This is a genomic window from Azohydromonas sediminis (genome assembly GCF_003574675.1).
GTDB classification, from domain to species: domain Bacteria; phylum Pseudomonadota; class Gammaproteobacteria; order Burkholderiales; family Burkholderiaceae_C; genus Calidifontimicrobium; species Calidifontimicrobium sediminis.
Genome location: NZ_QOAZ01000015.1, coordinates 1 through 56801, shown reverse-complemented (window position 1 = coordinate 56801; position 56801 = coordinate 1). Strand labels below are relative to the sequence as shown.

Genomic DNA, 56801 nt, shown 5'->3' with positions numbered 1-56801 from the left:
GGCGCTTTGCAGCTTGCCGCCGATCACGAACGTCGGGTCGACGCCGGCGGCGGCGAGCACGCTGGTCACCAGTGACGTCGTCGTCGTCTTGCCGTGCGTGCCGGCGATCGCGATGCCCTTGCGCAGCCGCATCAGCTCGGCGAGCATCACGGCGCGCGGCACGACGGGGATGCGCTTCGCGCGCGCGGCGATCACTTCGGGGTTGTCGCCGCGCACGGCGGTGGAGACGACGACGGCGTCGGCGCCGGCGATGTGCGCGGCGTCGTGGCCGATCGCCACGCGCATGCCCAACTGCGCGAGGCGCCGCGTCGTCGCGGTGTCGCTCTGGTCAGAGCCCGACACGGTGTAGCCGAGGTTGTGCAGGATCTCGGCGATCCCGCTCATGCCGGCGCCACCGACGCCGACGAAGTGGATGTGCTTGACGGCGTGCTTCATGCACCGGCCTTTCTCACCAGCCGTTCGATCTCGTCGGCCACGCGCGCCGCCGCACGCGGGCGCGCGAGCGCGTGCGCCTTGTGCGCCATCGCCAGCAGCGCGCTGCGGTCGAGGCCGCGCAGCACCTCGGCCAGCCGCTCGGGCGTCAGCTCGTCCTGCGGCAGGTGGATCGCCGCACCGTGCTGCGCCATGAACTGCGCGTTGTCGCGCTGGTGCGCCGTCGTGCGCACGACGAACGGCACCAGCACCGACGGCACGCCGGCGGCGCACAGCTCGCTGACGGTGATCGCACCGGCACGGCAGACGACGAGGTCGGCCTCGGCAAGGCGCCGGTGCATGTCGTCGATGAACGGCAGCACCTCGGCCTCGACGCCGGCGGCGGCGTAGGCCGCGACGACCTCCGCGTGCTGTGCCGCGCCGGTCTGGTGCGTCACGCACGGGCGCTCGTGCGGCGCGAGGCGCGCGAGCGCCGCCGGCAGCGTGCGGTTGAGCACCTGCGCGCCGAGGCTGCCGCCGACCACGAGCAGCTTGAGCGGTCCCTCGCGCCCGGCGAAGCGCTGCGCCGGCGGCGGCAGCCCCTCGATCTCGGCGCGCACCGGGTTGCCGGTGACGACGCCGCGCTTCGTCGTCGCCGCTGCGGCGCCGTCGAAGCCGAACGCGACGCGGTCGGCCACCGGCAGCAGCGCCTTCGTGCTCAGCAGCAGCGCGGCGTCGGCGTTGACGAGCACGAGGGGCTTGTTCAGCAGCGACGCCATCAGCCCGCCCGGGAAGCACACGTAGCCGCCCATGCCGAGCACGGCGTCGGCGCCGCGCCGGCGCAGGATCGCGAGGCATTCGGCGAACGCCTTGAGCAGGCGCAGGCCGCCGGTCAGCGTGTGCAGCCAGCCCTTGCCGCGCAGGCCGCTGAAGCCGATCGTGTCGAGCGCGATGCCGGCCGGCGGCACGAGGCGGTTCTCCATGCCCTCCTTCGTGCCGAGCCAGCTCACGCTCCAGCCGCGGCGCTGCATCTCGCGCGCCACGGCCAGACCGGGAATCACGTGCCCCCCGGTGCCGGCGGCCATGATCACGAGGTGGCTCATGCGAACCCCCTGGGCGCTGCGCGCCCGCCCCCCAAGGGGGCGAGCTGGCTTGGGACGGCCCGGCGCCAGCTCATGCGCGGCCTCCGCGCATGAGCTGCCGATTCTGGCTGCGGCACGCGCGCTGCGCGCGCTTCACGTCGCTTCGCGACATGAGCCTTCGCCGGAACAGAACCCTTCATGCGCGGCCTCCGCGCATGAGGGTTCTGTTCTCGATGTCCACGCGCAGCACGATCGCCAGGGCGGCCAGGTTCATCAAGATCGCCGAGCCGCCGTAGCTCATCAGCGGCAGCGTCAGCCCCTTGGTCGGCAGCACGCCGAGGTTGACGCCGATGTTGATGAAGGCCTGCGCGCCGATCCACAGGCCGATGCCCTGCGTCATCAGCCCGGCGAACAGGCGGTCGAGCGCGATCGCCTGCCGGCCGATCATGAAGATGCGCCGCGTCAGCCAGAAGAACGCCGCGATGACGGCGAACACGCCGACGAAGCCGAGTTCCTCGCCGACGACGGCCATCAGGAAGTCGGTGTGTGCCTCGGGCAGGTAGTGCAGCTTCTCGACGCTGGCCCCGAGCCCCTGCCCGAAGACCTCGCCGCGTCCGAATGCGATCAGCGAGTGCGTCAGCTGGTACGCCTTGCTCTGCGCATACGCCGGGTTCCACGGGTCGAGGTACGCGAAGATGCGCTCGGCCCGCCAGGGGCTGACGACGATCATCAGCACGAACGAGCCGAGCAGCACCGCGACGCTGAGCGCGAACATGCGCCCGTTGACGCCGCCGAGGAACAGGATGCCCATCGCGATCGTCGCGATGACGAGGAACGCGCCCATGTCGGGCTCGGCCAGCAGCAGCAGGCCGACGACGGCCAGCGCCACCGCCATCGGCGCGACGGCGCGCATGAAGTGCTCGCGCGCGTCCATCTTGCGCACCATGTAGCCGGCGGCGTACATCGCGATCGCGAGCTTGGCCAGCTCGCTGGGCTGGAAGTTCATCAGCCCGAGCGGGATCCAGCGCCGCGCGCCGTTGACCTCGACGCCCACGTGCGGCACCAGCACGACGACCAGCAGTAAGAGCGCGGCGCCGAACAGCGCGTTGGCCCACTTCTCCCACACCGCGATCGGCACCTGCACGACGGCCAGCGCGACGACCAGCCCGATGGCCATCGACAGCGCGTGGCGCGACAGGAAGTGCGTCGACGTGTAGCGCGCGAAGCGCGGGTTGTCGGGCAGCGCGACCGACGCCGAATAGACCATCACGAGGCCGAGCAGCAGCAGCCCCGCGGTGACCCACACCAGCGTGCGGTCGAAGCCGGCCACGCGCACCGGCTCGGCGCTGCGGCGGCGCAGCCCGTCGCGCACCGGCAGCGCGGTGGGCGCGTCGCGGCGCGCCGGCCGCAGGCGCTGCCACCACGACGCGAGCCGCGAGCCGAGCGCAAGCGCGGCGCGGCTCATGCCAGCACCTCACCGCGCCGTTCGGCGCATGCGCGCACCGCAGCGACGAAGACGTCGGCACGGTGTGCATAGTTGCGGAACATGTCCAGGCTCGCGCACGCGGGGCTCAGCAGCACCGCGTCGCCCGGCTGCGCGACCTCGAAGCCCCACGCGGTGGCGGCCTCGAGCGTGTCGTGGCGCTGCACCGCGATGCCGGCGTCGCGCAGCGCGGCGCCGACCTGCGCATCGATCGCCGGCGCGTCGCGGCCGATCAGTGCGACCGCGCGCGCGTGGCGCACCAGCGGCTCGGCCAGCGGCGCGAAGTCCTGCCCCTTGCCGTCGCCGCCGAGGATCAAGACGAGCCGCCCGGGCGCCTGGTCGGTGCCGAGCCCGCGCAGCGCCGCGACCGTCGCGCCGACGTTGGTGCCCTTGCTGTCGTCGACGGCGTCGACCTCGCCGACGCGGCCGACGTGCTGCACGCGGTGCGGCTCGCCGCGGTACTCGCGCAGGCCGTGCAGCATCGGCGCGAGCGGGCAGCCGATCGCGGTGGCCAGCGCGAGCGCCGCGAGCGCGTTGGCCGCGTTGTGGCGGCCGCGGATGCGCAGCGCGTCGGCCGGCATCAGGCGCTGCAGGTGCAGCTCGTCGTCGCCGGCCGCGCCGGCGCGGCGGCGGCGCGCGCCGTCGTCGCTGCCGAGCGCGCGCACGAGCCACGCCATGCCGTGCTCGACGACGAGGCCGTAGTCGCCGGCGTGGGCCGGCGCGTCGAGGCCGAAGCGCACGACCGGCGGCGGCTCGGGCGGCTTGCCCTTGCCCGGCTTGGCCGGCGGCGACGCGACCATCGCCTCGACGAGCGGGTCGTCGCGGTTGACGACGCGCACCGTGTGCTGGCCGTAGACGCGCGCCTTCGCCGCCGCGTAGGCCTCGAAGCTGCCGTGCCAGTCGAGGTGGTCCTGCGTGACGTTGAGCACGACGGCGGCACTCGGCTCGAAACCGAGCGCGGCGTCCTCGAGCTGGAAGCTCGACAGCTCGAGCACCCAGACCTCGGGCAGCGCCTCGCCGCCGGCGTCGGCGTCGAGCGCGGCGGCCAGCGTGTCGAGCATCGTCGGGCCGATGTTGCCGGCGGCGACGACGCGCCGGCCGGCGCGCTCGACGAGCAGCGCCGCGAGCGACGTCACCGTCGTCTTGCCGTTGGTGCCGGTCACGCCGAGCAGCTGCGGCACGTAGCCGCGCGACTCGCGCAGGTCGGCGAGCGCGCGGGTGAAGAGGTCGAGCTCGCCCCACACCGGCACGCCGCGCGCGCGCGCGGCCGCCAGCAGCGGCGCGATGCGCGCGTCGGTGGGCGCGAGCCCCGGGCTCTTGAGCACGAGCTGCACGCCGTCGAGCGCCGCGTCGTCGAGCGCGCCGGTGGCGAACGCGGCGCCGGGCACCGCGGCACGCAGCGCGTCGAGCTGCGGCGGCGCCTCGCGCGAGTCCCACACGCGCACCGCGGCGCCGTGGCGCGCGCACCAGCGCGCCATCGCGAGCCCCGACTGGCCGAGGCCGAGCACGAGCACAAGGGTTGCGCCGAGGACGTTCATCGCAGTTTCAGGCTCGCCAGGCCGATCAGGCACAGCAGCATCGTGATGATCCAGAAGCGGATCACGACCTGCGTCTCCTTCCAGCCGCTCTTCTCGAAGTGGTGGTGCAGCGGCGCCATCTTCAGGATGCGCCGGCCCTCGCCGTAGCGCCGCTTCGTGTACTTGAAGTAGGTGACCTGCGCCATCACCGACAGCGCCTCGACGACGAAGATGCCGCCCATGATCGCGAGCACGATCTCCTGCCGCGTGATGACGGCGATCGTGCCGAGCGCGCCGCCGAGCGCGAGCGCGCCGACGTCGCCCATGAAGACCTGCGCCGGGTGCGCGTTGAACCACAGGAACGCCAGCCCCGCGCCGGCCATCGCGGCGCAGAAGATCAGCAGCTCGCCGGCGCCGGGGATGAACGGCAGCAGCAGGTAACGCGAGAACACGGCGTTGCCCTGCACGTAGGCGAAGATGCCCAGCGCCGAGCCGACCATCACGACCGGCATGATCGCCAGGCCGTCGAGGCCGTCGGTCAGGTTGACAGCGTTGCTGCTGCCGACGATCACGAGGTAGGTCAGGATGATGAAGCCCCACACCCCGAGCGGGTAGCTCACCGTCTTGAAGAACGGCACCAGCAGGTCGGCGTTGGGCGGCAGCGGCTCGGTGAAGCCGCTCTGGATCCAGCGCACGAACAGGTCGAGCACGCGCTGGTTCGAGCTCTCCGACACCGCGAACGCGAGGAAGAACGCCGCCAGCAGACCGATCAGCGACTGCCAGAAGTACTTCTCGCGCGAGCGCATGCCTTCGGGGTTCTTGTCGACGACCTTGCGCCAGTCGTCGACCCAGCCGATCGCGCCGAAGCCGAACGTCACCAGCATCACGACCCACACGAAGCGGTTGCTCCAGTCGAACCACAGCAGCGTCGCGACGCCGATGCCGATCAGGATCAGCACGCCGCCCATCGTCGGCGTGCCGCTCTTGGCCAGGTGCTCGGCGACGCCGTACTCGCGGATCGGCTGGCCGATCTTCAGCTCGGCGAGCTTGCGGATGACCCACGGCCCGAGCGCGATGCCGATCACCAGCGCCGTCATCGCCGCCATCACGGCGCGGAACGTCAGGTACTGGAACACGCGCAGGAAGCTCAGCGCGTCGGGCTCGAGGGCGAGCAGCCATTGGCTCAGCGCGAGCAGCATCAGGCACCTCCCCCGCCGGCGTGCAGCAGCGCCTGCACGACGCGCTCCATGCGCATGAAGCGCGAGCCCTTGACGAGCAGCGACGCGCTCGGCGGCAGCTCGCCGAGCGCGGCCAGCAGCGCCGGCACGTCGTCGAAGTGGCGCGCCGCGCCGCCGTACGCGCGCGCCGCGTGCACGGCCAGCGTGCCCGCGGTCCACAGCGTCTCGATACCGCGCTGGCGCGCGTAGGCGCCGACTTCGGCGTGAAACTGCGGCCCCTGCGCGCCGACCTCGCCCATGTCGCCGAGCACCAGCGCGCGCGGCGCGGCCAGGCCGGCGAGCACGTCGATGGCCGCGCGTACCGAGTCCGGGTTCGCGTTGTAGGTGTCGTCGACCAGCGTCACGCGCTGCCCGCCGCGCTGCAGCACGTGCAGCTGCGAGCGCCCGGCCACCGGTGCGAACGACGCCAGCCCGCGCGCGACGGCCTGCAGCGGCGCGCCGACGGCCAGCGCGCACGCGGTGGCGGCCAGCGCGTTCTTCGCGTGGTGGCGGCCGGCCAGGCGCAGCGTCGTCGCCGCGCTGCCGGCCGGCGTGTGCAGCGTCATCGCCCAGTGCGGCTCGTCGCCGTCGGCGACCCAGCGCACGTCGGCCGTCACGTCGGCCGCGCCGTCGAGCGAGAACGTGAGCTGCGGCCGGCCGCCGGCCATCGCGTGCCACAGCGGCGCGAAGGCGTCGTCGCCGGGGTAGACGGCCACGCCGTCGGGCGCGAGCGCATCGATCGCGCTGCCGTTCTCGCGCGCGACGGCCTCGACGCTGGCCATGAACTCCTGGTGCTCGCGCTGCGCGTTGTTGACGAGCACGACCTGCGGCTGCACCAGCCGGGCCAGCAGCGCGATCTCGCCGGGGTGGTTCATCCCGAGCTCGACGACGCCGGCGCGGTGCCACACACGGTCGTCCTGGCGCAGGCGCAGCAGCGTCAGCGGCACGCCGATGTGGTTGTTCAGGTTGCCCTCGGTCGCGAAGCCGCCGTCGCCGTGCCACGCGCGCAGGATCGCGCCGATCATCTGCGTGACCGTCGTCTTGCCGTTGCTGCCGGTCACCGCGATCAGCGGCAGGTGCAGCTGGCGCCGCCACGCGGCGGCGAGCTGCTGCAGCGCCGCGAGCGAGTCGGCCACGCGCAGGCCGGGCATCGCCTGCGCGTCGAGGCCGCGCTCGGCGATCGCCGCGACCGCGCCGGCCGCGCGCGCGCTGGCGAGGAAGTCGTGCCCGTCGAAGCGCTCGCCCTTGAGCGCGACGAACAGGTCGCCCGCGCGCAGCGTGCGGCTGTCGCTCGCGACGCGGTCGAACGCGATCGCGCCGTCGCCGACCAGCGTCGAGCCCGGCAGCAGCGCGTGCGCCTGCGCGAGCGTCATCATCGGCGTCGCGCTCATCGCGTGGCTCCTGCAGCGCGTGCACGCAGCGCACGCTCGGCCTCGGCGAGGTCGCTGAACGGGCGCCGCGTGCCGTCGACCTCCTGGTAGTCCTCGTGGCCCTTGCCGGCCAGCAGCACGACATCGCACGCGCGCGCCTCGCCGACGGCGGCGGCGATCGCGGCGGCACGGTCCTCGATCACACGCGCGCGCTGCGGCTCGCGCAGCCCGGCGGCGATCTGCTCGAGGATCGCGCCAGGGCGCTCGTCGCGCGGGTTGTCGCTGGTCAGCACGACGACGTCGGCCAGCCGCTCGGCCACCGCGCCCATCGGTGCGCGCTTGGTCGCGTCGCGGTTGCCGCCGCAGCCGAACACGCACCACAGCCGCCCGCCGCGCGCCGCAGCGAGCGGGCGCAGCGCGACGAGCACCTTCTCGAGCGCGTCGGGCGTGTGCGCGTAGTCGACGACGACCTCGGGCGCGGCCGCGGCGTCGACATCGGGCGGCAGCACACGCTCCATGCGCCCCGGCACCGGCGTCAGCCGCGGCACGACGGCCGCGGCATCGGCCAGCGGCACGCCCAGCGCGCGCAGCGCGCCGACCACGAGCAGCACGTTGGCGACATTGAAGCTGCCGATCAGCGTGCTGGCCACCGGGTGTGCGACGCCGTCTTCGACGACGTCGAACGCGAGGCCGTCGCCGGCATAGCGCAGGTCGCGCGCGGCCAGCCGCGCCGGGCCCTGCGTCGAGCAGGTCCACAGGTCGAGCCGGCCCTCGCGCCGCAGTTCGTCGGCCAGGCGCGCGCCGAACGCGTCGTCGACGTTGACCACCGCCGCGCGCAGCCCCGGCCACGCGAACAGGCGGCGCTTGGCCTCGCCGTAGGCCTCCATGGTGCCGTGGTGGTCGAGGTGGTCGCGCGTCAGGTTCGAGAACAGCGCCACCGCGATGCGCACGCCGGCCAGCCGGTGCTCGTCGAGGCCGATCGACGAGGCCTCCATCGCGCACGCCGCGAAGCCGGCGTCGACGAAGCGGCGCAGCGCGGCGTGCAGCTGCACCGCGTCGGGTGTCGTCAAGCCCGTGGTCTCGAGCGCCGCCGGTGCGCCGGTGTCCGGGTGCGGCGGCTCGCCACCCGCCGCGCCGATGCGCGGTGGTTCTCCATCCGCCGCGCCGATGCGCGGCGGCTCGCCGATCCCGAGCGTGCCCACCAGCGCGCAGCGCCGCCCGAGCGCGGTCAGCGCCTGCGCGGTCCACCACGCGGTCGACGTCTTGCCGTTGGTGCCCGTCGCCGCGACGACGTCGAGCGCGGCGCTCGGGTGCCCGAGGAACGCGTCGGCGACGACGCCGGCCGCGGCCTTCAGGCCGGGCAGCGTCGCGATGCGCTCGTCGTCGAACGCGAACGCGTCGGCGCCGTCGTGCTCGACGAGGCAGGCCGTGGCGCCGGCGGCCAGCGCGCTGCGCGCGAACTGGCGCGCGTCGACGCGCCGCCCCGGCCACGCGACGAAGCCGTCGCCCGGGCGCACGCGGCGGTGGTCGGTGACGAGCGCGCCGCGCACGCGCGCGCGCAGCCACTGCGCGGCGGCGTCGGGGCTGGACAGGCGCAGCGTCGTCATCAGAAGCTCTCGCGCACCGCGGGCAGGTCGCGCGCCAGGATCTGCGGCACGACGTCGCGGTCGGGCGGCACGCCCAGCGTGCGCAGCGTCTGCTGCACGATCTGGCTGAACACCGGCGCGGCGACCTGGCCGCCGTAGAACTTGCCGTTGCTCGGCTCGTCGACCATCACGGCGACGACGATGCGCGGGTCGCCGATCGGCGCCAGCCCGACGAACCACGCGCGGTACTTGTTGGTCGCGTACGACTGGCCTTCCTGCTTGCGCGCGGTGCCGGTCTTGCCGCCGACGGACCAGCCCACCGTCTGCGCCAGCGGCGCGGTGCCGCCCGGGCCGGCGGCGAGCTCGAGCATCTGGCGCACTTGGCGCGCCGTCTCGGGCGAGATCACGCGCGTGCCCTGCACCGGCGCGTCGCGCTTGAGGATCGTCACCGGCAGCAGCTCGCCGTCGTGCGCGAACACGGTGTAGGCGCGCGCGAGCTGCAGCAGGCTGGCCGACAGGCCGTAGCCGTAGCTCATCGTCGCCTGTTCGATCGGCCGCCACGTCTTGTACGGGCGCAGCCGCCCGGTGACGGCGCCGGGGAAGTCGATCTGTGGCTTCTGCCCGAGGCCAATGTCGGCGTACAGCTGCCACATCTCGCGCGCGGGCATCTGCATCGCGAGCTTGACGGTGCCGACGTTGCTCGACTTCTGCACGACGCCGGCCAGCGTCAGCGTGCCCAGCGGGTCGTGGTCGCGGATCGTGCTGCCGGTGATCGTCATCCAGCCGGGGGCGGTGTCGATCAGCGTCGTCGGCTTCGCGCGGCCCGTCTCGATCGCCCACGCGGCGATGAACGGCTTCATCGTCGAGCCGGGCTCGAAGGTGTCGGTCAGCGCGCGGTTGCGCAGCTGCTCGCCCGACAGGCGACGCCGGTCGGCCGGGTTGTAGCTCGGGTAGTTGGCCAGCGCGAGCACCTCGCCGGTCTTCGCGTCGAGCACGACGGCGCTGGCCGCACGCGCCTTGTGCTCGGCCACCGCGTCGCGCAGCCTCTGGTACGCGAAGGCCTGCACCTTGGCGTCGATCGCGAGCGTGACGTCCTCGCCGTGCACGGGGTCGATCTGGTCGCGCACGTCCTCGACGACGCGACCGAGCCGGTCCTTGACGACGTCGCGCGAGCCGTTGCGCCCGCGCAGGCGCGACTCGAGCGCGAGCTCGATGCCCTCCTGCCCGCGGTGCTCGACGTCGGTGAAGCCGACGACGTGCGCGGCGGCCTCGCCCTCGGGGTAGCGACGCTTGTACTCGCGGGTCTGGTGCACGCCCTTGAGCCCGAGCGCCTTGACCTGCGCGGCCAGCGCGTCGTCGACCTGGCGGCGCAGCCAGACGAACTTCGGGTTTTCGGCCAGGCGCCGGTCGAGGTCGGCCACCGTCATGCCCAGCGCGCGCGCGAGGTCGCGGCGCTGCGCCGGCGACGCATCGACGTCGCGCGGGATGGCCCAGATCGACGGCGCCTCGACGCTGGTGGCCAGCAGCTGGCCGTTGCGGTCGAGCACCTTGCCGCGGCTGCCGTGCAGCGTCAGCGTGTGCGCGTAGCGCTTCTCGCCTTCCTGCTGGTAGAAGTCGGTGCCGATGATCTGGATGTAGACGGCACGCCCGACGAGCAGGCACGAGCCCAAGCCGATCAGCGCGACGACGAATTTCGAGCGCCACGGCGGCGTCTTCGACGCCAGCAGCGGGCTGCTGCCGTAGTTGACGCTGCGCACCGCGGCGGCGACGCCGCGGCGGTCGGCGCTGCGACCCGCGGGGCGGCTCATCGCGCACCTCCGGTCGCAGACGCGGCCGCGGCGATCGGGTCGGCCACGTAGTGCGTCACCGCCGGCGTCGCGGTGCGCATCGCCAGGCGCTCGCGCGCCATGCGCTCGACGCGCAGGTTCGTCGCCTGCGCCTGGCGTTCGGCCTCGAGGCGCTTGTGTTCGAGCTCGAGCTGGCGCTGCTGGTTGCGCGCGCGGTCGAGCTCGGCGAACAGCCGCCGCGACTCGTACGCCGTGCGCACCAGCACCAGGCTGCTGGCGACGATGGCCAGCACGAGCACGACGTTGAGCCGGCTCACGACGCCCTCCCCGGCGACGCATCGGCCGTGCGCTCGGCCACGCGCAGGATCGCCGAGCGCGCGCGCGGGTTGGCGGCGATCTCGTCGGCCGACGGGCGCACGCGCGCCAGCGCCCGCAGCCGCGTCGGCCGAGGCGGCGCGAACGGCGCGCGGCGGTCGACCTCGGCGCGGCTCTCGCGCGCGATGAAGGTCTTGACGATGCGGTCCTCGAGCGAGTGGAAGCTGATCACGGCCAGGCGGGCGGCGGGTGCCAGCAGGTCGAGCGCGGCGCTCAGCCCCTGCTCGAGCTCCTCGAGCTCAGCGTTGACGCGAATCCGAAGAGCCTGAAACGTGCGCGTCGCAGGGTCCTGGCCCGGCTCGCGGGTCCTGACCGCGCGAGCCACGACGTCGGCCAGCTCGCCGGTGGTGCGAACGGGGCGCCCGCCTGCGCGGCGAGCCACAAGCGCCTTTGCAATCGGAACAGCAAACCGTTCTTCCCCATAGTCGCGGATCACCCTCGCGATGTCGCGCTCATCGGCGCGGGCCAGGTAGTCCGCGGCGGTCTCGCCGCGGGTCGTGTCCATGCGCATGTCCAGCGGCGCGTCGTGCCGGAAGCTGAAGCCGCGCTGCGGGTCGTCGAGCTGCGGCGAGCTCACGCCCAAGTCGAGCAGCACGCCTTGCACCTGCGCGATGCCGCGCGCGGCCAGCGCCTCGCGCATCGTCGCGAAGCTCGCGTGCACGATCGCGAAGCGCGCATCGGCGATGGCCTGCGGCCCCTGCGTGGCGGCCGCCACCGCCTGCGGGTCCTTGTCGAACGCGATCAGCCGCCCGCGCGCGTCGAGCCGCTGCAGGATCGCGCGCGCATGGCCGCCACGGCCGAAGGTGCCATCGACGTAGGTGCCGTGCGGCTGCGTCACCAGAAGCTCGACGGCTTCGGTGAGGAGCACCGGGACGTGGGGCCATGTCGACACGGACTCAGAAGACCAGCGCGGCGATCTCGGGCGGCATGCCCTGGGCGATCGTCTGCGCCTCGTGTTCGGCGTGGCGCTGCTTGTCCCACAGCTCGAGGCGATGACCGTTGCCGATCAGCAGCACGTCCTTGCCCAGCCCCGCGGCCTCGCGCAGCGCCGGCGCGACGAGCACGCGCGACGCACTGTCCATCTCGACGTCGTCGGCACTGCCGAGGAAGACGCGGCGCCAGCGCTCGGTCGACATCGGCATCGCCAGCAGCTTCTCGCGGAACGCGTGCCACGCAGGGCGCGGAAACACGATGAGGAATCCGTCGGGGTGCTTCGTGAGCGTCAGCTGGCCGCCGGACAGCGCGAGCAGCAGCTCACGGTGCCGCACCGGCACCGTGATGCGGTGCTTGGCGTCGAGCGCCAGCACCGACGTTCCCTGAAACACAGCGTCCGCCACGAATTCCCACCAACTCCCACGTTGTGACACTGTAGCGTCGGCGGCGTGGCGGGTCAATCGCCAGAGCCGAAAAATTTAATGGAATCAAGTACTTAAGACGGATTTCGCGGCGAGACGGTGAACGGTTTCACGTTCAAAAATAAGAACTTGCACGATGCACTGAAACCGATCAGTGAGCATGACGGGCCGGCTCGCGGCCGCACGTCAACGGGCGCTTGCGGCGTCGTCGCCGTGCGCGGCGGGCACCGCCACGCGCCGGCGCACCCACGCCCAGGCGGCGATGCCGATGCCGAGAAAGGCCAGCGAGGTCAGCGCCAGCGCGAGCATCGAGTGCATCACCAGCGGCGCGATCGCGCCGGCCACCAGCGCGTTGGCCAGGCTGCCGAGGCACGCCTGCAGCGACGACGCCATGCCGCGGCGCTGCGGCGCCTGGTCGAGCACGAGCAGCGTGACCACCGGCACCATCAGCGCCCAGCCGAACGCGAAGCCGGCGATCGGCAGCAGCGCCCACGCCGCGTGCGGCTCGAGCACCGCGTTGAGCGCGACGTTGACGAGCGAGACGGCGAGCATGATCGCGAAGCCGCGCCGGATCTGCCGCGCCGGGCGGATGCGACCGGCCAGCCGCCCCGACAGCCACGCGCCGCCGACGATCCCGGCGATCGTCAGGCCGAAGAACCAAAAGAACTGCGTCGGCCCCAGCCGCAGGTGCTCGCCGAGGAACACCGGCGCCGACAGCACGTACAGGAACATGCCGTTGAACGGCACGCCGCTGGCGAAGGCCAGCGCGACGAAGCGTGCGCTGGAGGCCAGTTGCGCGTAGCCGCGCAGCAGCGTACCGACCGCGAACCGCTGGCGCTCGCGCGCGTGCAGCGTCTCGGGCAGCCAGCGCCAGTTGGCCCACCACAGCGCGGCACCGAACGCCGTCAGCAGCCAGAAAATCACGTGCCAGTCGGTGTGCACGTAGACCCAGCCGCCGATCACCGGCGCGATCGCCGGCGCGACGCCGAAGTAGATCGTCACCTGGCTCATCACCCGCTGCGCGTCGGCCGGCGGGTACATGTCGCGGATGATCGCGCGCGACACGACGATGCCGGCGCCGGCCGACATGCCCTGCAGCGCGCGGAAAAACACCAGCCAGCCGATCGACGGGCTCAGCGCGCAGCCCAGCGACGCCAGCGTGAACAGCCCGACGCCGCCGAGCACGACGGGGCGCCGCCCGAAGCTGTCGGCCAGCGCGCCGTGGAACAGGTTCATCACCGCGAAGCCGAGCAGGTACGCCGACAGCGTCTGCTGCATCTGCACCGGCGTCGCGCCGAGCGCGCGCGCGATGCCGGTGAACGCCGGCAGGTAAGTGTCGATCGCGAACGGCCCGAGCATGCCCAGGCACGCGAGCATCACCGCCAGCGCCCAGCGCGGGTGGCGCCAGAGCTGGTCGGCGTCGGGGTTCATCGGCAGCGTGTCGGCGCGCCGTGCGGCGCAGGCCGCGGCGGCGAAAAATGTGTGAAGCGAGCCGATAGGCCGGATTCTGTGCGCCGCCGCCCCGTGGCCGGGGCGCCGGCGTGACCGCCATTCGTCTGGGCCGGGGGTTGCCCACCCGGCTCGGTGCCACCCACCCGCACGCTACCCGGGCCAGGTCACGGCGTGCCTATTCGGTGTTGCTGCGCGTAGAGATTGCCGCGTTTCACCCACGGCGGGGACACGCCCCGCCGTGACTCGTCTCTGTGGCTCTGATCCGCACCTCGCGGTGGACGGGTGTTACCCGCTACGCTGCCCTGTGCAGTCCGGACCTTCCTCCAGCGCGCCCTTTCGGGCCTCGCGCCAGCGGCGGTCTGGCTCGCTTCACAATGCAAATTATCCCTTTTCAGCGTCCCATCTGCTGCAGCGCGGCGATGCGCTGCTCGATCGGCGGGTGCGTCGACAGCAGCGCCATGATGCCGCTCTTGCCGCTGATGCCCATCGCCTCGACGGCCTGCGGCAGCTCGCCCGGCTGCAGTCCGCCCAGGCGCGCGAGCGCGTTGATCATCGGCTGCGGGCGGCCCATCAGGCGCGCCGCGTCGCGGTCGGCGCGGAATTCGCGCTGGCGGCTGAACCACGCGACGATGATCGCCGCGAGCACGCCGAGCACGAGGTCGAGCACGATCGTCGACACGTAGTAGCCGATGCCCGGGCCCTCGTTCTGGTTGCGCAGCACGACGCGGTCGGCGATGTAGCCGATCACGCGCGACAGGAACACGACGAAGGTGTTCATCACGCCCTGGATCAGCGTCATCGTGACCATGTCGCCGTTGGCCACGTGCGCGACCTCGTGGCCGATCACCGCCTCGACCTCCTCGCGGTTCATGCTCTGCAGCAGCCCGGTCGAGACCGCGACCAGCGCCGAGTTCTTGAACGCGCCGGTCGCGAACGCATTGGGCGCACCCTCGTAGATCGCGACCTCGGGCATGCGGATGCCGGCCTGGTTCGCAAACTTCTGCACCGTGGCGACGATCCACTGGTGCACCGGGTCGCGCGAGTCGTTGATGACCTGCGCCCGCGTGCTGAACTTGGCCATCGGCTTGCTGATCAGCAGCGAGATGAACGCGCCGCCGAAGCCCATCACGAACGCGAACCCGAGCAGCGCGCTCAGATCGAGCCCCTGCGCCGTCAGGAATCGGTTCAGGCCGAGCACGTTGGCGACGATGCCCAGCACGACGACCACCGCGAGGTTGGTGGCCAGGAACAGAACGATGCGCTTCATGGTGTGGTCGTTGTTGAAGGTTGCGTAGGCGCCCGCGGCAGGCCGACGGGCTGACCCGACAGCGCGCTTAGTTGGGGGCGGTCGCGACGAGTTCCAGGCCCTGGCCGGAACACGGCCGCATCGGCGTAGAACGTCAAGGCGTCATTGTCGGGCCACCAGCCGGGCACGCCCAGCACCGGCAGCGGCGTCCACGACGCCGGCGTCAGGCCGCTCGGCAGGGCGGGGGCGTCGAAGTGCGCGGCGGGCACGCACCACGCGTGCGCCGTCAGCGCCTTGCGCGGCGCGCGCGCGAGTTGCTCCAGCAAGCCGTGGCCGACGACCTCGAGCCGCGCCTGCGCCCACGCCGCACGGTGCCCGACGAACAGCGCGGCCCAGTCGCGCCGGCGCAAGGCCTCGACGAGCCCGGGCGGCGCCGCGAGCAGCACGCCGTTCTCGTCGAGCAGCGTCAGCGCGTCGCGCACCGCGCCGCGCCGCCCGCCGGCGCCGTGCCGCGCGATCTGCTGCGCATGAGCGTGATTGAGTGCCCACTTCAGTGCCGGCCGATGCAGCCAGACCAGCCCGTTCAACGCGTCGTGCAGCGTGTCGCGCACCGGCACGGCGCGCGTGCGCGCGACGAGCGCCTCGTACGGCTCGGCCGCCCGGCGCCCCGCTGCCGCGACGAAGACGGGCGCCGCGCCGACGCCGTGCACCCGCGCGGTGACGTTCAGCGCGTCGGCGAGCGCTGCACTGCCGCGCCACACCGCCCACAGCGCCGGCCCGAGCCGCGCCCACGGCGCGAACCAGGGCCGCGACCAGTCCGGCTCGGCCGGCGGACGGTGCGGCGGCTCAGTCGGCGCGCGACTCGCTGCGCGTGGCACGACGGTCGCGCACGTACAGGTGCGAGCCGCGCTTCTCGACGTCGAACAGCCCGATCGCCTCGATCAGGTCGCCGAGCTTCTTGAAGCCGTGGTTGCGCGGGTCGAAGCTGGCCTGGTTGGCGATCTGCGAGCCCACCGCGCCGAGCTGCGACCAGCCGTCCTCGCCGGCGGCGTTCTCGACCGCGTTGCGCAGCAGGCTCACGAGTCGCGCATCGCGCCGCAGCTCGGCCGCCGTCGGCCTGCGCGGTGCGGCGGATTTCGCCTTGCCGGACTTCGCGACGCCGGCCTCGGCGGCGGCCTCGTCGCGACCCTCGCCCAGGCTTTCGAGGTACAGGAAGCGCGAGCACGCGGCGACGAACGGCTCGGGCGTCTTCTTCGCGCCGAAGCCGTAGACGGTCGCGCCCTTGGCGCGCAGGTGCATCACCAGCGGCGTGAAGTCGGCGTCCGACGAGACGATGCCGAACGCGTCGGGGCGGTCGGTGTACAGCAGGTCGAGCGCGTCGATCGCGATCAGCATGTCGGTCGCGTTCTTGCCCTTGCTGACGTCGAACTGCTGGATCGGCCGAATCGCAAACTCGTGCAGCACCTTCTCCCAGCCCTTGAGCTCGTTCTTCTTCCAGTTGCCGTAGGCGCGGCGGATGTTGGTGACGCCGAGCTTGGCCAGCTCGGCGAGGATGACCTCGATCTTGGCCGCCGGCGAGTTGTCGGCGTCGATCAGCAGCGCGATGTGGCGCTCGGTGCGAGCGTTACCGTTCATGCCGCGAGCCTCCAGGCCAGCGTCTCGCCGCCACGCAGCGGCTTGAGCGTCGCATCGCCGAACGGCACCGTCTCGGGCAGCGTCCACGGCTCGCGCCGCAGCGTGACGGTGCCGCGGTTGCGCGGCAGCCCGTAGAAGTCGGCACCATGGAAGCTTGCAAAGCCCTCGAGGCGGTCGAGCGCACCGGCGGCGTCGAACGCCTCGGCGTACAGCTCGAGCGCGGCGAGCGCGGTGTAGCAGCCGGCGCAGCCGCTCGCGTGCTCCTTCAGGTGCGCCGGGTGCGGTGCGCTGTCGGTGCCGAGGAAGAACTTCGGGTTGCCCGAGGTCGCCGCGGCCACCAGCGCGCGGCGGTGTTCCTCGCGCTTGAGCACCGGCAGACAGTAATAGTGCGGGCGGAGGCCGCCGGCGAAGATTGCGTTGCGGTTGTACAGCAGGTGGTGCGCGGTGATCGTCGCCGCGGTGTTCGCATCGGCGTCGCGCACGTACTGCGCCGCCTCCTTCGTCGTGATGTGCTCGAAGACGATCTTCAAGCCGGGAAAGTCGCGCCGCAGCGGCTGCAGCACGCGCTCGATGAACACCGCCTCGCGGTCGAACACGTCGATCTCGGCGTCGGTCACCTCGCCGTGCATGAGCAGCAGCAGGCCCTCGCGCTGCATCGCCTCGAGCGTCGCGTACGTGCGGCGCACGTCGGTGACGCCGGCGTCGCTGTTCGTCGTCGCACCGGCCGGATAGAGCTTGACGGCGACGACGCCCGCGGCCTTCGCACGGCGGATCTCGTCGGGCGGCAGGTTGTCGGTCAGGTACAGCGTCATCAGCGGGGTGAAGTCCAGCCCCGGCGGCACCGCCGCGACGATGCGCTCGCGGTAGGCCTGCGCGGCCGCGGCCGTCGCCACCGGCGGGCGCAGGTTGGGCATCACGATGGCGCGCGCGAACTGGCGCGCGGTGTGCGGCACGACGGCGGCCATCGCGGCGCCGTCGCGCAGATGCAGGTGCCAGTCGTCGGGGCGGGTCAGCGTCAGCGTCGCGGTCATGTGCGGGATTGTCCCACCTCGCCCGAGCGCGCCGCTGGTGCGATGGTGTAGCTCTATCCCGGCGATCGAAGATGCCTATGTCGGCCCGGCGGGTTGGCGGCAGAATCGGTCGCGAAGTTTCGTCGTGCCGGTGCCTTCGCGCCGGTGCGGTTCCCACCGCTCGCCACCCCGACGAGGACCACGATGGGCTCCAACGAAGCCACGCTGCCGTCGCGGCAGCCGTCGCCGCGCAGCGATGCGCGGCCGCCGAAGATCATCGAGGAGCTGCTGGCGCACGCCGACGTGCGCATCAACGGCAGCCGGCCCTGGGACATCCAGGTGCGCGACGCACGCCTGTACCGCCGCGTGCTGACGCAGTGGTCGCTCGGCCTCGGCGAGGCCTACATGGACGGCGACTGGGACTGCGAGCAGCTCGACGAGCTGTTCCACCGCCTGATGCGCACCGACATCGAGTCCCGCGCGGTGGGCACCGCCAAGCTGCGGCTGGCGCTCGAGACGCTGCGCCACAGTCTGCTGAACCTGCAGTCGCAGGGCCGCGCGTTCGAGGTCGGCGAGAAGCACTACGACGCCGGCAACGACGTCTTCGAGCGCATGCTCGACTCGCGCATGATCTATTCGTGCGCGTACTGGGAGCGTGCCGCCGACCTCGAGCAGGCGCAGCTCGACAAGCTAGAGATGATCTGCCGCAAGCTGCAGCTGCAGCCCGGCGAGACGCTGCTCGACATCGGCTGCGGCTGGGGGGGGCTGGCGCGCTTCGCCGCCGAGCGCTTCGGCGTGCGGGTGGTCGGCGTCACGGTGTCGAAGGAGCAGCTCGCGCTCGCGCAGCAGCGCTGCGCCGGCCTGCCGGTCGAACTGAAGCTGCTCGACTACCGTGACCTGCAGGGGCAGTTCGACAAGATCGTCTCGGTGGGCATGTTCGAGCACGTCGGGCCGAAGAACTACGAGGTGTACTTCGACACCGTGCGCCGGCTGCTCAAGCCCGGCGGTCTGTTCCTGCTGCACACGATCGGCATCGACGTCACGTCGCCGCGCACCGACCCGTGGATCGACCGCTACATCTTCCCCAACGGCAAGCTGCCGTCGGCGGTCGAGATCGCGCGCGCCGTCGAGGGCCGCTTCCTCGTCGAAGACTGGCACAACTTCGGCCCCGACTACGACCGCACGCTGATGGCGTGGCACGCCAACTTCGAGCGCGCGTGGCCGCAGCTGAAGGACCGCTATCCGCAGCGCTTCCAGCGCATGTTCCGCTACTACCTGCTGTGCTGCGCCGGCTTCTTCCGCTCGCGGCAGGGACAGCTGTGGCAGGTCGTGCTCGCCGGGCGCGAGCGGCGCGAGGCCTACCGGTCGGTGCGCTTCTCGGCGGTGTGAGGCGTGACGCGGCGTGCAGCCGGCGGCGGCTCTCTTCGCTGCACGCCGACGGCCCGTCGTGTTCCTTGAGCGTCGGGTAAGCGCGCAAAGGTCGTGGCGGCAGGGCGACGGCGGTGCCTGCGTCCCCTGCAAACCGTCGCATGCGGACGGTCGCGGACGGCCGCAACGGGCCGAGTGCCGGCCATCGCTACCCGCCCGGCACACCCGGCGTCGATGGGGATCGAACCTGCGCGTCGCCCGCCGAGCCGTCCGCGCGGTCGCCGTCACGGCCGCTTTGCTGGAGCCGCCACATGCGCGCGTACGCGCCGTCGCGCGCGAGGAGTTCGGCGTGCGTGCCCTGCTCGACGATGCGCCCGCCGTCGAGCACGACGATCGCGTGCGCGTCGACGACGGTGCTCAGCCGGTGCGCGATCACGAGTGCCGTCTTGCCCTGCGCGGCGCTCTTGAGCTCGGCCTGGATCGCGCGCTCGTTGGCCGAGTCGAGCGCCGACGTCGCCTCGTCGAAGATCAGGATCGGCGGGTTCTTCAGCAGCGTGCGCGCGATCGCGACGCGCTGCTTCTCGCCGCCCGAGAGCTTGAGCCCGCGCTCGCCGACCATCGTCTGGTAGCCCATCGGCGTGCTGGCGATGAAGTCGTGGATGTGCGCCGCCTTCGCCGCCGCGACGACCTCGTCGTGGCTCGCGCCCGGGCGGCCGTAGGCGATGTTGTATTCGATCGTGTCGTTGAACAGCACCGTGTCCTGCGGCACGATGCCGATCGCGCGGCGCAGGCTGGCCTGCGTCACGGTGCGGATGTCCTGCCCGTCGATCGTGATGCGCCCGCCGGTGACGTCGTAGAAGCGGTACAGCAGCCGCGCGAGCGTGCTCTTGCCCGCGCCCGAGGGGCCGACGACGGCGACCGTCTTGCCGGCCGGAATCTCGAAGCTCACGTGGTGCAGGATCGTGCGCGCCGGCTTCGTGCCGCCCTCGGGCCGCTCGTACGCGAACGACACGTCTTCGAAGCGCACGACGCCGCGCGTGACGACGAGATCGCGCGCCCCCGGCGCGTCGGCCACTTCGCGCTCGCGCTCGAGCAGGCCGAACATCTTGTCGAGGTCGGTCAGGCTCTGCTTGATCTCGCGGTACAGCACGCCGAGGAAGTTCAGCGGGATGTACAGCTGGATCATGAACGCGTTGATCATCACCAGGTCGCCGAGCGTCATCGTGCCCGCGACGACGCCCTGCGTCGCGCGCCACAGCATCGCGACGAGGGCGGTGGCGATGATCAGCTGCTGCCCGCTGTTGAGCAGGCTCAGCGTGCTCTGGCTCTTGAGCGCGGCGCGGCGCAGGCGCTCGAGGCTCTCGTCGTAGCGCCGGGCCTCGAAGTCCTCGTTGTTGAAGTACTTGACGGTCTCGTAGTTCAGCAGCGAGTCGATCGCGCGCGAGTGCGCGCGCGCGTCGAGCTCGTTCATCTGGCGGCGGAACTGCGTGCGCCACTCGGTGACGCTGACGGTGAACGCGACGTAGACGACGAGCGCGCCGAGCGTGATCCACGCGAATGCGGCGTCGAACTTCCACGCCAGGATCGCGAGCACGAGGCCGACCTCGATGAGGGTGGGCAGGATGCTGTAGAGCGAGTACGAGATCAGCGAGTGCACCGCGCGCGTGCCGCGCTCGATGTCGCGCGTCATGCCGCCGGTCTGGCGCTCGAGGTGGAAGCGCAGGCTCAGGTCGTGCAGGTGGCGGAACACCTTCAGGCTGACGCTGCGCGCGGCGCCCTCGGTGGCCTTCGCGAAGATCAGCTCGCGCAGCTCGGTGAACAGCGTCGTCGACAGCCGCAGCGCGCCGTAGGCGACGATCAGCCCGACCGGCACGACGAGCAGCGCGGCGGCGTCGCCGGGCTTGACCGACAGGCTGTCGACGAGGTTCTTCAGCAGCACCGGCACCCCGACGTTGGCGAGCTTGGCCGCGAGCATGAACCCCAGCGCGATCGCAACGCGCCAGCGGTAGTGCCAGAAGTACGGCAGCAGCTTGGCCAGCGTGCGCCAGTCCGAGCGCCGCTGCGCCGGGTCGGCGGTGGGCAGGGGGGCGGAGGACGAACCGTGGGCGAGCGCACGCATCGTGTGAGAATCCTTCGGCTGTCAACCTCCAATGATGCCGATGTCCACCGATTCGCGCCCGTCGACCGGCGTGCAACTGCCCACCGACAAGGAGCTCGTGCTGCGCGTGATCCCGCTGCCGGCCGACGTCAACGCCAGCGGCGACATCTTCGGCGGGTGGGTGATGGCGCAGGTCGACCTGGCCGGCGCCGTGCTGCCACTGCGCATCGCGCAGGGCCGCATCGCGACGGTGGCGGTCAACCAGTTCGTGTTCAAGCAGCCGGTGCGCGTCGGCGATCTGCTGAGCTTCTACGCCGAGGTGGTGCGCATCGGCACCACGTCGATCACCGTCAACGTCGAGGTCTACGCACAGCGCCTCGACGCGCAGCACCAGGTCGTCAAGGTCACCGAGGCGACGCTGACCTACGTTGCAACCGACGCCCAGGGGCGGCCGCGGCCCGTGCCGCGCGGCTGACCGGCAGCCGACTTCGGGCCTTCAGCGCGCGCGAGCCGTCGGCGCCAGCCGCGGCCACACGTGCGCCGCAATGTGATCGGCCAGCGCCAGCCCGCACAGCCGGTACACCGGCTCGCCGGGGTGAAAGCCGTCGCTGGCCATCACCTTCGGGGCCAGCGGCAGGTCGATCGGAATGTGGCTAACGTCGTCGCGCCGCTGCGCCCAGCGCGCCAGTGCGGCGTCGTGACGGCGCGCGTCGGCACCCATCGCCCAGCGCAGCGGCTGCGGCAGGCCAGGGAAGCGGTGCACCGGCGGCAGCGGCATGAAGACGACGTGGCGCACGCCGCAGCGCTCGCGCAGGTGCGCGACGAGCCGCTCGCGCGCCGCGAGCGCGCGCCGCGGCGGCACCTGGTCGATCACGTCGTTGACGCCGAGCGCGAACACGGCGACGTCGGCGCGCCACGGCGGCGCCGCCTCGATCAGCAGGTCCGCGCACTGCGCCGTCGTCAGCCCCGAGCGTGCGACGAGCCGCCACGCGACGGCGCCGCCCACGCGCTCGGCGAGTGCGCGCACGGTGTGACCGGCCAGCGCCTGGTCCTGCGTCGCAACGCCGACGCCGGCGGCCGACGAGTCGCCGCCGATCAGCAGCCGCAGCGCGACGGGGCCGTCGCCCGCCACGCCTTCGCGCGCGCCCTCGGCCTCGGGCAGCCGCGGCAGGCGCCGGCGCGTGGCCAGCGCCTGCGCGACGAGCAGCGGGCTGAGCACCAGCTTGGCGGCCAGGCCCATCGCACGCCGCCCGCGGGGGTCAGAACTTGCTGAAGTCCGGCGCGCGCTTCTGGAAGAAGGCCTGGAAGGCTTCCATCGCCTCCGGGCTGCGCAGCCGGCGGGTGAAGATCTCGGCCTCGGCGGCGATGACCTGCATCACCTGCTCGCGCTGCGGCGCGCGCATCAGCGCCTTCGCGTCGCGCACGGCCCCCGGCGGCAGCGCGTTGAAGCGCTCGGCCACGCGCCGCGCGTGCGGCAGCACCTCGGCCGGCGGCAGCACCGCGTTGGCGATGCCGCAGGCGACCGCCTCCTCGGCGCCGAACGGGTCGCCGAGCAGCAGCTTCTCGGCCGCGCGGCGCGGGCCCATCAGCTGCGGCACGAGCAGGCTCGACGCGTACTCGGGCACGAGCCCGAGGCCGACGAAGGGCATCGCGAGCCGCGCGTCGTCGGCGACGTAGACGAAGTCGCAGTGCAGCAGCATCGTCGTGCCGATGCCCACCGCGGCGCCGGTGACCGCGGCGACGACCGGCTTGTCACACTCGAGCAGCGCGCGCATGAAGCGCAGCACCGGGCTGTCCTCGCCCTGCGGCGGGCGCTGCACGAAGTCCTCGATGTCGTTGCCCGACGTGAAGACGCCCGGCTGGCCGGTGATCAGCAGCGCGCGCACCTCGCGCGCCGCGACCGCCGCCGCGATCGCGTCGGCCATCGCGGTGTACATCGCCTGCGTCAGAGCGTTCTTCTTCTCGGGGCGCGCGATCTCGATCGTCGCGACGCCGTTGAGCGTCGCCGTCTTGATGTGGGGCGTCACGGTCGTGCTCCTGCGACGGTCTACACGCGCTCGAAGATGCCGGCCGCACCCTGGCCGGTGCCGACGCACATCGTCACCATGCCGTACTTCAGGTTCCGGCGGCGCAGCGCGTGCACGACGGTGGCGGCGCGGATCGCACCGGTGGCACCCAGCGGGTGGCCCAGCGCGATCGCGCCGCCCATCGGGTTGACGACCGCCGGGTTCAGCCCGACGCTGTCGATCACCGCCAACGACTGCGCCGCGAACGCCTCGTTGAGCTCGATCCACCCGAGGTCGTCGAGCTTGAGCCCGGCGGCTTTCAGCGCCGCCGGGATCGCCTCGATCGGGCCGATGCCCATGATCTCGGGCGGCACCCCGCGCGCGGCGAAGCTGACGAAGCGCGCCAGCGGCTTGAGGTCGAAGCGCTTGACGGCCGCCTCGCTCGCGAGGATCAGGCAGCCGGCGCCATCGCTGGTCTGCGAGCTGTTGCCTGCCGTGACACTGCCCATGCCGGTGGCCTTGCCGGTGGGGTCCTTCGGCGACGCGAACACGGGCTTGAGCTTGGCCAGTGCCTCGAGCGTCGTGTCGGCGCGCGGGCCTTCGTCGAGCGTGACGGTACGCGTCGAGACCTCGACCTCGCCGGTGTCGAGGTTCGGACGGCGCGCGACGACGTCGACCGGCGTGATCTCGTCAGCGAACTCGCCGGCCTGCTGCGCGGCGATCGCGCGCCGGTGCGACTCGAGCGCGAACGCGTCCTGCCGCTCGCGGCTGACCTTCCACTGCAGCGCGACCTTCTCGGCGGTGAGCCCCATGCCGTAGGCGATGCCGACGTTCTCGTCCTTCGCGAACACGGCCGGGTTGAACGACGGCTTGTTGCCGCTCATCGGCACCATGCTCATGCTCTCGACGCCGCCGGCGATCATCACGTCGGCCTCGCCGACGCGGATGCGGTCGGCGGCCATCTGCACCGCGGTCAGCCCCGACGCGCAGAAGCGGTTGACGGTGACGCCGCCCACCGAGTTCGGCAGGCCGGCGAGCAGCGCCGCGACGCGCGCGACGTTGAGGCCCTGCTCGCCTTCGGGCATCGCGCAGCCGACGACGGCGTCCTCGATCGCCTTCGGGTCGAGGCCGGGCACCTGCTTCAGCGCGCCCTGGATCGCCGCGACGAGCAGGTCGTCGGGGCGCGTCGCGCGAAAGTAGCCGCGGCCCGCCTTGCCGATCGGCGTGCGCGTGGCGGCGACGATGTAGGCGTCCTGGATCTGCTTGCTCATCTTCGTCGCTCCTTCAGTTCCGAACGGGTTTGCCGGTCTGCAGCATGCCCATGATGCGTTCCTGCGTCTTCGGGTGGTCGAGCAGCGCGCAGAAGTGCTTGCGCTCGAGCGTCATCAGGTACTCCTCGCTGACCAGCGTCCCGGCGTCGACGTCGCCGCCACAGACGACGTCGGCGATCAGCGTGCCGAGGTGGTAGTCGTGCGCGCTGATCTGCCCGCCGTCGCGCATCGCGACGAGCTGCGCCTGGATCGTCGCCTTCGCCGAGCGGCCCGCGACCGGGAACAGCGTCTTCAGCGGCGGGCGCCAGCCGGCGTCGGCCATCGCCTTGACCTGCCCGATCGCGACGTGCAGTAGCTCGTCCTTGTGCGGCACGACGATGTCGCCGTCGAGCAGGTAGCCGAGCTTGCGGCTCTCGAGCGCGCTGGTGCCGACCTTGGCCATCGCCGCGGCCAGGTACCCCTCGCGCAGGAACGCGAGCAAGTCGGTGCCCGGCGCGGCGGCCGCCTGCTCGGCGGCGCGCCGCGCGATGTAGGCCAGCCCGCCGCCGCCGGGGATCAGCCCGACGCCGACCTCGACCAGCCCGACGTAGGTCTCCAGGTGCGCGACGCGCCGCGCGCAGTGCACCGCCAGCTCGCAGCCGCCACCCAGCGCCAGCCCGCGCATCGCCGCGACGACTGGCACCTGCGCGTAGCGGATGCGCAGCATCATGTCCTGCAGCTTTTTCTCCTCGGGTGCGATGCCCTTGGCGCCGAGCTTCATGAACACCGGCATCAGCGACTCGAGGTTCGCGCCGGCCGAGAACACGTCGTCGGGCGACCAGATCACGAGGCCCTGGTACTTGGCCTCGGCGATCTCGACCGCCTTGAGCAGCCCCTCGGTGACGGCCGGGCTGATCAGGTGCAGCTTGGCCGTGATCGACGCGATCAGCACCTGCCCGTCGAGCGTCCAGACGCGGATCTCGTCGTTGCGGAACTCCTCGACGCCGGCCTTCAGCGGGTCGTTCGGCGCCCAGCCGACGAGCGTCTCGGGGAACAGCTGGCGGCCGTAGACCGGCAGCGTCGCCAGCGGCACGAAGCGGCGCTCGGCGGCGCTCCACGAGCCCTCGGGCGTGTGCACGCCGCCGCGCTCGGCCACCGGGCCGTCGAACACCCAGTCGGGCAACGGCGCGTTGCTGAGTGCCTTGCCCGCGTCGATGTCCTCCTTGACCCACTGCGCGACCTGCGTCCAGCCGGCGGCCTGCCACAGCTCGAACGGCCCCTGCTGCATCCCGAAGCCGCGGCGCATCGCGAAGTCGACGTGGCGCGCGGTGTCGGCGATCTCGGCCAGGTGTACCGCGCAGTAGTGGAACGAGTCACGCAGGATCGCCCACACGAACTGCGCCTGCGGGTTGCTGCTCTCGCGCAGCAGCTTCAGCCGCTCGGGGGCGGGCTTCTTGAGCATGCGCTCGACGATCGCGTCGGCCTTCGCGCCGGCGGCCACGTACTCGCCGCCGGCCACGTCGAGGCGCAGGATGTCCTTGCCGACCTTCTTGTAGAACCCTGCGCCGCTCTTCTGCCCGAGCGCGCCCTGCTCGATCAGTCGCGCGAGCACCGGCGGCGTCGCGTAGGTGGCGTAGAACGGATCGCCCTGCAGGTTGTCCTGCATCGTCTTGATCACGTGCGCCATCGTGTCCAGACCGACGACGTCGGCGGTGCGGAACGTGCCGCTCGACGCGCGGCCGAGCTTCTTGCCGGTCAGATCGTCGACGACGTCGACCGTCAGACCGAACTTGCCGGCCTCGATCATCGTCGCGAGCATGCCGGCGATGCCGACGCGGTTGGCGATGAAGTTCGGCGTGTCCTTCGCGTGCACGACGCCCTTGCCGAGCGTCGTCGTGCAGAAGGTCTCGAGCTGCGCGAGCACGTCGGCGCGCGTGACCGGCGTCGGGATCAGCTCGACGAGCGACATGTAGCGCGGCGGGTTGAAAAAGTGCACGCCGCAAAAGCGCGGGCGGATCTCCTCGGGCAGCGCGTCGGCGAGCTTCGTGATCGACAGGCCCGAGGTGTTGCTCGCGACGATCGCGTGCGGCGCGACGAACGGTGCGACCTTGCGGTACAGGTCGAGCTTCCAGTCCATCCGTTCGGCGATCGCCTCGATCACCAGGTCGCAGCCGCGCAGCTTGTCGAGGTGCTCCTCGTAGTTCGCCGCCTCGATGTGGACGGCGTCGTCGGACACGCCCAGCGGCGCGGGCTTGAGCTTTTTCAGGCCGTCGATCGCTTTCGTGACGATGCCGTTCTTCGCGCCGTCCTTCGCGGGCAGGTCGAACAGCACGACGCTCACGCGCACGTTGACGAGGTGCGCGGCGATCTGCGCGCCCATCACGCCGGCGCCGAGCACGGCCACCTTGCGCACATTGAATCGTTCCATCGGGTGGGCTCCTTGCGGGGTCGTTGCGGGGGGGCGCTCAGAACAGTGCCTCGTCCATCGCCGCGAGCGGCTCGAGGCCGGCGCGCGCGCTGCGGATCAGCCCGGCGGTCTCGGGCAGCAGCTTGGCGAAGTAGAAGCGCGCGGTGTGCAGCTTGGCGGTGTAGAACGGGTCGCCGCTGCCCTGCTTGTCGAGCGCGATCTTGGCCATGCGCGCCCAGAAGTAGGCGAACACGAGGTGGCCGCACACGCGCAGGTAGTCGACGGCGGCGGCGCCGACCTCGTCGGGGTTCTTCATCGCCTTGAAGCCGATCTCGGTCGTCAGCTTCGTGACCTTGTCGCCGAGGTCGGCCAGCGGGTTGACGAACTCCAGCATCTTCTCGTCGACGCCGTGCTCCTCGACGAACTCGGCGATGCGACGGCCGAAGGCCTTGAGCTTCTTGCCGTTGTCGGCGAGCACCTTGCGCCCGAGCAGGTCCAGCGCCTGCACCGTGTTCGTGCCCTCGTAGATCATGTTGATGCGCGAGTCGCGCACGAACTGTTCCATGCCCCACTCGGCGATGTAGCCATGGCCGCCGAAGACCTGCAGGCAGTGCGACGTCGCGATCCAGCCGTTGTCGGTTAAGAAGGCCTTGATGATCGGCGTCAGCAGCGCGACTTCCTCGGCGCAGGCCTGGCGCACCTCGGGGTCGGGGTGGTGCAGCTCCTTGTCGATCAGCAGCGCCGTGTGCATCGCGAGCGCGCGCCCGCCCTCGGCGTAGGCGCGTGCGGTCAGCAGCATCTTGCGCACGTCGGGGTGGACGATGATGCGGTCGGCGCTCTGGTCGGGTTCCTTCGGACCCGACAGCGCGCGCATCTGGCGGCGCTCCTTCGCGTACGCCACCGCGTTCTGGTACGCGACCTCGGTCAGGCCGAGCGACTGGTTGCCCACGCCCAGGCGCGCGGCGTTCATCATCACGAACATCGCGGCCAGGCCGCGGTGCGGCTCGCCGACCAGCGTGCCGACCGCCCCGTCGAGCGTCATCTGGCACGTCGAGCTGCCGTGGATGCCCATCTTGTGCTCGAGCCCGGTGCAGTAGATCGGGTTGCGCGCGCCGAGCTGGCCGTCGGGGCCGACGAGGTACTTCGAGGCGACGAACAGGCTGATGCCCTTGCTGCCCGGCGGCGCGTCGGGCAGGCGCGCGAGCACCAGGTGCACGATGTTCTCGGCCAGGTCGTGCTCGCCGCCGCTGATGAAGATCTTCTGCCCGGTGAGCTTGTAGGTGCCGTCGGGCTGCGGCTCGGCCTTGGTGCGCAGCAGGCCGAGGTCGGTGCCGCAGTGCGGCTCGGTCAGGCACATCGTGCCGGCCCACTCGCCGCTGACGATCTTCGGCAGGTACAGCCGCTTCTGCTCGGGCGTGCCGTGCGCGAGCAGGCACTCGTAGGCGCCGTGCGCGAGGCCGGGATACATCGTCCACGCCTGGTTGGCGCTATTGAGCATCTCGTACAGGCACTGGTTGAGCAGCAGCGGCAGGCCCTGGCCGCCGTACTCGGGCTCGCACGACAGCGCGGGCCAGCCGCCGGCGACGTACTGCGCGTAGGCGTCCTTGAAGCCGGTGGGCGTGCGCACCTCGTGCGTGGCCTTGTCGAGCGTGCAGCCCTGACGGTCGCCGACCGGGTTCAGCGGCGCGAGCACCTTGGCCGCGAACTTGCCGGCCTCCTCGACGACGGCGTTGAGCGTGTCGGCGTCGACGTCGGCGTGGCGCGGGATCGACTTCAGCTCGTCGACCGCGTGCAGCAGCTCGTGCATCACGAACTGCATGTCGCGCAGCGGGGGGGTGTAAGTCGGCATGTCAGACGGCTCCTGGAAAGGTGGACACGGGACGGAAAGCGGGATGGGGGTCAGGACGGCGTGGCGAGCGTGTCGGCGCGCGCGCCCTGGACGCGGCGGCCCTTCGCGGTGGCGTGCTGCGCGACGATGCGCGCGAAGCCGGCACGCGCGCGGTCGAGCGCACCGGGCACGCGCAGGAAGCGCGCGTCGTGGTGCAGCGCGAGGATCAGGCCGTGGATCTCGAACAGCATCTGCTGCGCGTCGGTGTCGGGCTTCAGGTGACCCTCTTCGATCGCGATGCGGATCGCCCGTTCCAGCGCCGCGTGCCAGGCCTGTACCATCGCCGCGAGCGCGTCGCGCACGGGCCCCGGGCGGTCGTCGAATTCGACGGCGCCACTGATGTAGATGCAGCCCGAGTCGATCTCGCGCGACACGCGCCGCACCCACCGCTCGAACAGCGCCGCCAGCCGCGGCAGCCCGCGCGGCTCGCGGATCGCCGGGAAGAACACCTCGTCCTCGAAACGGCGGTGGTACTCGCGGATCACCGAGATCTGCAGTTCCTCGCGCGAGCCGAAGTGGGCGAACACCCCCGACTTGCTCATCTGCATGACCTCGGCCAGCGCGCCGATCGACAGCCCCTCGAGCCCCATCTGCGACGCCAGCGCGAGCGCGGCGTCGAGGATCGCCGCGCGCGTGAGCTGCCCCTTGTGCAGACCACCGCGCGCGGCGCGTGCGCCAACTCGCGCGCCGGCCGCGGCCTCGATGGCGGCGTCGGCGTCGTCGGCGGGCTTGGTGCTCACGGTGATACGCAAATCGAACGAACGATCGTTCTATTTTGAGGCAGCCCGCCGGCTGTGCGCACGACCACGGGCGGAATTTCTAGGCGCCGGTGCCTACTGCACCGTCGCGCGGCACGCGCCCGCCCGCGCGGTCTACGTGAGAACCCGAAGTGAACCCGGGCGGCGCGCAGGGTTTCTGCGCCGCCGCCCACAAAAACCCCACGCGCCGACGATATACAGACGATCCCGTACGGCCACGCGGCTGTGTACAACCGCTGGAGACCCCATGATCCGATTCACGCTCAACGGCCAGCCCGTGAGCACCGACGCCGCGGGCGACAAGCCGCTGCTGTGGGTGCTGTGCGAGGACCTGCAACTGACCGGCACGAAGTACGGCTGCGGCGTCGCGCAGTGCGGCGCGTGCACCGTGCACATCAACGGCGCACCGGCGCGCTCCTGCGTGACGCCGGTGTCGGCGGTGGCCGGTGCGCAGGTGACGACGATCGAGGGCCTGGCGCGCTCGCGCGAGGGCCAGGCGCTGGCCGCCGCGTGGATCGCCGAGCAGGCGCCGCAGTGCGGCTACTGCCAGTCGGGCCAGATGATGACCGCCGCCGCGGTGCTGAAGGACGCGCGCACGCCGCTGTCGCGCGAGCAGGTGCTCGCGCAGATGGCCGGCAACGTGTGCCGCTGCGGCACCTATAACCAGATCGCCGCCGCCGTCGTGCGCGCGCAGAAGACGCTCGCGTGAAGGAGGCGACGATGCATGCAACCGCTCAACCTGGCGCGCTGTCGCGCCGCAGCTTCCTCGTCGGCAGTGGCGCCGTCACGGTGGGCCTCGCGTTCGGCCGCCTGCCGCAGGCCCACGCGCAAGGCGCCGGCTTCTCGCCGGTCGCGTGGGTCGCGATCGCGGCCGACAACACGGCGACGATCTACTCGCCGGCCTCCGAGATGGGCCAGGGGACGATGACGGCGATCCCGATGGTGTTCGCCGAGGAGATGGAGCTCGACTGGAACAAGGTGCGCGTCGTGCAGGCGCCGCCGAACCCGCGCCTGTTCGGCAACCCGCGCTTCGGCGGCGGGCTGACCACCGGCGCGTCGCGCACCGTCCAGGGCTACTACGAGCCGCTACGCCTCGCGGGCCTGCAGGGCAGGCTCGTGATGCTCGGCGCCGCGGCCAGCGCGTGGGGCGTGCCGGTGGCCGAGCTGCGCGCCGAGAATAGCACCGTCGTCCACGTGCCCAGCGGCCGCCGCGTGAGCTACGGCGAGCTCGCGAAGACGGCCACCGCGCCGGCCGAGCTGCCGAAGGTCGACAAGACGATGCTCAAGCCGATGGCGCAGTTCAAGATCATCGGCAAGGATCTGCCGCGCGTCGACGTCGAGGCCAAGACCAACGGCACCGCCGTCTACGGCATCGACGTGCGCCTGCCGGGGATGCTGTACGCGTCGCTGCTGCCGGCGCCGGTGCAGGGCGAGCGCGCCGAGAGCGTCGACGACGCGGCGGCCAAGGCGGTGCCCGGCGTCAAGGCGGTGGTGACGCTGCCCACCGGCGTCGCGGTGGTCGCCGACTCGTTCCACACCGCGCGCAAGGCGCGCGAGCTGCTGAAGGTCACGTGGACGCGCAGCGCGAAGGCCCGTGCGTACGACTCCGACGCCGCGATGAAGGAGTTCGTCGCGCGTGCCGAGAACCTCGCCGACGCCGGCGTCACCTGGCACCAGCACGGCGACGCGCCGACCGCCATCGCCGGCGCCGCGCGCACGTTCAAGGCCACCTACACGAGCGAGCACGTCGCGCAGTTCACGATGGAGCCGATGAACTGCACGGCCAAGGTCGACGGCGAGCGCATCGAGCTGTGGGTGCCGTCGCAGACGGTGGGCTTCGTCGTCGGCGGCGTCGCCGCGGCCGGCGGCTTTAAGTCGGAAAACGTCAAGGTGAACATCACGCTGCTCGGCGGCGGCTACGGTCGCCGCGTCGAGGCCGAGTACGCCGTCGACGCGGCGCTGATCGCCAAGGCCGTGCCCGGCGTACCGGTGCAGCTGATCTGGACGCGCGAAGACGACATGCACCGCTCGAAGCCGCGGCCGATGACGGCGCAGCACCTGATCGCCGGCGTCGACGCGCAGGGCCGCATCGTCGGGCTGCAGCACCGCGTGACCGCCGAGCAGATCTACGGCCGCGTGCTGCCCGGCCCGTTCAAGGCCGGCGGCAGCAAGGACGTGCCGGTGATGGAAGGCTCCGAGGGCGTCTACGACTTCGGCAGCCATCTCGTGCAGCAGTGCCTCGAGGACCGCGGCATCGCGTGCAGCTTCTGGCGCGGCGTCGGCCCCGGCTACCTGAAATTCGCGCTCGAGACGCTGATCGACGAGATCGCCACCGCCTACCACCGCGACCCGCTGCAGGCGCGGCTGGAACTGCTGGCCAAGTCGCCGCGCGCGCAGGCGGTGCTGCGCGAAGTCGCGGCGATGTCGCAGTGGACGCGTGCACGCCCGGCCGGCCGCGCGCTCGGCATGGCGTTCTCCGACACGTGGAACAGCTTCATCGGCATGGTCGTCGATCTGTCGCTCGACCAGGGCAAGCCGGTGGTGCACAAGATCTGGGCCGCGGTCGACTGCGGGCACGCGCTGACGCCGCGCAACATCCAGACCCAGATCGAGGGCAGCGCGCTGTTCGGGATGTCGGCCGCGCTCGGCGAGAAGCTGACCTACAAGGGCGGCGAGCCGCAGCAGAAGAACCTCGACACCTACCCGCTGCTGCGCGCCAACGCCACACCCGAGGTCGAGGTCAAGGTGATGCCGACCGATCACTACCCCGGCGGCATCGGCGAGGTCGGCCTGCCGCCGGTCGCGCCGGCGATGGCCAACGCCATTGCCAGGCTGACCGGCAAGCGGCTGCGCACGCTGCCGTTCCCGGCCACGGTGGCCTGACGGCGCGTCGCCGCGGCACACGGCCCGCCCCGCCGGGGCGGGCCGTGTCGCTTCGTGGGCCTACCATCGCGCGATCGACGGGAGGGCGAGGCATGAAGGTCACGGTGGTCGGGCTCGGGGCGATCGGCGGTTTCGTCGCCGCGCGGCTGCTCGCCGCGGGGCACGACGTGCAGGCGCTCGCGCGCGGCGCGACGCTGGCCGCGGTGCGCGCGCGCGGCCTCGCGCTCGCGCACCGCGACGGCACGACGACGCATCACGCGATCACCGCGAGCGACCGCGCCGAGGCGCTGGCGCCGGCCGACCTCGTCGTCGTCGCGCTGAAGGGCCCGGCGCTGGTCGCTGGGATCGACGCGCTGGCGCCGCTGCTGGCGCACCGCCCGCTCGTGCTGCCGATGATGAACGGCGTGCCGTGGTGGTTCCTGCGCACCGCGCCGCAGCCCGACGCGCGCCCGCTGCAAAGCGTCGACCCCGGCGGGCGCATCGCCGACGCGATCACACTCGACGACGTGCTCGGCGCCGTCGTCCACGTCAGCTGCAGCTGCCCGGCGCCCGGGCACGTGAGGCACCACAACGGGCTGCGGCTGATCGTCGGCGAGCCGCGCGGCGGCGCGAGCGAACGCGTGCAGCGCGTCGCGGCGCTGCTGGCCGACGGCGGCTTCGAGGTCGAGACGAGCACCGACGTGCGCCGCGACGTCTGGTACAAGCTGTGGGGCAACATGACGATGAACCCGGTCTCGGCGCTGACCGGGGCCACCTGCGACCGCATCCTCGACGACGAGCTGGTGCGCGCCTTCATGGCGCGCGCGATGGACGAGGCGGCGGCGATCGGCGCGCGCATCGGCTGCCCGATCGCGCAGGGTGCCGACGACCGGATGGCGCTGACGCGCCAGCTCGGCGCGTTCAAGACCTCGATGCTGCAGGACGCCGAGGCCGGCCGGCCGCTCGAGCTCGACGCGCTGGTGGCCGCGGTGCGCGAGATCGGCCAGCGCGTCGGCGTGCCCACACCGCACGTCGACACGCTGCTCGGGCTGACGCGGCTGATGGCGCGCACGCGCGGCCTGCTGCCGGCATGACAGCGTGATGACGGCCGCGGTGCGCACCCGCACCGCTGTCGCTGGCCCGCCGCACCCGCGGTGCCTTCACGCACTGGCTATTGAGCAGGATGCGTGGATTGTTTAATCTCCGATTGGCCCGTGGCCGGCATGTTTCCTGCGGTTGCGGCGCTGTCGGAGGTGGTTGTCTTGGACGTGTTGCAGCTCGACGTGTCAGGCCGGCCCCAGGCCTGGATATCGGCCCGCGAGGCCGCGGTCATCTACGCCAGCGACGGCGTCGCGTGGACGCTCGGCGACGCGTGCCACGTGCTACGCGGCGGCATCCAGCGCACGACGGGGCGGCAGTCGCGCATCGAGGTGCACCCGATCGTCGCGGTGCGCGGCGCGATCCCGAGCCGCGCGTGGCGCCAGACGCCGGCGCTGTCGAACCCGAAGCTGTTCGCGCGCGACCGGCACGTGTGCGCCTACTGCGGCGGGCGCTTCGCGTTCGACGACCTGACGCGCGAGCACATCGTGCCGACCTCGCGCGGCGGCGACGACAGCTGGATGAACTGCATCACGGCGTGCAAGGCGTGCAATGGCCGCAAGGGCAACCGGCTGCCCGAGGAGGCGCGCATGAGCCTGCTGTACCTGCCGTACGTGCCCAGCCTGCACGAGGACATGATCCTGCGCGGGCGGCGCATCCTCGCCGACCAGATGGAGTTCCTGCTCGCCGGCGTGCCGCGCTCGAGCCGCCTGCACGGCTGAGCCGCGCGTCCCGAGCGGGCGCCGCGGAACCGCGACCGGCCTGCGCTGGTCAACAATCGGGCGTGCCGCCGCGTTGTGATGGCACGCCCCCGGAGACCCCGATGACCCGCACCCTGCTCGCGCTGGCCCTGGCCGGCGCCCTCGCCGCCTGTTCCACCACCAGCCCCGACGTCGTGCAGCGCGGCGACGCGCAGCGCCTGTCGACCGTGCAGGACGCGACCGTGCTGTCGGTGCGCGACGTCGTCGTCGACGGCTCGCAAAGCGGCACCGGCGCCGCCGCCGGCGGCGTCGTCGGCGGCGTGCTGGCGAGCTCGGCGAGCAGCCGCAGCGCCGAGTCGATCGCGCTGGGCGTCGTCGGCGCGGTGGCCGGCGCCGTCGTCGGCAACACGATCGAGCGCGCGTCGACGCGCGAGCAGGCCGTCGAGCTGATCGTGCAGCTGCCCGGCGGCGAGCGGCGCGCGATCGTGCAGGCCAAGGGCGACGAGGCTTTCCGCCCCGGCGACGCGGTGATCCTCGTCACCTCGGGCGGCAGGACACGCGTGACGAAGGCGCCGCCGGGCACCGTGCCGACGGCGGCCAAGCCCGAGCCGGTCTACGCGCCGGGCGCGCGGCCCTGACCACCGCCCGGTAGCCGCCGCCGGCCGGCTGGACGGGCCCGGCGGCTCGCTACAGGGCGAGCACCAGCCGCGCCGACTTCGCGCGCGAGCAGCACGGCGTGAACTGGTCGTTGGCGGCCTGCTCCTCGGGCGTGAGGTACAGGTCCCGATGGTCGGGCGTGCCTTCGAGCACGCGCGTCAGGCAGGTGCCGCACAAGCCCTGCTCGCACGAGGTCGGCACCTCGACGCCGGCGGCGGCCAGCGCCTGCACCACCGTCTGGTCCTTCGGCACGACGACGACGCGCCCCGAGCTCGCGAGCTGCACCTCGAACGCGGTGTCGCCCTCGGCGGGCGCGGCGTCGGCGGCGAAGAACTCGTAGTGCAGCTGCGCCTCGGGCCAGCCGCGCGCGCGCGCAGTGCCGAGCACGGCGTCCATGAACCCCTTGGGCCCGCAGACGTACAGGTGCGTGCCGGGCTGCGGGGCGGCCAGCAGCGCGGCGATGTCGAGCTTTTGCGCTTCGTCGCCGTCGTCGAAGTGGAACTGCACGCGCTGCGCGAAGGTGCTGCCGCGGATGCGGTCGTGGAACGCGGTGCGCGCGCGCGAGCGCGTGCAGTAGTGCATCTCGAAGTCGGCGCCAGTGGCGGCGAGCCGCTGGGCCATGCACAGGATCGGCGTGACGCCGATGCCGCCGGCCAGCAGCAGGCTGCGGCGCGCCTCGTGCGCGAGCGGGAAGTGGTTCTTCGGCGCGCTGATGGTCAGCACGTCGCCCTCGTGCACGCGCTCGTGCATCGCGACCGACCCGCCGCGCGAGGCCGGGTCCTTCAGCACGCCGATCAGGTAGCGGTGGCTCTCGCCGGGTGCGTTGCACAGCGAGTACTGGCGCGTGAACCCGCCGGGCACCTGCACGTCGATGTGCGATCCGGCCGAGAACGGCGGCAGCGCACCGCCGTCGGCGGCGACGAGCTCGAAGGTGCAGATGTCGAGCGCCTCGACGGCCTTGCGCGCGACGCGCACCTGCAGCGCGACCGACGCACTCATGCCGCCACCGGCGTTGCGGCGTCGCGCTCGGCCGCGACCAGCCGCTCGATGATGCGCCGCGCCTGCACGCCACCGAGGTCTGTGTTCAGCGACAGCAGCTTGCGTTGCGGCTGCGCCGACAGGTTGCGCTGCTGCGACTCGAGCATCTCGAGGTCCTCCTGGAACACCTTGCCCTGGGCCTCGCGGATCGATGCCGTCAGCGCCTTGTCGGCGGGGCGGAAGTTGCGCGCCAGGCCCCAGAAGTACCACATCGTGGTCTCGGTCTCGGGGGTGATGAGGTCGACGACGATGCCCGAGGTCTTGACCTCGGCCGGCGCGTCGAAGCCTCCATGGCCGGCCAGTGCGACGCCGACGTCGATGAACACGTTCGACGGCGGCACGAAGCGGCAGCGCTGCCAGCGGTCGACAGTAGCCTCGGGATCGTGCCCGTTGCCGCGCATCGCGGCCTGCCAGAACGGCGGCGCCTTGACGCCGGGCATTTCGCGCTTGGTGATGACGACGTCGCCCTCGGTCGTCGTCTGCGGCACGACCTCGTCGAGCTCCTTCTGGCCGATGCTGGTGGCGTGCACGTACTTCTCGTGCGTCAGGTCCATCAGGTTGTCGATCATCAGCCGGTAGTCGCAGCGCACGTGGTACATGCCGCCGCCATAGGTCCAGGCAGGGTCCTCGGCCCATGCCAGGTGCGGCAGCCGCGCGGGGTCGGCGCGCGCCGCGTCGCCGGGCCACACCCAGACGAACCCGTAGCGCTCGATCACCGGAAAGTGCCGGATCGGCGGGAAGCCGCGCACGCGCTGGCCGGGCATCGCGACCGTCTTGCCGTCGCAGCCCATCTCGAGGCCGTGGTAGCCGCACACGAGCTTGCCCTCGACGACGCGGCCGAGCGACAGCGGCGCGCCGCGGTGCGGGCACCAGTCCTCGAGCGCCGTGGCCTGCCCCTCGGGGCCGCGGAAGAAGACCATGCGCTCGTTGCACACGGTGCGCCCCAGCGGCTTGTCGTCGATCTCGTGGGGCATGCAGGCGACGTACCAGGCGTTCTTCGGGAACATGGCGTGGATCCTTTCGGGGGCAGGGTCGGGGGTGACGCTCAGCGCGCCGCGGCGCGGCGGCGCAGCAGGCTGGCGCCGGGGATGCGGTGCAGCGTGCGGTGGCTCTGCAGCGCATCGCGCAAGTTCTGCTGCGCGATGCGCGCGTGCTCGCGCATCAGCGCCTCGGCGCGCGCGCCCTCGCGGCGCGCGATCGCGTCGATCACGGCGCGGTGCTGCGCCTGCGCGACGAGCAGCGAGTCGCGCGAGCGCGGCTGGTCGCCGCCGACGCGCACGAAGCCGTTGGGCGACGCGAACGGCAGCGTCTTCACGCGCTCGAGCTGCCGGCGCACGAGCTCGCTGCCGGCCATCTCGGCGAGCAGGTCGTGCCAGCGCGCGTTGAGCTCGGCGTAGGCGCTGAACGCGGCCTCGTCGAGAGCGGGCGCCGCGAGCACCTCGTCGATGCCGTCGAGGCACTCGCGCGCCTCGGCCAGCAGTACCGATGCGGCGCCGCGCTCGGCGGCCAGCCGCGCCGCCAGCCCCTCGAGCGTGCCACGCAGCTCGATCGCGTCGTGGATGTCCTCTTCGCTGAAGTCCTTGACGACGTAGCCGCCGCCGGGCAGCGCGTCGAGCAGGCCTTCCTCGCTGAGCTTGGACAGCGCGGCGCGGATCGGCGTGCGCGACACGCCGAGGCGCTCGACGAGCGCCAGCTCGGCGATGCGCTGCCCCGGCGCGAGTTCGCCACCGACGATCAGCTCGCGCAGCCGCAGCTGTGCCTTGACGGTCTGCGAGACGCCCGCGGCGTCGTCGGCTTCGGGGGACGCACTCATTATTAAATACGCAATGTATACAGCCTGTATGCTAATTGCGCGACGGCCGCGACCGGGTCCGGGTTAACCCGAGACGGATCGGCGCGACAGCGGCCGGCGGTACCATCGCCGGCCGATTCACCACCCCGTGCCACCTCGCCGAGGAGAAACCGCGATGACCGCCCGCACCACGCCCCCGTTCCGCGCCGACCACGTGGGCAGCTTCCTGCGCCCGCCGTACCTGCTCGAGGCGCGCGAGAAGAAGGCTCGCGGCGAAATCACGGCCGAGCAGCTGCGCGCCGTCGAGGACAAGGCGATCACCGAGATCGTGCAGTTCCAGCGCGACGTCGGCATGCAGGCGATCACCGACGGCGAGTTCCGCCGCACTTACTTCCACATCGACTTCCTCGAGCAGCTCGGCGGCGTGGCCACCGAGATCCCGCTGTCGGTGCAGCAGGCCGACGGCTCGGTCAAGCTCGCGCCGCCGGTGATCAAGGTCACCGGCAAGGTGCGCCACGTCAAGGACATCCAGCGCGCCGACTTCGAGTACCTGAAGAGCCAGGTCGAGCAGCACGCGCCCGGCTGCACGCCGAAGGTGACGATCCCGTCACCGACGATGCTGCACTTCCGCGGCGGGCGCGCCGGCATCGACCGCGTCGCCTACCCCGAGCTCGATCCGGTGTTCTACGACGACGTCGCCAAGGCCTACGGCGAGGAGCTGCAGTCGCTGTACGACGCCGGCTGCCGCTACGTGCAGATGGACGACACCAACCTCGCCTACCTGTGCGACGAGAAGATGCGCGAGGCCGCGCGCCAGCGCGGCGACGACCCCAACGAGCTGCCGCACCGCTACGCGCAGTTCATCAACAAGGTCGTCGCGCTCAAGCCCGCGGGCATGACGCTGGCGATGCACCTGTGCCGCGGCAACTTCAAGAGCACCTACGCCGCCGAAGGCAACTACGAGCCGGTCGCCGAGGCGCTGCTGTCGGAGATGAACCTCGACGCGTACTTCATGGAGTACGACGACGAGCGCTCGGGCGACTTCCGCCCGCTGCGCTTCCTGAAGCCAGGCAAGATCGTCGTCCTCGGCCTCGTGACGACCAAGTTCGGCCAGCTCGAAAAAAAGGACGACCTCAAGCGCCGCATCGACGAGGCGGCCAAGTACGCGCCGCTCGACCAGCTGTGCCTGAGCCCGCAGTGCGGCTTCTCGAGCACGGTGCACGGCAACCTGATCGCCGTCGAGGACCAGCGCCGCAAGCTGGCCCTCGTCGTCGAGGTCGCGCGCGAGGTGTGGGGCACCTGAGCCCCGTCCGGCCCGCGCGCCGGGTCGCGCTCAGCGGCCCACGCGCAGGCTCACGATGACCGCGGCGCCGACCTCGCCGTCGCGCAGCGTCGGCATCACCGCGATGCCCACCTCCGGCGACGGGCGCAGCGACACCACCGGCACCACTGCTGCCTCATCGGGGTCGTGGCCCGTCATCTGCACGCCGGTGCGGTTCAGGCGGGCCACGCCGAGCGCATACGGCGTACCGCCGATAGACCCGCGGGTCTCCGCTGGCATCCACACGGCGCGCGCATACGGCTCGCAACCCGACATGCCGACCTCTGTGACTGCGCTGCGAGCACACGCGTGGGCATCCACCGCGGCACAGGCGGCCGACGCGACAAGCAGTCCTGCCACGAGCCGGCCCAGCCCAAGGCCCCCCCACACATACGCCGACGTCTTGCCGCTGCTGCTCAGAAGGTTTCCGACCATGCTCACCCCCACCGTCGAAGGGACCACGGCGACAACCGCGTCGCTGCACTCGTGATCACGGAACCCAGCGTAGACAGCACGGCCGTTGCCGAAGGTGTTGCGGCCGTAAAGCTCGTAACGCGGCCGCCCGCAGGCGGTTACAAGCGCGCGGCCAGACCGCCCAGGGCGGCAATAAGTCGCGGATCGCAAGCTATATTCCGGCGCCTTGCCTGCCGCATCGCACTGACCGCGCGTGAAAGACAGCTCTTCTCTGCCTGCACAGCTGTGTCGCCACCTGATCGCCCTGTGCGCGGTCACGGCGCTGGGCCATGCTGCCGCGCCGGCGCGGTCTGCAGAACCCGGGTTGTTTCCGCCCGACGTTGCACTGCGCGACCAGCTGCTGCGCGCGCGCGACGCCGGTCGGCTCGCGGCGCCGGCGATGATGTGGCCGGTGACGGCGGCAACGGCACGCGCGGCAGGCATCGCCACGTCGCCCTGCCCGTCACGCGTCTCACTCGGCATGCAGGCCCACGATGGCGAGCGTGTCGTGCTCGGCTTCGGCGACGGCACCCCGGTCGACTGGCGCGTCAGTGCAGCCGTCTGCGCCAGTGCCGGCGACAACGCTTTCGGCGTTCTGCGCATCAACACCGAGGAATTGGGCGACGAGCGACGCACGCAGCTCGATGGCAGTCATGCCGGCTTCATCTGGAACGGCGTCCTGGTCACCGCCGGCGCGGTCGAGCGCTTCTGGGGGCCAGGCTGGGCGGGCAGCCTCATCCTGGGAGACAACGCGCGCCCGGTACCGGCGTTATCGCTTCGGCGTGCCGACGCGACCCGCGCGTTCGAGACACCCTGGCTCGCCTGGCTCGGCCCGTGGGATGCCGAGATGCTCCTCGGGCAGCTGCAGGGGCACACCGAGCCGCGCGCGCCCAATCTGCTCGGCCTGCGCGTGGAAGCCGCACCGCGGCCGTGGCTGACCGTGGGCGCGTCGCGAGCGATCCAGTGGGGCGGCCGGGGCCGCGACAATTCGCTGGGCTCGCTGTGGGATGCCTTCGTCGGCCGCGACAACACCGGCACGAACAACGAGCCCGGCAACCAGCTCGGCGGATTCGACGCACGGGTGTCACTGGCCGGCTGGGGTGCTCCGATCGCTTTGTATACGCAGTGGATCGGCGAGGACGAGGCGGGCTATCTGCCCACCAAGTACCTCACGCTCTTCGGCGCCGAGACATGGTTCCAGCACGGCGGCTGGCGCTGGCGGGCCGTGCTCGAGCGCGTCGACACCGTGGCGGGGCTGAATGACGAATACCCGGGAACGGCATACCGGCACTTCATCTTCCAACAGGGCTACACCCAAGACGGCCGCGTCCTCGGCTTCAGCCTGGGCACTGACATCCGTGCCACGGTCGCCTCGCTGCACGCGTTCACCGCAGACGGCTGGTCACTGTCACTGGCCGCGCTGAACGGCCGTGCCAACCCCTACGCGGTCGCCGGCTTGCCGTATGCGGCCAAGTCACCGCTTCGCGGCCTGGAATGGCGATTGCGTGCACCGCTGGGTCGCGACACCCACATCGAAGTGCGCCTGGGCCGCAGTCAATACACATGGGCCGATTCGACCCCGGTCGACGAGACCATCACCGGCATGTCACTGGAGGTGCGGCTGCCGTGAGTCCCAGGCGTCAACGTGCCGCTGGCGCGGTGGCTGGACAGGCGACGGTCACGACCAGCCGGTGCCATCACCGCGGCCCAAGGCCCGCGCGGCACCTTCGAGACCCCAACAGCTGGAACCATGCAATGAAGCATCTGGCGCAATGCCTGGCCGCCCCCGCGCAACATCTCGCGCGGCAATCGCTGCGACTGATGGGCGCCGTTTTGGCTGCCATTGCCGCCACGGCAGCGGCGCAAGGCGTGCAGCCGACTCAATCCGCACCCACCCCCGCCCCGTCGGCGCCGAGCAATGCCTTGCCGCAACTCGGGGTCACGCCGAAAGTTCCTGATGCGGCGATGTGGCAACGCCCACCGGGCATGCCCAGCGCGATGCCGCAAGCGGCTCCTGTGGCCGACGCCGCCACGGCCATGCCGCCGATACGCAAGTTGCCTCCCTTGGAAACGACCGCGTTCCAACGCTTCGTCGCCGACACCAGCGGGGTCAAGGCACCGATCTTCGGAGCCAACCTGTTCGACGAGACATCGCCGGCGTTCACACCGATGGCTGGCGTGCCCGTTCCGGCCAACTACGTGATCGGCCCTGGCGACGAGGTGCTGGTGCGCTCCACCGGCGTGCTCGACTTCGAGCTTCGCCTCACGGTCGACCGCAACGGCCAAGTCGTGCTACCGAAGGTCGGCCCGGTGCAGCTTGCCGGCGTTCGCGTCGCGGAGCTCGAGCCGTACCTCACGCGCGAAGTCAGCCGCAGCTTCCGCAACTTCACGCTGTCGGCCACGCTCGGCCAGTTGCGTTCGATCGACATCTATGTGGTTGGCCAGGCACGGGCTCCCGGCAAGTTCACGGTCAGCAGCCTGACCAGCCTCGTCAATGCGATCTTCCTGAGCGGCGGCCCCAACGCGAACGGCAGCATGCGCCGCATCCAGCTCGTGCGCGACAGCAAAGTCGTCGCGGACTTCGATCTGTACCGCTTCATTCTCCATGGGGACCGCAGCCGCGACGAACGTCTGCTGCCTGGCGATGTGATCGTCTACTCCTCGGTCGGACCGCGTGTCGCACTGCTGGGCGCCACCAAAGTGCCAGCGATCTACGAACTGACCGATACCGATGGCACGATCGCCGATCTTCTGTCATGGTCGGGGGGGGTGCCGGTTCTCGCGGCGCCGCAGCGCGTGTTGCTCGAGCGCATCGAGCCCGCGCAGTCCGTGCCACGCCGCGTCGAAGAGTTCTCTCTCGATGCCGCCGGCCTGCAGCGGCGACTGCGCGATGGCGACGTGATCACGCTGCTGGCGATCAGCCCGGAGTTCGCCAACGCAGTGACGCTGCGCGGAAACGTCGCGCAGCCGCTGCGCTATCCGCACCGACCCGGCATGCGCATTCGCGACCTCATCCCGGAGCCGGAGGCGCTGATTACCCGCGACTACTTCCGCCGCAAAAACATCCTCGTGCAGCCGGCCGTCGTCGACGCCGAGGTCTTTGCCGAGAACATGCGCAGCAGGAATGCGCTCATGCAATCACCCGGCCGCGACACCGACGTCTCTGCCGAGAGCATGCGCAGCAGGAACGCGCTCACGCAGCCGACCGGCCGCGACACCGAGGTCTCTGCCGAGAGCCTGCGCAACGATGTGCGCAACCTGCTCGACGAAGTGAACTGGGACTACGCGGTCATCGAGCGGCTCGACCGCAGGGATCTGACCACCCGGCTGATCCCGTTCAACCTCGGCCGCGCCGTGCTGCATGGTGATCCGGCGCACGACCTGGAGCTGATGCCCGGCGACGTCGTCACCATCCTCGGCAAACGCGACTTGGCCGTACCGCAGCAGCGTCAGACTCGGCTCGTGCGCATCGAAGGCGAGGTGAGCGCCCCCGGGATCTACGAAGCTCTGCCCGGCGAAACCCTGCCCTCACTGCTGACGCGCATCGGTGGGGCCACGCGCGAGGCCTATTTGTACGGGACCGAGTTCACGCGCGCCGGCGTGCGACGTCAACAGCAGCAGAACCTCGAGCAGCTGGTGCGTCGGCTCGAAGAAGAGGTCGGGGCGGCACTGGCCACGCGCCAGGCCAACCTCACGACTGCAAACGCACAGGATGCCGCCTCCGAGCAGCAACGCTTGCAGCTCGAAGAGCGCCTGGCGCGCGAGCGGCTGCAACGCCTGCGCAACCTGCAGCCCACCGGACGGGTGGCGCTCGCGCTCGATCCGGCGGCGCCGGCACTGCCCGACATTCCGCTCGAAGACGGGGACCGCATCGTCGTGCCGGCACGCCCTTCCTTTGTGCAGGTCGTGGGCTCGGTCTACAACGACAACGCTTTCATCTGGCGCGAAGGTCAACGCGTGCGCGACTATCTCAAGAGCGCCGGCCTGACCGAAGGCGCCGACGAAGACGCCGTCTTCGTGCTGCGCGCCGACGGCAGCATCACAGCCGACCGGCAGCGCCGCGGCTGGCTCTTCGGCGGCGGCAACGGCGTGCTCGACCTGGCACTACAGCCGGGCGACACCATCGTCGTGCCGGAGAAGGTGAACCGCGAAACCCGCTACACCGCCTTCATGCGTGGCCTGAAAGACTGGACGCAAATCATCTACCAGCTGGGTCTGGGTGCGGCAGCGATCAAGGTGCTGCAATGAGCGCGCACGAGCCCACCCCGACCGCCGCTGAGGGCAGCGATGACGAAATCAGCCTGCTCGACCTGTTCGTCGTGCTGGCCGAGCACTGGAAGCTGCTCGTCTTCGGCCCGCTGGCCGCGGGCCTCGCGGCGCTGGGTATCACGTTCGTCGTGGCCCCGATCTTCACGGCCACGGCGCGCATCCTGCCGCCGCAACAGCAGCAGTCCGCGGCGTCGATGGTCGCGCAACAGCTCGGCGCGCTGGCGGGACTTGCGGGTGCCGCGGCCGGCCTGAAAAACCCCGCCGACCAGTACGTCGCGCTGCTCAAAAGCCGCAGCGTCGCAGACCGGCTGATCGAGCGCTTCGACCTGCTGCGCGTGTATGACAAGGAATACCTGCAGGATGCCCGCAAGGCGCTCGACAACAACACCAAGATCAACGCCGGCCGCGACGGGCTGATCACGATCGACGTCGACGACGAGGATCCCAAGCGTGCGGCCGCGATCGCCAATGCCTATGTCGAAGAGCTGGGCGAGCTGATGAAGCGGCTTGCGCTCACCGAAGCGCAGCAACGCCGCGCCTTCTTCGAAAAGCAGCTCGAGCAGACGCGCGAAGGGCTCAAACGCGCGCAGCAGGCGCTCGCGGCCGTGGGCGTCAGCGAATCCGTGCTCAAGGCCGAGCCGCGCGCGGCGGCCGAAGGCGTGGCGCAACTGAAAGCGGCGGTGACCGCCAAGGAAGTTCAGCTCTCGGCGATGCGCGGCTATCTCGCCGAGACCAGCCCCGATTTTCGCCAAGCGCAGCAGGAACTGGCCGCGCTGCGCTCGCAACTGGCGCGCGCCGAACAAGCCGATACGACTGCGGCAGCCGGTAGCGCCTCGCAGGACTACATCTCGCGCTACCGCGACTTCAAGTACCAGGAAACGCTGTTCGAACTGATGGCGCGCCAGTACGAGATCGCCCGCCTTGACGAGGCGCGCGAAGGCGCGTTGATCCAGGTCGTCGACACCGCTGTGCAGCCGGAGCGCAAGAGCCGGCCGAAGCGGGCTTTGGTGGCGATCGTCACGACGCTCGCCGCAGGCCTCGCACTGGTCGTTTGGATATTTCTGCGCCGAGCCTGGCGAAACGCAGCTGCCACACCCGAAGGTGCGGCCCGCTTGGCGGCGATCCGCGGCGCTTTCGCGCGGCGTCGCGCCTGAGCGATGTGCGGGATCGCCGGCATCGTCAGCTACCGCGATGCCGCGGCAGCACCGCTCGATCGCGAAGAACTGCGGCGCATGCGCGACGCCATGGCCGCGCGCGGCCCCGACGGTGCCGGCGATTGGGTGAGCCGCGACGGTTCCGTTGCGTTCGCGCACCGACGGCTCGCCATCATCGACCTCGATGCGCGCGCCGCGCAGCCGATGATCGACCCGGACACGGGCAACGTCATCGTCTTCAACGGCGAGATCTACAACTATCGGGAGCTGAGACGCGATCTCGAGCGCGCCGGCCCGGTATTCCGCACCGAATCCGACACCGAGGTGCTGCTGCACCTGTACGCCACGCACGGCGAGCGGATGGTCGAGCGGCTGCGCGACATGTTCGCCTTCGCCATCTGGGACGGCCGCAATCAGACGCTGTTTCTCGCGCGCGATCCGCTCGGCATCAAACCGCTCTACTACGCCGACGACGGCCACACCCTGCGTTTCGCCTTCCAGGTGAAGGCGCTTGCAGCCGGCGGCGCGCTGTCCGCCGAGCCGAGCGCTGCCGGCGTGGCCGGGTTCTTCCTCTGGGGACACGTGCCGGAGCCGTGGACCTGGCTCGCAGCGGTCAAGGCGCTGCCGGCCGGTGCAACGCTCACCTTGCGGCGTGGGTTGCCGAGGCCGGATCCGCGGCTCTACTTCGACCTGCGCAATGAGATCGTGCGGGCCGAGGCGGGCGATCCTTCCGCGCGTGAGGCAGTGCAAGAAGCGCTCGCCGCGGTGGACGATTCGGTGCGGCAGCACCTGGTGGCCGACGTGCCAGTCGGCGCGTTCCTCTCCGCGGGACGAGACTCGACCCTGATCGCCACGCTCGCGGCCCGGCATCTGGCCGAACCGCTGCGCTCGATCACGCTCGGATTCGACGAGTACCGCGGCACCGGCCTGGACGAAGTGCCGGTGGCCGAGGCGGTGGCACAGCGACTTGGCGCGCGGCACGCAACCCGACGCATCCGGCGCGAGGATTTCGAAGCTGAGCGCGAGCGCATTCTTGCCGCGATGGACCAGCCGAGCATCGACGGCGTCAACACCTGGTTCGTCAGCCGCGCCGCAGCGCAGTCCGGGCTGAAAGTCGCGCTGTCGGGGCTCGGGGGCGACGAGCTTTTCGGTGGTTACCCGTCGTTCGCCCAGGTGCCACGACTGGCGCGCAGGCTGCGCTTGCTGGCTTGGGCTCCGCTGTTGGGGCGCGCGTTTCGTATCGTCAGCGCGCCCTGGATCGCTCGGCTGGCGAGTCCCAAATGGGCCGGCCTGTTCGAGAAAGGCGGCACCTTGGAGGGCGCCTCGCTGCTGCGTCGGGCGCTGATCATGCCGTGGGAGATTGCACGCCTCGTCGAGCTGGATCTCACACTGCGCGGCCTGCAGGAGCTCGCCCCGTTAGAAGACATGCGCGTGCGCGTCGCCGGTACCCGCAATCCGCAGCTTGCGGTGATGGCGCTCGAAATGAGCGGCTACATGTGCAACCAGCTTCTGCGCCACGCCGATTGGGCCGGTATGGCGCGTTCGATCGAGACACGGGTTCGAACGGACTCGCTCGCCGTGAGCGAACAGGAGGGTTGCATCCGCGACCGTGGTGTTCGGGACGCCAGGACATGAACGTTTCGCGACGCAGCGCCGCCAGTGCCATCCTCGCGCAGGCTGTCGGCAAGGGCGTCGCCGTTGTCGCGTGGACTGCGCTTATTTCATGGGCCGCCAGGCAATTGTCGGCCGCCGAGTATGGTCAGTTCATGCTGCTCGCGAATCTCGTAATGCTGGCGCTGCCGATTGGCAGCTTTGGGCAACCCCAGGTCATACTCCACCTGAACGGACGGCTGGGCACGAACGTGCGAACGCCACGGCACCACGCGGGCTTCCTGCAGTGCACTCGCCTGATGGCGCCGACGTCCATCGTTGTCGCCCTTGCGCTTGGGTTGGCGACGTTCACGACCTTGCACAACGGGCCGGCGCCGATGCTGTTGGCGCTCGCGTGCTCGGTGTGGGTCCTGGGTGCCGTCTGGCAGGCGTTCATGGCCGAGGAGGCCAAGACGGTCTCCCACTTCTGGGTCGCCGGGCTGTTCTCGAACTCCGGCGCAGCCGGAGGCGCAACGACGCTCTGCTTCGCACTCGTGGGCACGGCCGTCGTCGTCGGGTTCGCCGGCCAGGCGGCCAGCGTCCTGCTTCTCGTCACCATGCTTGCGCTGGGTTCCGCCGCATCGGCCGTCTTCCTGGTCGGCAACTACTGGAGAGACCCGGCGCGGTCTCGGGAGACGAGCACAGCGGTCAGTGATGCCCCGTGGGGTGACGCACAAGTTCGTCGCGCGGGAGTGCTCGTCACCGTCAACGTTGCACTCACCTTCGTCGTCGGGCAGAGCGACCTCTGGTGGGCCGCCCGCCTCTTCGGTGTCGAAGCCTCGGGCCAGTACGCCACCGCGAGCTACCTGGCGCGCTTCTGCTCATTGAGCGGCATCCTGATGTCTGCCGCGTTTGCAGCGCGTTTCGCGGGCATGCTGGCCGGCGGCGACCACCTGGCCCTGTCGGCGGCCGTCCGCAAGCTGGCACTCGGCGCCCTGCTCGCCGGTGCAGTGGTCGGCGCCCTATTGCTGGGTGCTCACAAGCTTGGCCTTCTCGATCTTGCATTCCGTCTGACGGACGACGAAGCGCTGCTGGCGCTGTTCTGGCTGTCGCTGGGCCATATCGTCGGCAGTCTCTTCGGATTTGGCCCAGTCATTCTGGGCGCAGCCGGAAACTTCCGTGATCTGCTGGTGATCACGGCTCTGGCCGCCGGTCTGACAACGGCTCTGGCCGGCATTGCCGCGACGTTCGGCGATCTGGCCACATTGGCCATGGCCTACGCTGCGGGCTATGTCGCCTTCACCTACACCTGTCATCGCAGGGCAGCATCGGTACATCGCGTTCGACCGTTCCGTTCGGTGCGGGTCGCGGCTGAGGAGAAGTCTGCGTGAACGGCCCTTGTGTTGTCTGCGGCGCCGCGACCGATTGGACGCGTTACTGCGTTCTGCCGGCGCGGGTCTTCGGCGTCTCGGCCGAGATAAGGCGCTGCGCCGTCTGCGACACGGGAGCGACCACGCCTGCGCCGGCTGTGGAGGTCGAATACTACGCAGGCAGCCAGTCGCACTATGTCCACCGCTACGAGACGGAGGCTCAGCGTGCGCTGTATCGAAGCTTCGCTTCGCACTTGCTCGACTTCATCGAGCACTCCGGAGCGTCGCTCTCCTCTGGCGCTCGGCTCCTGGATGTCGGCGCCGGTCGGGGATTGCTGGTCGAGCAGGCCCGCCTCCGCGGGGCCGAGGCGGCAGGCATCGAGCTGAATCGGGCCAATGTCGAGGAGGCGGCGGCCAATGGCACCCCGCTCTTTCAGTCCTGGGAAGAACTTCGCTCGGTGGCCATGGGCGGCGAGCCGTTCGACCTGCTCGTCTTCAGCGCGGTGCTCGAGCACGTGCCGGACCCGCTCGCCTTCATTGCCTCGTACCGGGCCGCGCTCAGGCCTGGTGGGCTCGTCATCGTGTCCCAGGCGGCGTACGACGGACTGCTTCCGCGCATCGCACCCTGGTTCTGGTATGGCTGGCAGCCTCGTGAGCACTTCTGGCACTTCAGCGAGCGGTCTCTGGGGCATCTGCTCCAACATGCTGGCCTGAGCATCATCGCGATGGAGCGGAACTCGCTGCACCATCCGTTCGTGCTGTCCGGTGGCCTCAAGCAGTTCCTTGGCAGGAACGTCGCCAGCGCCATCGGTCGGTTGGGCGCGAGCATGGGTCAGGGGGACCAGCTCTATGCGGCTGCCCGTCTGCCCCGGTCAGGATGAGCACCATGGCGTTCGCCTCTTCGCGTGACGAAGGCCTCGGGCGCCTGACGGCCTCGGCCGCAGCGACCCGGCCAGCGCCTGCCTGGGCCTTAGCCGTCTGCTACATCGTCTTCCCGCTCAGTAGCTACCTGGCCGAGTTGATGGGAGTCGCGCTGTGGCGCAACTGGATCGACGTGGCCTGGTTGTTGACCGGTCTCTACGCCGCGGTGGCTGGCCCGTCAGGGTATCCGCGAGGCCGCCCCAGGCTGAAGGTCGGGCCGGGTCTTGCACTGTGTGTCGTGGCGGCGGTCTGGCTCGCATGGGGGGCTCTGGCAGGCCGAGCCCCGCAGGTGACCGCAGCCATGGAAGCCAAGCCGCTCTTCTACCTGCTGATTGCCCTGCTGCTCACCCGTTCCTTCATATTGCCGTCGCCGCGGATGTTCTGCCGCTTTGGCAGCGCGCTGGCGATCATCCTGCTGGTCGAGACCATCGTCCGCTCGGCACTGGCTGGCGCGATCGTTCGTCCGGTGGGGTCTGGTGAAGTCAACTACGACGCGGCGCTGCTGTGCCTGTCGCTGGTCTTCGCGCTGAGTCGCCGCGAGTTGGCCCGGATCTACGGGCCGCTCATCTTCCTGGGTCTGCTGGCGTCCTTCTCCCGCACAAGCTTGCTGGCCGCCTGCGGTGTGCTCCTGTTCGCCAACACGGTTCCCGCCACCGTGCGGCTGCTGATGGTCGGCGCCGCTGCCGCTGCAGGCATCATGTCGTTCGCGATCCGAGACCTCGAGGTCGGTGTACTGGAAGCCATGGATCGGTATTGGATGTGGGCGGTTGGCCTTGAGTATCTGGTCAGCCATGCATGGAGTCATGCGGCCGGAGTCGTGCCGGGAGCAGCCGTGGACGTCGAGGTTCCCGGGTTCATTGCTGACCTGTGGCTTGTGCAACAGGAGAACTTGAACGTCGAAGGAATCTTCCCCTTCCACTTCCACGCGATGTGGCTGCGTCTGGCGATCAGTTGGGGCTGGGCGGTTCCCTTGCTGCTGGTCCTCTGGCTCGGCTACCAGGCCTTTCTGCGCCGCTTCCGCCCCCCCATTGCCAGGAGCTACTTCATCGTCTTCCTGGTTCTCGGTCTGACTATGGGCCTGATCTATCTCGGCAACGTCGCTGTCCCGTATCTGCTCGCACTGAACGCGCTCCTGCTTGACGCCAAGCTCAGGGGGAGGTTCGCAAGGGGCCGGTCAAGGGTCAGCCACTCGGCCAAGTATCGGCCGCCGACCCTGGCTCCCTCTCGTTGAATCGACATCATGAGCCTTTACGAGAAGTTCCAGACCAAGTTGAAGCGCGAGGGGATTGCGCCGGCCCTGCAGGCCGCACTACGTTGGATGGCCCGACGTGTGCGCATTCCCTATGACGTCCAGCCGTACGAATACGTCCAGAGGTTAACTGAGCGCAGCGTTCATCGCTTTCTTCGAAGCCGGCGAGAGGACATCCGACTCATTATCATAGTCGGCGCGCACTTGGGACACGAGGTGAAGTCGATGCGCCGGCGCTTTCCGAAGGCCGAATTCAAGCTCTTCGAGGCCAGCCCGCGCTACGTCGAGGCGCTGCGCGGGCGCTTCGGATCGGATGGCAAGGTCCAGATCTTCGACTGCGCAGTGTCCGACACAAACTGCGAGCTGACTTTCTACGAGACCAATCTTGCGGGTTCGGGCTCGCTGCTGAAGGTCGGCGAACTGGCGGCGCAGAGCTACGGAATGAAGCAGACCGAGACCTACAAGGTCCAGGCGAGGCGACTCGACGACCATGCCGCCGAGAACCAGTACGCGGACGGTCCCATCGACTGCCTCTGGATCGACGTGCAGGGCGCCGAAATGGGAGTGCTGCGCTCGACGGGAGAGCTGCTTACCAAGGTGAGGTCGGTCTTCGTCGAGGTGTCCGCCTACAAGCCGCTCTACGACGGCGGTGCGACGCTAGCGGACATCACAGGCTTCCTGGGGCCGCGTGGCTTTGTCCTCGTGGGCCTGGGCACGGACCCATCGAACGGCACTGGAAATGCCCTGTTCGTGCGACCTGCTGGTTCGGCAGTTGCGAGCGGGGCGCAGGAGGCCTAGTTCCTCTCCGGTAGGCATTAATGCACGAGCCGATCACCGCCCTCATTCTCACTTTCAACGAGGAGAAACACATCGACCGATGTTTGCGCAGTCTCTCAGGCGTCGTATCGCAGGTCGTTGTGATCGACTCCGGCTCGACCGATCGAACGGTGGAGATCTGTCGCGAGCATGGCGTAGAGGTTTACACAAATCCGTGGAAGAACTACTCCAGTCAGTTCAACTGGGGCCTCGATCACTGCGACATCCGCGGCGCCTGGTGCCTGCGCATCGATGCCGACGAGTACCTGTCGGAGCCCCTGCGCGGCGCGCTGCGGGATCGCGTCGCCGCTGGCCTCGTGCCCGATGCTGTGACAGGGTTATACGTGCACCGGGTCATGGTCTTTATGGGGCGTGCGATCCGGTGGGGCGGCTGTGGTGGCTTGTACATGCTCCGGCTCTTTCGTACTGGGCGCGGCCGCTGCGAGGAGCGCTGGATGGACGAGCATATCGTGCTCGATGGCGGAGCCACTGGTCGTCTGCCCGGCGAACTTATCGACCAAAACCTGAATAACATCGGCTGGTGGGTTGCCAAGCACAACGGCTACGCAACGCGCGAGGCGATTGACTTGCTCAACCTTAAGTATCGCTTCGATACCTGCTCGGCCCATAACGCTATCGGTGGGCACTCGCAAGCCGCGCGTAAGCGCTGGTTCAAAGAGCGGGTCTATGCTCACTTGTGGCCAGGGCTGCGGGCAAGCCTGTACTTCCTGTTTCGTTATTTCGGGCTGCTCGGATTTCTGGATGGCTATCCCGGCTTTGTCTTTCACTTCATGCAGGGGTTCTGGTATAGGTTCCTTGTGGACCTGAAGGTCGGCGAACTTGAACGCCGGGCGAAGCGTACTGGGGTACCGATCGAGGAAGTAGTCATGATCGAGTATGGCATAAGGCTGTGTCGGTCCACTGACAGCCCATGCCGATGAAGTACAAATGAAATCGATCTCACACCATTTTCACTCATCGGCGGCTGCAGGTCGGAGCGCGCGCCTTTTTGAAGCATGAAGATCTCCGTTGTCACCGCGTGCTACAACTGCGCCGCCACAATCGCCGATGCCCTGGCTTCGGTTGCCGCGCAGACTCATCCGGCAGTCGAGCACGTGGTGGTGGATGGAGCGAGCAGCGACGGCACGTGGGACGTCGTGCGGACGTGGAAGGCCTCGCGGCTCGTTGCCTGCAGCGAGCGCGATCGGGGCATCTACGATGCGTTGAACAAAGGGATCGCACGCAGCACCGGCGACGTGATCGGGTTCCTGCACGCCGATGACGTGTTTGCCGGGCCCGACGTCTTGGCCTGGGTTGCGGAGGCTTTCGCGGATCCCGAGGTGGACGCGGTCTACGGTGACCTGCAATACGTGCGGCGCGAAGATCCGGCGCGTGTGGTCAGGTACTGGCGTTCGGGGCCGTTTGACACGGGCTTGCTGGAGCGGGGTTGGATGCCGCCGCATCCGACGCTCTATGTGCGCCGCGCCCTGTACGAACGCTTGGGCGGTTACGACGTAACCTATCGCATCGCAGCCGACTACGAATTCATCCTGCGCCTGTTTCGCACGCCAGGATTGCGTGCGGCCTACATCCCGCGTGTGATGGTCAAGATGAGGACAGGCGGTGCCAGCAACCGTTCCCTGCGCAACATCGCCCGCAAGTCGGCGGAAGACCTGCGGGCGCTGCGCAAACATCGGATTGGCGGGGTGCACACCTTGGTATGGAAGAACGTCAGCAAATTGCGCCAGTTCTTTTGAAGCCACGGGGCGGGCAGCGACGCCGAGCGAAGGCGCCAGCTCCGAGCGACGTCAGCTTGGCAACCTGACAGCGACACCGGAACACGACCGATGGATGGCAAGAAGGCATTGATCACGGGCATCACCGGCCAGGACGGCGCGTACCTGGCCGAGTTCCTGCTGAAGAAGGGCTACGAGGTGCACGGCATCAAGCGCCGCACGTCGCTGTTCAACACGGACCGCATCGATCATCTGTACGAGGACCCGCACGTCGAGAACCGTCACTTCATCCTGCACTACGGCGACATGACGGACTCGCTGTCGCTGCTGCGGGTGATCCAGAAAGTGCGGCCCGACGAGATCTACAACCTGGCGGCGCAAAGCCACGTGGCCGTGAGCTTCGAGGAGCCGGAGTTCACGGCGAACGCCGATGCGCTGGGCGCCCTGCGCGTGCTGGAGGCGATCCGCATTCTCGGCCTCGAGAAGAAGACACGCTTCTATCAGGCGTCCACTTCCGAGCTGTACGGCCTGGTGCAGGAGACGCCGCAGAAGGAGACCACGCCGTTTTATCCGCGCTCACCGTATGCGGCGGCCAAGCTGTACGCGTACTGGATCACGGTCAACTACCGCGAGGCCTACGGCATCTATGCGTGCAACGGCATACTTTTTAACCACGAATCACCCGTGCGCGGGGAGACCTTCGTCACGCGCAAGATCACGCGCGCGCTCGCCCGGATCAGGCTCGGGTTGCAGGACTGCCTGTATCTGGGCAACGTCGATGCGAAGCGCGACTGGGGTCATGCGCACGACTTCGTCGAGGCGATGTGGTTGATGCTGCAGCAGCCTGCGCCTGAAGACTTCGTGATCGCCACGGGTGTGCAGAGGAGCGTGCGCGATTTCGTCCAGGCCGCCGCCGCCGAGCTGGGCATGAGCCTGCGCTGGGCAGGGAGCGGCGTGAACGAGCATGCGCTGGACGAGAAGGGCCGGCGCGTCGTCGCGGTGGATCCGCGGTACTTCCGTCCGACGGAGGTGGAAACGCTGCTCGGCGATGCGAGCAAGGCGCGCGCGAAGCTCGGCTGGGTGCCGAAGATCGGCTTCGATGAGCTGGTCGCGGAGATGGTGCGCGAGGACCTGAAAAGCGCGGAGCGCGACGAACTGGTCAAGCGGCACGGGTATCGGCCGTTCGATTTTCACGAGTAGCCGCGCACATCGACAGCCTGGGTGGCGCGGATTCGCGACCGTGGCTGCGCGATAATGCAGCCATCGCCGGCGACGGAGTCCGAGGTGCAGTGATGAGCGCGATCAATGACGACTTGTTCGAAAAAATCAAGCAACTGCCACCGCAGCGACGGGCCGAGGTCGAGGATTTCGTCGTGTTCTTGTTGACCCAGGAGGAGCGACGGCTGAAGCAGGCGGTCACCAAGGCGAGCGAACCGGTTTTCGCAGAAGTCTGGGACAACGACGAAGACGCTGCGTACGACCGACTGTAGTGTCTGCCGACGGGAGCTGGCACTGCGATGCAGTATGAATTCGGTGATGTGATTCTTGTCCCGTTTACCTTCACGGACCGATCGACCACGAAGCAGCGTCCGGCGGTCATCGCCTCCGGCGGGCGCTACAACGTCCAGCGACCGGACGTCGTCCTCCTGGCGATCACCAGCCGCATCCGGCAACCGCTCGCTTTCGCGGAGGCGCTCGTCGTGGATTGGCAGGCGGCCGGATTGATCAAGCCGTCGGTGCTCAAGCCATTGCTGGCTCCCGTGGAACAACGGCTGATCATCAAAGTGCTCGGCAAGCTCTCGGTCGGCGATGTTGCAACGCGGCGGTCATTGATCCAAACGATCGTCGGATAGCGCTTACCGGCTCGACATTGTTCGGCATGCAGACGTCGACCAGGATCTTCGTTGCCGGCCACCGCGGTCTCGCGGGCAGCGCGGTGCTGCGCGAGCTGCAGCGGCAGGGCTACGCGAACCTGCTGTTGCGCACGCACGCCGAGCTGGACCTGGAGGACGAGGCGGCCACGCGCCGCTTCTTTGCGGCCGAGCGCCCGCAGGTCGTGTTCCTGTGTGCCGCCAAGGTCGGCGGCATTCTGGCCAACGACACTTATCCGGCCGACTTCCTGATGCGCAATCTGCTGATCGAGGCCAACGTCATCCGCGCCGCGCACGAGGCGGGCGTTGAGCGACTGATCTTTCTCGGCAGCTCTTGCATCTATCCGCGCGACTGCCCGCAGCCGATCAAAGAGGAGTATCTGCTGACGGGCCCGTTGGAGCCGACCAATCGCCCGTATGCGCTGGCAAAGATTGCGGGCGTGGAGATGTGCTGGGCGTACAACCGGCAGCACGCAACGCGCTATCTGGCCGCCATGCCGACGAATCTATACGGGCCCGGGGACAACTACGACCTCGCGAACTCGCACGTCCTGCCGGCGCTGATCCGCAAGATGCACGAGGCGAAGGTCGCCGGCAACGCGGAGGTCACGCTCTGGGGCAGCGGCAAGCCCCGCAGGGAATTCCTGCACGCGGATGATCTGGCGCGCGCGCTTGTGTTTCTGGCGGGTCTCGGCGAGCAGCGCTTCGATTCGCTGGTCGACCCGAAGATCTGCCCCCTGATCAACATCGGTACCGGAGAGGACCTGACGATTCGCGAACTTGCCGAGCTGATCGCGCAGGTCGTCGGGTTCCGCGGGCGGTTTGTCTACGACGCAAGCAGGCCCGACGGGACGCCCCGCAAGTTACTCGACGTCAGCCGCCTGCGTGCGCTCGGATGGGCTCCGCAGATTGCGCTGCGCGACGGCATTGCCAACGCGTACGCCGATTTTCTGGAGCGATCGAAGCGCTTGGGCTCGGCGGAAGCCTAAAGCGCCGACGCGGCAGATCAGAGGCACACTGCGGCTCATCCGCGAGTGGCCGGCGATATCCCGGCCGTCGTTGCAACTTTCGGCGGCGGCGTGAGCCATCTTACGCGGCCTTCTTCGATTCCTTGGTGGCCGGGGTGCGATCACGTCCGAGCGCGACGCGCAGGATCCACAGCTCCTCGTAGCCGAGGATCTTGCGGAACGACTTCTCAGCCTCGAGGAAGCCCGCAGCCGTCCAGCGAAGGGCCATGTCCTGATCACGCCAGCGCTTGATGCGCTGCGTCGTGCTGCGCACGATGCCGTTGGGTTTCTCGATGATGTTGGTCGTCGTCAGGCAGCGCATGAGCGTGGGCGGCAGTCCCAGCCGGTTGACGGTGAACATCTCCTCGATGCCTTCGAGCAGCGAGGCCGCAGCATCGGCGTACTCGGCCTGCAGCCACTTGGCCTGCTGGCGAAGCTTGTCCATGCCGGCCTTGGCTTCGAGCTTGAACGCCGCGTTCATCACCGCCTTGGTCTGCGCGCGCTGCTCCTTGGGCAGCCGCTCCAGCACGTTTCTGAGCTTGTGCGTACGGCAGCGCTGGACCTGGCCCCGATCGCCGAAGATCTCATCGACGGCCGAGCGCAGCGCCTTGGACCCGTCGATGACGAACAGGTACTTCAGCTGCGGGTCCAGGCCGCGCTCGACCATGCCCCCCAGCAGGTCCTTGACCACCGGCGCGTTCTCGCTCGAGCCTGCGGCCAGGCCGAGCAGGTGCTTGTCGCCGGCCTCGTCCACGCCGATGGCGCCCACCACGTGGTGCGCATCCACGACGATGCCGTCGATGTAGATCGCCAGCAGCTTCAAGTCCTTCAGACTGCGCTCGTTGAGCGCACGCAGCTGCTCGGTGCTGGCCTCGACCATGCGCCGCGACACCGCGCTGTTGGACACGCCCACCGTGCCCGCCACCGCGGGCAGCACCGATTCGTACCGGCGCGCGCACACGCTGGCCACGAGGATGTCGCGCACCCGCGCGGCCATGCGCGCGTCGCCCGTCAGGCGCTCATACGCGGGCACGGCCACCTCCTTCAAGGTGGCCTTGCTGCGCAGCCGCGGACGCGTGACCTGCAGCTTGCGCTCGGCCAGCGGCACCTGGCCGCGCTGCGTGCCGTGCCACAGCACGTCGCCGCCGGCGCGCCCGCGCAGCTTCGCACCGGCGAGTTCCTGCGCCGACAGCACCAGCAGCTGCTCGATGAGCCCGCGCGCGGCCTCGTTCATCAGCTCGTCGATGCTGGCCTGGGCCTTGTCCAGCAGCTGCAGCATCGGCAGCAGCGCCTGGCCGTTGCCGGCCAGCCAGTGCCGCACCGCAGCTCGGTCGTTGCGGTGCGCGATCTTCAAGGCCGGCTTCTTGCCAGCTGCTTTGGCCTTACAGTCCTTCATGGCGGTTTCCCTGTGGGTTGCGGGTTTGAGGTTCAGCAAGCTCGATTCTCGCGAGCTCACTGCGGAAACCGCCGCCTTCAAGTTCCAACTACGTTTGGGACATCGCCCACGATGTAGCGCGCGAACACGTCGATGATGAAGGCGACGTACACGAAGCCCTGCCAGGTCGAGACGTAGGTGAAGTCCGCCACCCACAGCT

50 protein-coding genes, 1 other RNA gene and 1 pseudogene (1 of these 52 running past the window's edge) are annotated in these 56801 nt (G+C 70.3%); 22 read left to right on the top strand and 30 right to left on the bottom strand.

The features are described from left to right. The 17 genes from murC to pyrC all read right to left on the bottom strand — a co-directional run. On the bottom strand, positions 1–435 hold the start of the coding sequence (gene murC / locus DRV96_RS09910) for a UDP-N-acetylmuramate--L-alanine ligase (RefSeq protein ID WP_119290465.1). It extends 978 nt beyond the left edge of the window; 435 of the gene's 1413 nt are visible here — the first part of the coding sequence; it begins with the start codon at positions 433–435; its stop codon lies beyond the left edge, outside the window. Further along, positions 432–1514 (bottom strand): undecaprenyldiphospho-muramoylpentapeptide beta-N-acetylglucosaminyltransferase, encoded by a 1083-nt coding sequence (gene murG / locus DRV96_RS09905; RefSeq protein WP_119290463.1) that lies wholly within the window; start codon positions 1512–1514, stop codon positions 432–434. Before murG ends, murC begins: the two co-directional genes overlap by 4 nt. Before the next feature lie 175 nt (positions 1515–1689). Next, entirely contained in the window at positions 1690–2958 is a 1269-nt protein-coding gene (gene ftsW / locus DRV96_RS09900) for a putative lipid II flippase FtsW (protein WP_119290461.1), read from the bottom strand. Next, positions 2955–4514 (bottom strand): Mur ligase family protein, encoded by a 1560-nt coding sequence (locus tag DRV96_RS09895; protein ID WP_119290459.1) that lies wholly within the window; start codon positions 4512–4514, stop codon positions 2955–2957. Before DRV96_RS09895 ends, ftsW begins: the two co-directional genes overlap by 4 nt. Further along, complete coding sequence (gene mraY / locus DRV96_RS09890) at positions 4511–5692, bottom strand: phospho-N-acetylmuramoyl-pentapeptide-transferase (RefSeq protein ID WP_119290457.1); 1182 nt, start codon at positions 5690–5692, stop codon at positions 4511–4513. Before mraY ends, DRV96_RS09895 begins: the two co-directional genes overlap by 4 nt. Continuing rightward, positions 5692–7101 (bottom strand): UDP-N-acetylmuramoyl-tripeptide--D-alanyl-D-alanine ligase, encoded by a 1410-nt coding sequence (locus DRV96_RS09885; RefSeq protein ID WP_119290455.1) that lies wholly within the window; start codon positions 7099–7101, stop codon positions 5692–5694. The genes mraY and DRV96_RS09885 overlap by 1 nt, the downstream gene beginning before the upstream one ends. Next, positions 7098–8687 carry a Mur ligase family protein gene (locus DRV96_RS09880; protein WP_119290453.1) on the bottom strand — a complete coding sequence of 530 codons (1590 nt, stop codon included), beginning with the start codon at positions 8685–8687 and terminating at the stop codon, positions 7098–7100. The genes DRV96_RS09885 and DRV96_RS09880 overlap by 4 nt, the downstream gene beginning before the upstream one ends. After that, the gene (locus tag DRV96_RS09875; RefSeq protein ID WP_119290451.1) at positions 8687–10474 is read right to left on the bottom strand and encodes a peptidoglycan D,D-transpeptidase FtsI family protein; all 1788 of its coding nucleotides are present in this window, start codon (positions 10472–10474) and stop codon (positions 8687–8689) included. The genes DRV96_RS09880 and DRV96_RS09875 overlap by 1 nt, the downstream gene beginning before the upstream one ends. Beyond that, the gene (ftsL, locus tag DRV96_RS09870; RefSeq protein ID WP_119290448.1) at positions 10471–10770 is read right to left on the bottom strand and encodes a cell division protein FtsL; all 300 of its coding nucleotides are present in this window, start codon (positions 10768–10770) and stop codon (positions 10471–10473) included. Before ftsL ends, DRV96_RS09875 begins: the two co-directional genes overlap by 4 nt. Next, on the bottom strand, positions 10767–11720 hold the full coding sequence (rsmH, locus tag DRV96_RS09865) for a 16S rRNA (cytosine(1402)-N(4))-methyltransferase RsmH (protein WP_119290446.1): 954 nt from the start codon (positions 11718–11720) through the stop codon (positions 10767–10769). The genes ftsL and rsmH overlap by 4 nt, the downstream gene beginning before the upstream one ends. Positions 11721–11724: 4 nt before the next feature. Continuing rightward, a complete protein-coding gene (locus DRV96_RS09860; protein ID WP_119290444.1) occupies positions 11725–12153 on the bottom strand; it encodes a division/cell wall cluster transcriptional repressor MraZ in 429 nt (142 codons plus the stop codon). Positions 12154–12369: 216 nt separating this feature from the next. Beyond that, positions 12370–13614 carry a multidrug effflux MFS transporter gene (locus DRV96_RS09855; protein ID WP_119290442.1) on the bottom strand — a complete coding sequence of 415 codons (1245 nt, stop codon included), beginning with the start codon at positions 13612–13614 and terminating at the stop codon, positions 12370–12372. Positions 13615–13663: 49 nt separating this feature from the next. Next, an RNA gene (gene rnpB, locus DRV96_RS09850) (RNase P RNA component class A) lies at positions 13664–14006 on the bottom strand. 20 nt (positions 14007–14026) lie between these two features. Beyond that, the gene (gene htpX, locus DRV96_RS09845) at positions 14027–14902 is read right to left on the bottom strand and encodes a protease HtpX (protein ID WP_119290440.1); all 876 of its coding nucleotides are present in this window, start codon (positions 14900–14902) and stop codon (positions 14027–14029) included. After that, positions 14899–15759, bottom strand: a complete 861-nt coding sequence (locus DRV96_RS09840; RefSeq protein ID WP_119290438.1) for a DUF3025 domain-containing protein — start codon at positions 15757–15759, stop codon at positions 14899–14901. The genes htpX and DRV96_RS09840 overlap by 4 nt, the downstream gene beginning before the upstream one ends. Further along, positions 15728–16516: an NYN domain-containing protein gene (locus DRV96_RS09835; protein WP_119290436.1), complete on the bottom strand. Its 789-nt coding sequence runs from the start codon at positions 16514–16516 to the stop codon at positions 15728–15730. The genes DRV96_RS09840 and DRV96_RS09835 overlap by 32 nt, the downstream gene beginning before the upstream one ends. Beyond that, entirely contained in the window at positions 16513–17547 is a 1035-nt protein-coding gene (gene pyrC, locus DRV96_RS09830; protein ID WP_119290434.1) for a dihydroorotase, read from the bottom strand. Before pyrC ends, DRV96_RS09835 begins: the two co-directional genes overlap by 4 nt. A gap of 183 nt (positions 17548–17730) precedes the next feature. On the opposite strand from pyrC, the gene cfa reads away from it, so the two are divergent. After that, positions 17731–18915, top strand: coding sequence for a cyclopropane fatty acyl phospholipid synthase (cfa, locus tag DRV96_RS09825; protein WP_119290432.1), 1185 nt, complete (start codon positions 17731–17733; stop codon positions 18913–18915). 187 nt (positions 18916–19102) lie between these two features. On the opposite strand, the gene DRV96_RS09820 is transcribed toward cfa, so the two are convergent. Further along, positions 19103–21013 (bottom strand): ABCB family ABC transporter ATP-binding protein/permease, encoded by a 1911-nt coding sequence (locus tag DRV96_RS09820; RefSeq protein ID WP_119290430.1) that lies wholly within the window; start codon positions 21011–21013, stop codon positions 19103–19105. A gap of 40 nt (positions 21014–21053) precedes the next feature. On the opposite strand from DRV96_RS09820, the gene DRV96_RS09815 reads away from it, so the two are divergent. Next, entirely contained in the window at positions 21054–21467 is a 414-nt protein-coding gene (locus tag DRV96_RS09815; RefSeq protein ID WP_119290514.1) for an acyl-CoA thioesterase, read from the top strand. A 21-nt stretch (positions 21468–21488) separates the two neighbouring features. Here DRV96_RS09815 and DRV96_RS09810 read toward each other — a convergent pair whose 3' ends face one another. From DRV96_RS09810 to DRV96_RS09785, 6 genes are read right to left on the bottom strand one after another with little or no spacing between them, the layout of a single operon-like run. Beyond that, a complete protein-coding gene (locus DRV96_RS09810; RefSeq protein WP_119290428.1) occupies positions 21489–22232 on the bottom strand; it encodes an SGNH/GDSL hydrolase family protein in 744 nt (247 codons plus the stop codon). Between the two features lie 19 nt (positions 22233–22251). After that, positions 22252–23019: an enoyl-CoA hydratase-related protein gene (locus DRV96_RS09805; protein WP_235823360.1), complete on the bottom strand. Its 768-nt coding sequence runs from the start codon at positions 23017–23019 to the stop codon at positions 22252–22254. 20 nt (positions 23020–23039) lie between these two features. After that, positions 23040–24269, bottom strand: a complete 1230-nt coding sequence (locus DRV96_RS09800) for an acetyl-CoA C-acyltransferase (protein WP_119290426.1) — start codon at positions 24267–24269, stop codon at positions 23040–23042. A gap of 13 nt (positions 24270–24282) precedes the next feature. Beyond that, positions 24283–26676: a 3-hydroxyacyl-CoA dehydrogenase/enoyl-CoA hydratase family protein gene (locus DRV96_RS09795; RefSeq protein WP_119290424.1), complete on the bottom strand. Its 2394-nt coding sequence runs from the start codon at positions 26674–26676 to the stop codon at positions 24283–24285. A gap of 37 nt (positions 26677–26713) precedes the next feature. Next, positions 26714–28504 (bottom strand): acyl-CoA dehydrogenase C-terminal domain-containing protein, encoded by a 1791-nt coding sequence (locus DRV96_RS09790; protein WP_119290422.1) that lies wholly within the window; start codon positions 28502–28504, stop codon positions 26714–26716. Between the two features lie 50 nt (positions 28505–28554). Beyond that, on the bottom strand, positions 28555–29247 hold the full coding sequence (locus tag DRV96_RS09785) for a TetR/AcrR family transcriptional regulator (RefSeq protein WP_119290507.1): 693 nt from the start codon (positions 29245–29247) through the stop codon (positions 28555–28557). Between the two features lie 301 nt (positions 29248–29548). On the opposite strand from DRV96_RS09785, the gene DRV96_RS09780 reads away from it, so the two are divergent. From DRV96_RS09780 to DRV96_RS09760, 5 genes are all read left to right on the top strand, one after another. Further along, positions 29549–30010, top strand: coding sequence for a (2Fe-2S)-binding protein (locus tag DRV96_RS09780; RefSeq protein WP_119290420.1), 462 nt, complete (start codon positions 29549–29551; stop codon positions 30008–30010). Between the two features lie 11 nt (positions 30011–30021). Continuing rightward, entirely contained in the window at positions 30022–32184 is a 2163-nt protein-coding gene (locus DRV96_RS09775; RefSeq protein ID WP_162911008.1) for a xanthine dehydrogenase family protein molybdopterin-binding subunit, read from the top strand. Positions 32185–32276: 92 nt separating this feature from the next. Further along, positions 32277–33257, top strand: a complete 981-nt coding sequence (locus tag DRV96_RS09770; protein WP_119290416.1) for a ketopantoate reductase family protein — start codon at positions 32277–32279, stop codon at positions 33255–33257. Positions 33258–33425: 168 nt separating this feature from the next. Beyond that, positions 33426–33983 (top strand): HNH endonuclease, encoded by a 558-nt coding sequence (locus DRV96_RS09765; RefSeq protein ID WP_119290505.1) that lies wholly within the window; start codon positions 33426–33428, stop codon positions 33981–33983. A gap of 101 nt (positions 33984–34084) precedes the next feature. Continuing rightward, on the top strand, positions 34085–34600 hold the full coding sequence (locus tag DRV96_RS09760) for a glycine zipper 2TM domain-containing protein (RefSeq protein WP_235823359.1): 516 nt from the start codon (positions 34085–34087) through the stop codon (positions 34598–34600). Positions 34601–34649: 49 nt separating this feature from the next. Here the strand turns inward: DRV96_RS09760 and DRV96_RS09755 are convergent, their stop codons facing one another. The 3 genes from DRV96_RS09755 to DRV96_RS09745 are packed head-to-tail and all read right to left on the bottom strand — an operon-like array spanning position 34650 to position 37470. Beyond that, positions 34650–35618 carry a PDR/VanB family oxidoreductase gene (locus DRV96_RS09755; protein WP_119290414.1) on the bottom strand — a complete coding sequence of 323 codons (969 nt, stop codon included), beginning with the start codon at positions 35616–35618 and terminating at the stop codon, positions 34650–34652. Continuing rightward, positions 35615–36664, bottom strand: coding sequence for an aromatic ring-hydroxylating dioxygenase subunit alpha (locus DRV96_RS09750; protein ID WP_119290412.1), 1050 nt, complete (start codon positions 36662–36664; stop codon positions 35615–35617). The genes DRV96_RS09755 and DRV96_RS09750 overlap by 4 nt, the downstream gene beginning before the upstream one ends. Before the next feature lie 38 nt (positions 36665–36702). Continuing rightward, on the bottom strand, positions 36703–37470 hold the full coding sequence (locus tag DRV96_RS09745; protein ID WP_119290410.1) for a GntR family transcriptional regulator: 768 nt from the start codon (positions 37468–37470) through the stop codon (positions 36703–36705). 154 nt (positions 37471–37624) lie between these two features. Here DRV96_RS09745 and DRV96_RS09740 point away from each other — a divergent pair, with 154 nt between their 5' ends. After that, on the top strand, positions 37625–38752 hold the full coding sequence (locus DRV96_RS09740) for a 5-methyltetrahydropteroyltriglutamate--homocysteine S-methyltransferase (protein WP_119290399.1): 1128 nt from the start codon (positions 37625–37627) through the stop codon (positions 38750–38752). Between the two features lie 30 nt (positions 38753–38782). On the opposite strand, the gene DRV96_RS18035 is transcribed toward DRV96_RS09740, so the two are convergent. Further along, positions 38783–39211: a hypothetical protein gene (locus DRV96_RS18035; protein ID WP_162911007.1), complete on the bottom strand. Its 429-nt coding sequence runs from the start codon at positions 39209–39211 to the stop codon at positions 38783–38785. A 226-nt stretch (positions 39212–39437) separates the two neighbouring features. On the opposite strand from DRV96_RS18035, the gene DRV96_RS09735 reads away from it, so the two are divergent. From DRV96_RS09735 to DRV96_RS09670, 14 genes are all read left to right on the top strand, one after another. Beyond that, positions 39438–40853, top strand: a complete 1416-nt coding sequence (locus DRV96_RS09735) for a capsule assembly Wzi family protein (protein WP_162911006.1) — start codon at positions 39438–39440, stop codon at positions 40851–40853. 125 nt (positions 40854–40978) lie between these two features. After that, a complete protein-coding gene (locus DRV96_RS09730; protein ID WP_162911005.1) occupies positions 40979–43471 on the top strand; it encodes a polysaccharide biosynthesis/export family protein in 2493 nt (830 codons plus the stop codon). Further along, on the top strand, positions 43468–44646 hold the full coding sequence (locus DRV96_RS09725) for a GumC family protein (protein WP_119290393.1): 1179 nt from the start codon (positions 43468–43470) through the stop codon (positions 44644–44646). Before DRV96_RS09730 ends, DRV96_RS09725 begins: the two co-directional genes overlap by 4 nt. Before the next feature lie 3 nt (positions 44647–44649). After that, positions 44650–46281, top strand: a complete 1632-nt coding sequence (gene asnB, locus DRV96_RS09720; RefSeq protein WP_119290391.1) for an asparagine synthase (glutamine-hydrolyzing) — start codon at positions 44650–44652, stop codon at positions 46279–46281. Next, positions 46278–47627: a lipopolysaccharide biosynthesis protein gene (locus DRV96_RS09715; RefSeq protein WP_119290389.1), complete on the top strand. Its 1350-nt coding sequence runs from the start codon at positions 46278–46280 to the stop codon at positions 47625–47627. Before asnB ends, DRV96_RS09715 begins: the two co-directional genes overlap by 4 nt. Continuing rightward, on the top strand, positions 47624–48487 hold the full coding sequence (locus DRV96_RS09710; protein WP_119290386.1) for a class I SAM-dependent methyltransferase: 864 nt from the start codon (positions 47624–47626) through the stop codon (positions 48485–48487). Before DRV96_RS09715 ends, DRV96_RS09710 begins: the two co-directional genes overlap by 4 nt. 5 nt (positions 48488–48492) lie before the next feature. After that, complete coding sequence (locus DRV96_RS09705; RefSeq protein ID WP_119290383.1) at positions 48493–49758, top strand: hypothetical protein; 1266 nt, start codon at positions 48493–48495, stop codon at positions 49756–49758. 9 nt (positions 49759–49767) lie between these two features. After that, positions 49768–50574, top strand: a complete 807-nt coding sequence (locus DRV96_RS09700) for an FkbM family methyltransferase (RefSeq protein WP_119290381.1) — start codon at positions 49768–49770, stop codon at positions 50572–50574. 20 nt (positions 50575–50594) lie between these two features. After that, positions 50595–51533, top strand: a complete 939-nt coding sequence (locus DRV96_RS09695) for a glycosyltransferase family 2 protein (protein WP_119290379.1) — start codon at positions 50595–50597, stop codon at positions 51531–51533. A gap of 75 nt (positions 51534–51608) precedes the next feature. Beyond that, positions 51609–52349 carry a glycosyltransferase family 2 protein gene (locus DRV96_RS09690; protein ID WP_119290377.1) on the top strand — a complete coding sequence of 247 codons (741 nt, stop codon included), beginning with the start codon at positions 51609–51611 and terminating at the stop codon, positions 52347–52349. A gap of 90 nt (positions 52350–52439) precedes the next feature. Continuing rightward, the gene (gmd, locus tag DRV96_RS09685; protein WP_119290375.1) at positions 52440–53528 is read left to right on the top strand and encodes a GDP-mannose 4,6-dehydratase; all 1089 of its coding nucleotides are present in this window, start codon (positions 52440–52442) and stop codon (positions 53526–53528) included. A 92-nt stretch (positions 53529–53620) separates the two neighbouring features. Next, positions 53621–53818, top strand: coding sequence for a DUF2281 domain-containing protein (locus tag DRV96_RS09680; protein ID WP_119290503.1), 198 nt, complete (start codon positions 53621–53623; stop codon positions 53816–53818). A gap of 27 nt (positions 53819–53845) precedes the next feature. Beyond that, the gene (locus DRV96_RS09675; RefSeq protein ID WP_119290373.1) at positions 53846–54181 is read left to right on the top strand and encodes a type II toxin-antitoxin system PemK/MazF family toxin; all 336 of its coding nucleotides are present in this window, start codon (positions 53846–53848) and stop codon (positions 54179–54181) included. A 26-nt stretch (positions 54182–54207) separates the two neighbouring features. Next, on the top strand, positions 54208–55188 hold the full coding sequence (locus DRV96_RS09670) for a GDP-L-fucose synthase family protein (protein WP_119290501.1): 981 nt from the start codon (positions 54208–54210) through the stop codon (positions 55186–55188). A gap of 100 nt (positions 55189–55288) precedes the next feature. On the opposite strand, the gene DRV96_RS09665 is transcribed toward DRV96_RS09670, so the two are convergent. Continuing rightward, the gene (locus DRV96_RS09665) at positions 55289–56602 is read right to left on the bottom strand and encodes an IS256 family transposase (RefSeq protein WP_119290371.1); all 1314 of its coding nucleotides are present in this window, start codon (positions 56600–56602) and stop codon (positions 55289–55291) included. A 104-nt stretch (positions 56603–56706) separates the two neighbouring features. Beyond that, positions 56707–56801, bottom strand: a pseudogene (locus tag DRV96_RS18575) (integrase); the annotation flags it as partial.

What these genes read in the sequence shown, in the direction of transcription:
- murG (WP_119290463.1), bottom strand. Translation starts at nt 1,514, where the DNA reads ATGAGCCACCTCGTGATCATGGCCGCCGGCACCGGGGGGCACGTGATT.
- ftsW (WP_119290461.1), bottom strand. Translation starts at nt 2,958, where the DNA reads ATGAGCCGCGCCGCGCTTGCGCTCGGCTCGCGGCTCGCGTCGTGGTGG.
- DRV96_RS09895 (WP_119290459.1), bottom strand. Translation starts at nt 4,514, where the DNA reads ATGAACGTCCTCGGCGCAACCCTTGTGCTCGTGCTCGGCCTCGGCCAG.
- mraY (WP_119290457.1), bottom strand. Translation starts at nt 5,692, where the DNA reads ATGCTGCTCGCGCTGAGCCAATGGCTGCTCGCCCTCGAGCCCGACGCG.
- DRV96_RS09885 (WP_119290455.1), bottom strand. Translation starts at nt 7,101, where the DNA reads ATGAGCGCGACGCCGATGATGACGCTCGCGCAGGCGCACGCGCTGCTG.
- DRV96_RS09880 (WP_119290453.1), bottom strand. Translation starts at nt 8,687, where the DNA reads ATGACGACGCTGCGCCTGTCCAGCCCCGACGCCGCCGCGCAGTGGCTG.
- DRV96_RS09875 (WP_119290451.1), bottom strand. Translation starts at nt 10,474, where the DNA reads ATGAGCCGCCCCGCGGGTCGCAGCGCCGACCGCCGCGGCGTCGCCGCC.
- DRV96_RS09855 (WP_119290442.1), bottom strand. Translation starts at nt 13,614, where the DNA reads ATGAACCCCGACGCCGACCAGCTCTGGCGCCACCCGCGCTGGGCGCTG.
- htpX (WP_119290440.1), bottom strand. Translation starts at nt 14,902, where the DNA reads ATGAAGCGCATCGTTCTGTTCCTGGCCACCAACCTCGCGGTGGTCGTC.
- DRV96_RS09835 (WP_119290436.1), bottom strand. Translation starts at nt 16,516, where the DNA reads ATGAACGGTAACGCTCGCACCGAGCGCCACATCGCGCTGCTGATCGAC.
- pyrC (WP_119290434.1), bottom strand. Translation starts at nt 17,547, where the DNA reads ATGACCGCGACGCTGACGCTGACCCGCCCCGACGACTGGCACCTGCAT.
- cfa (WP_119290432.1), top strand. Translation starts at nt 17,731, where the DNA reads ATGGGCTCCAACGAAGCCACGCTGCCGTCGCGGCAGCCGTCGCCGCGC.
- DRV96_RS09820 (WP_119290430.1), bottom strand. Translation starts at nt 21,013, where the DNA reads ATGCGTGCGCTCGCCCACGGTTCGTCCTCCGCCCCCCTGCCCACCGCC.
- DRV96_RS09815 (WP_119290514.1), top strand. Translation starts at nt 21,054, where the DNA reads ATGTCCACCGATTCGCGCCCGTCGACCGGCGTGCAACTGCCCACCGAC.
- DRV96_RS09810 (WP_119290428.1), bottom strand. Translation starts at nt 22,232, where the DNA reads ATGGGCCTGGCCGCCAAGCTGGTGCTCAGCCCGCTGCTCGTCGCGCAG.
- DRV96_RS09800 (WP_119290426.1), bottom strand. Translation starts at nt 24,269, where the DNA reads ATGAGCAAGCAGATCCAGGACGCCTACATCGTCGCCGCCACGCGCACG.
- DRV96_RS09795 (WP_119290424.1), bottom strand. Translation starts at nt 26,676, where the DNA reads ATGGAACGATTCAATGTGCGCAAGGTGGCCGTGCTCGGCGCCGGCGTG.
- DRV96_RS09790 (WP_119290422.1), bottom strand. Translation starts at nt 28,504, where the DNA reads ATGCCGACTTACACCCCCCCGCTGCGCGACATGCAGTTCGTGATGCAC.
- DRV96_RS09780 (WP_119290420.1), top strand. Translation starts at nt 29,549, where the DNA reads ATGATCCGATTCACGCTCAACGGCCAGCCCGTGAGCACCGACGCCGCG.
- DRV96_RS09775 (WP_162911008.1), top strand. Translation starts at nt 30,022, where the DNA reads ATGCATGCAACCGCTCAACCTGGCGCGCTGTCGCGCCGCAGCTTCCTC.
- DRV96_RS09770 (WP_119290416.1), top strand. Translation starts at nt 32,277, where the DNA reads ATGAAGGTCACGGTGGTCGGGCTCGGGGCGATCGGCGGTTTCGTCGCC.
- DRV96_RS09760 (WP_235823359.1), top strand. Translation starts at nt 34,085, where the DNA reads ATGACCCGCACCCTGCTCGCGCTGGCCCTGGCCGGCGCCCTCGCCGCC.
- DRV96_RS09755 (WP_119290414.1), bottom strand. Translation starts at nt 35,618, where the DNA reads ATGAGTGCGTCGGTCGCGCTGCAGGTGCGCGTCGCGCGCAAGGCCGTC.
- DRV96_RS09750 (WP_119290412.1), bottom strand. Translation starts at nt 36,664, where the DNA reads ATGTTCCCGAAGAACGCCTGGTACGTCGCCTGCATGCCCCACGAGATC.
- DRV96_RS09745 (WP_119290410.1), bottom strand. Translation starts at nt 37,470, where the DNA reads ATGAGTGCGTCCCCCGAAGCCGACGACGCCGCGGGCGTCTCGCAGACC.
- DRV96_RS09740 (WP_119290399.1), top strand. Translation starts at nt 37,625, where the DNA reads ATGACCGCCCGCACCACGCCCCCGTTCCGCGCCGACCACGTGGGCAGC.
- DRV96_RS09730 (WP_162911005.1), top strand. Translation starts at nt 40,979, where the DNA reads ATGAAGCATCTGGCGCAATGCCTGGCCGCCCCCGCGCAACATCTCGCG.
- DRV96_RS09725 (WP_119290393.1), top strand. Translation starts at nt 43,468, where the DNA reads ATGAGCGCGCACGAGCCCACCCCGACCGCCGCTGAGGGCAGCGATGAC.
- asnB (WP_119290391.1), top strand. Translation starts at nt 44,650, where the DNA reads ATGTGCGGGATCGCCGGCATCGTCAGCTACCGCGATGCCGCGGCAGCA.
- DRV96_RS09715 (WP_119290389.1), top strand. Translation starts at nt 46,278, where the DNA reads ATGAACGTTTCGCGACGCAGCGCCGCCAGTGCCATCCTCGCGCAGGCT.
- DRV96_RS09705 (WP_119290383.1), top strand. Translation starts at nt 48,493, where the DNA reads ATGGCGTTCGCCTCTTCGCGTGACGAAGGCCTCGGGCGCCTGACGGCC.
- DRV96_RS09700 (WP_119290381.1), top strand. Translation starts at nt 49,768, where the DNA reads ATGAGCCTTTACGAGAAGTTCCAGACCAAGTTGAAGCGCGAGGGGATT.
- DRV96_RS09695 (WP_119290379.1), top strand. Translation starts at nt 50,595, where the DNA reads ATGCACGAGCCGATCACCGCCCTCATTCTCACTTTCAACGAGGAGAAA.
- DRV96_RS09690 (WP_119290377.1), top strand. Translation starts at nt 51,609, where the DNA reads ATGAAGATCTCCGTTGTCACCGCGTGCTACAACTGCGCCGCCACAATC.
- gmd (WP_119290375.1), top strand. Translation starts at nt 52,440, where the DNA reads ATGGATGGCAAGAAGGCATTGATCACGGGCATCACCGGCCAGGACGGC.
- DRV96_RS09680 (WP_119290503.1), top strand. Translation starts at nt 53,621, where the DNA reads ATGAGCGCGATCAATGACGACTTGTTCGAAAAAATCAAGCAACTGCCA.
- DRV96_RS09675 (WP_119290373.1), top strand. Translation starts at nt 53,846, where the DNA reads ATGCAGTATGAATTCGGTGATGTGATTCTTGTCCCGTTTACCTTCACG.
- DRV96_RS09670 (WP_119290501.1), top strand. Translation starts at nt 54,208, where the DNA reads ATGCAGACGTCGACCAGGATCTTCGTTGCCGGCCACCGCGGTCTCGCG.
- DRV96_RS09665 (WP_119290371.1), bottom strand. Translation starts at nt 56,602, where the DNA reads ATGAAGGACTGTAAGGCCAAAGCAGCTGGCAAGAAGCCGGCCTTGAAG.